At 42.6% G+C, this 57,671-nt stretch carries 47 protein-coding genes and 2 pseudogenes; 23 read left to right on the top strand and 26 right to left on the bottom strand.

What is annotated here, in order from left to right; genetic code table 11:
• Positions 1-610: 610 nt before the first annotated feature.
• The 9 genes from NBH07_RS05185 (at position 611) to NBH07_RS05145 (ending at position 9,384) form a co-directional block, all read left to right on the top strand.
• Positions 611-2,446 carry a DUF3945 domain-containing protein gene (locus tag NBH07_RS05185; protein ID WP_122141071.1) on the top strand — a complete coding sequence of 612 codons (1,836 nt, stop codon included), beginning with the start codon at positions 611-613 and terminating at the stop codon, positions 2,444-2,446.
• A 54-nt stretch (positions 2,447-2,500) separates the two neighbouring features.
• Positions 2,501-2,776, top strand: coding sequence for a DUF4099 domain-containing protein (locus NBH07_RS05180; protein WP_008778582.1), 276 nt, complete (start codon positions 2,501-2,503; stop codon positions 2,774-2,776).
• 71 nt (positions 2,777-2,847) lie between these two features.
• Positions 2,848-4,608: a DNA topoisomerase gene (locus NBH07_RS05175; RefSeq protein ID WP_250833479.1), complete on the top strand. Its 1,761-nt coding sequence runs from the start codon at positions 2,848-2,850 to the stop codon at positions 4,606-4,608.
• Positions 4,609-4,919: 311 nt separating this feature from the next.
• Positions 4,920-5,132: a hypothetical protein gene (locus NBH07_RS05170; RefSeq protein ID WP_177796420.1), complete on the top strand. Its 213-nt coding sequence runs from the start codon at positions 4,920-4,922 to the stop codon at positions 5,130-5,132.
• Between the two features lie 249 nt (positions 5,133-5,381).
• Entirely contained in the window at positions 5,382-6,452 is a 1,071-nt protein-coding gene (locus NBH07_RS05165) for a PRTRC system protein E (RefSeq protein ID WP_216945495.1), read from the top strand.
• A gap of 19 nt (positions 6,453-6,471) precedes the next feature.
• The gene (locus NBH07_RS05160; RefSeq protein ID WP_005828787.1) at positions 6,472-6,693 is read left to right on the top strand and encodes a PRTRC system protein C; all 222 of its coding nucleotides are present in this window, start codon (positions 6,472-6,474) and stop codon (positions 6,691-6,693) included.
• 42 nt (positions 6,694-6,735) lie between these two features.
• Positions 6,736-7,863 carry a hypothetical protein gene (locus NBH07_RS05155; RefSeq protein ID WP_216945496.1) on the top strand — a complete coding sequence of 376 codons (1,128 nt, stop codon included), beginning with the start codon at positions 6,736-6,738 and terminating at the stop codon, positions 7,861-7,863.
• Between the two features lie 31 nt (positions 7,864-7,894).
• On the top strand, positions 7,895-8,596 hold the full coding sequence (locus NBH07_RS05150; RefSeq protein ID WP_216945497.1) for a prokaryotic E2 ligase family D protein: 702 nt from the start codon (positions 7,895-7,897) through the stop codon (positions 8,594-8,596).
• Positions 8,593-9,384 (top strand): PRTRC system ThiF family protein, encoded by a 792-nt coding sequence (locus NBH07_RS05145; RefSeq protein WP_216945498.1) that lies wholly within the window; start codon positions 8,593-8,595, stop codon positions 9,382-9,384. The genes NBH07_RS05150 and NBH07_RS05145 overlap by 4 nt, the downstream gene beginning before the upstream one ends.
• A 22-nt stretch (positions 9,385-9,406) precedes the next feature.
• On the opposite strand, the gene NBH07_RS05140 is transcribed toward NBH07_RS05145, so the two are convergent.
• Together NBH07_RS05140 and NBH07_RS05135 are read right to left on the bottom strand one after the other, a co-directional pair.
• Positions 9,407-10,129 (bottom strand): NYN domain-containing protein, encoded by a 723-nt coding sequence (locus tag NBH07_RS05140; protein ID WP_216945499.1) that lies wholly within the window; start codon positions 10,127-10,129, stop codon positions 9,407-9,409.
• A 56-nt stretch (positions 10,130-10,185) separates the two neighbouring features.
• Entirely contained in the window at positions 10,186-10,479 is a 294-nt protein-coding gene (locus tag NBH07_RS05135) for a helix-turn-helix domain-containing protein (RefSeq protein WP_005864565.1), read from the bottom strand.
• A 408-nt stretch (positions 10,480-10,887) separates the two neighbouring features.
• Here NBH07_RS05135 and NBH07_RS05130 point away from each other — a divergent pair, with 408 nt between their 5' ends.
• Positions 10,888-11,187 carry a helix-turn-helix domain-containing protein gene (locus NBH07_RS05130; protein WP_216945500.1) on the top strand — a complete coding sequence of 100 codons (300 nt, stop codon included), beginning with the start codon at positions 10,888-10,890 and terminating at the stop codon, positions 11,185-11,187.
• Positions 11,184-11,486, top strand: a complete 303-nt coding sequence (locus NBH07_RS05125) for a helix-turn-helix domain-containing protein (protein WP_005828804.1) — start codon at positions 11,184-11,186, stop codon at positions 11,484-11,486. Before NBH07_RS05130 ends, NBH07_RS05125 begins: the two co-directional genes overlap by 4 nt.
• Before the next feature lie 280 nt (positions 11,487-11,766).
• Here the strand turns inward: NBH07_RS05125 and NBH07_RS05120 are convergent, their stop codons facing one another.
• Positions 11,767-13,065 carry an ATP-binding protein gene (locus tag NBH07_RS05120; RefSeq protein ID WP_250833478.1) on the bottom strand — a complete coding sequence of 433 codons (1,299 nt, stop codon included), beginning with the start codon at positions 13,063-13,065 and terminating at the stop codon, positions 11,767-11,769.
• A gap of 416 nt (positions 13,066-13,481) precedes the next feature.
• Between NBH07_RS05120 and NBH07_RS05115 the strand changes: the two genes are divergently transcribed.
• Positions 13,482-14,261 carry a DUF4121 family protein gene (locus NBH07_RS05115; RefSeq protein WP_250833477.1) on the top strand — a complete coding sequence of 260 codons (780 nt, stop codon included), beginning with the start codon at positions 13,482-13,484 and terminating at the stop codon, positions 14,259-14,261.
• Positions 14,262-14,352: 91 nt separating this feature from the next.
• Here the strand turns inward: NBH07_RS05115 and NBH07_RS05110 are convergent, their stop codons facing one another.
• From NBH07_RS05110 to NBH07_RS05100, 3 genes are all read right to left on the bottom strand, one after another.
• Positions 14,353-15,216 (bottom strand): DUF8464 domain-containing protein, encoded by an 864-nt coding sequence (locus NBH07_RS05110; protein ID WP_057088957.1) that lies wholly within the window; start codon positions 15,214-15,216, stop codon positions 14,353-14,355.
• A gap of 136 nt (positions 15,217-15,352) precedes the next feature.
• Positions 15,353-15,643: a tyrosine-type recombinase/integrase gene (locus NBH07_RS05105; protein ID WP_250833476.1), complete on the bottom strand. Its 291-nt coding sequence runs from the start codon at positions 15,641-15,643 to the stop codon at positions 15,353-15,355.
• Positions 15,631-16,311: a tyrosine-type recombinase/integrase gene (locus NBH07_RS05100; protein ID WP_250833475.1), complete on the bottom strand. Its 681-nt coding sequence runs from the start codon at positions 16,309-16,311 to the stop codon at positions 15,631-15,633. Before NBH07_RS05100 ends, NBH07_RS05105 begins: the two co-directional genes overlap by 13 nt.
• A 271-nt stretch (positions 16,312-16,582) precedes the next feature.
• Here NBH07_RS05100 and NBH07_RS05095 point away from each other — a divergent pair, with 271 nt between their 5' ends.
• From NBH07_RS05095 to NBH07_RS22565, 6 genes and pseudogenes are all read left to right on the top strand, one after another.
• Positions 16,583-17,905 carry an AAA family ATPase gene (locus NBH07_RS05095; protein ID WP_216945512.1) on the top strand — a complete coding sequence of 441 codons (1,323 nt, stop codon included), beginning with the start codon at positions 16,583-16,585 and terminating at the stop codon, positions 17,903-17,905.
• Between the two features lie 216 nt (positions 17,906-18,121).
• Positions 18,122-18,799, top strand: a complete 678-nt coding sequence (locus NBH07_RS05090) for a hypothetical protein (RefSeq protein ID WP_230391796.1) — start codon at positions 18,122-18,124, stop codon at positions 18,797-18,799.
• A gap of 84 nt (positions 18,800-18,883) precedes the next feature.
• On the top strand, positions 18,884-19,675 hold the full coding sequence (locus NBH07_RS05085; protein WP_057088906.1) for a hypothetical protein: 792 nt from the start codon (positions 18,884-18,886) through the stop codon (positions 19,673-19,675).
• Between the two features lie 4 nt (positions 19,676-19,679).
• The gene (locus NBH07_RS05080) at positions 19,680-20,120 is read left to right on the top strand and encodes a hypothetical protein (protein WP_250833474.1); all 441 of its coding nucleotides are present in this window, start codon (positions 19,680-19,682) and stop codon (positions 20,118-20,120) included.
• Positions 20,117-22,750 (top strand): DEAD/DEAH box helicase, encoded by a 2,634-nt coding sequence (locus NBH07_RS05075; protein WP_250833473.1) that lies wholly within the window; start codon positions 20,117-20,119, stop codon positions 22,748-22,750. Before NBH07_RS05080 ends, NBH07_RS05075 begins: the two co-directional genes overlap by 4 nt.
• A gap of 519 nt (positions 22,751-23,269) precedes the next feature.
• A pseudogene (locus tag NBH07_RS22565) lies at positions 23,270-23,484 on the top strand (site-specific integrase); the annotation flags it as partial.
• A gap of 153 nt (positions 23,485-23,637) precedes the next feature.
• Here NBH07_RS22565 and NBH07_RS05070 read toward each other — a convergent pair.
• From NBH07_RS05070 to NBH07_RS05025, 11 genes and pseudogenes are all read right to left on the bottom strand, one after another.
• A pseudogene (locus NBH07_RS05070) lies at positions 23,638-24,078 on the bottom strand (ATP-binding protein).
• Between the two features lie 331 nt (positions 24,079-24,409).
• Positions 24,410-25,756 carry an aspartate kinase gene (locus NBH07_RS05065; RefSeq protein WP_005858483.1) on the bottom strand — a complete coding sequence of 449 codons (1,347 nt, stop codon included), beginning with the start codon at positions 25,754-25,756 and terminating at the stop codon, positions 24,410-24,412.
• A gap of 28 nt (positions 25,757-25,784) precedes the next feature.
• Positions 25,785-27,503, bottom strand: coding sequence for a sensor histidine kinase (locus NBH07_RS05060; protein ID WP_250833472.1), 1,719 nt, complete (start codon positions 27,501-27,503; stop codon positions 25,785-25,787).
• A 10-nt stretch (positions 27,504-27,513) separates the two neighbouring features.
• Positions 27,514-28,635 (bottom strand): sensor protein KdpD, encoded by a 1,122-nt coding sequence (locus NBH07_RS05055; RefSeq protein ID WP_005868607.1) that lies wholly within the window; start codon positions 28,633-28,635, stop codon positions 27,514-27,516.
• 13 nt (positions 28,636-28,648) lie between these two features.
• Entirely contained in the window at positions 28,649-29,419 is a 771-nt protein-coding gene (locus NBH07_RS05050) for a hypothetical protein (RefSeq protein WP_005868608.1), read from the bottom strand.
• A gap of 31 nt (positions 29,420-29,450) precedes the next feature.
• Entirely contained in the window at positions 29,451-30,032 is a 582-nt protein-coding gene (locus NBH07_RS05045) for a K(+)-transporting ATPase subunit C (protein ID WP_005868610.1), read from the bottom strand.
• Between the two features lie 80 nt (positions 30,033-30,112).
• Positions 30,113-32,152: a potassium-transporting ATPase subunit KdpB gene (kdpB, locus tag NBH07_RS05040; protein ID WP_005858473.1), complete on the bottom strand. Its 2,040-nt coding sequence runs from the start codon at positions 32,150-32,152 to the stop codon at positions 30,113-30,115.
• A gap of 16 nt (positions 32,153-32,168) precedes the next feature.
• The gene (gene kdpA / locus NBH07_RS05035) at positions 32,169-33,878 is read right to left on the bottom strand and encodes a potassium-transporting ATPase subunit KdpA (RefSeq protein WP_005858471.1); all 1,710 of its coding nucleotides are present in this window, start codon (positions 33,876-33,878) and stop codon (positions 32,169-32,171) included.
• 27 nt (positions 33,879-33,905) lie between these two features.
• Entirely contained in the window at positions 33,906-33,986 is an 81-nt protein-coding gene (locus NBH07_RS22560) for a potassium-transporting ATPase subunit F (protein ID WP_080504992.1), read from the bottom strand.
• Between the two features lie 371 nt (positions 33,987-34,357).
• Positions 34,358-34,543 (bottom strand): helix-turn-helix domain-containing protein, encoded by a 186-nt coding sequence (locus tag NBH07_RS05030; RefSeq protein WP_005858469.1) that lies wholly within the window; start codon positions 34,541-34,543, stop codon positions 34,358-34,360.
• Positions 34,544-34,584: 41 nt separating this feature from the next.
• Complete coding sequence (locus NBH07_RS05025) at positions 34,585-35,058, bottom strand: hypothetical protein (RefSeq protein ID WP_005858467.1); 474 nt, start codon at positions 35,056-35,058, stop codon at positions 34,585-34,587.
• A 701-nt stretch (positions 35,059-35,759) separates the two neighbouring features.
• On the opposite strand from NBH07_RS05025, the gene NBH07_RS05020 reads away from it, so the two are divergent.
• From NBH07_RS05020 to NBH07_RS05010, 3 genes are all read left to right on the top strand, one after another.
• The gene (locus NBH07_RS05020; RefSeq protein WP_009017078.1) at positions 35,760-38,021 is read left to right on the top strand and encodes a bifunctional alpha,alpha-trehalose-phosphate synthase (UDP-forming)/trehalose-phosphatase; all 2,262 of its coding nucleotides are present in this window, start codon (positions 35,760-35,762) and stop codon (positions 38,019-38,021) included.
• 5 nt (positions 38,022-38,026) lie between these two features.
• On the top strand, positions 38,027-39,814 hold the full coding sequence (locus NBH07_RS05015; protein ID WP_005858461.1) for a glycoside hydrolase family 15 protein: 1,788 nt from the start codon (positions 38,027-38,029) through the stop codon (positions 39,812-39,814).
• Positions 39,815-39,982: 168 nt separating this feature from the next.
• Entirely contained in the window at positions 39,983-42,070 is a 2,088-nt protein-coding gene (locus NBH07_RS05010; RefSeq protein WP_039848552.1) for a cation:proton antiporter, read from the top strand.
• Between the two features lie 194 nt (positions 42,071-42,264).
• Here the strand turns inward: NBH07_RS05010 and NBH07_RS05005 are convergent, their stop codons facing one another.
• The 9 genes from NBH07_RS05005 to NBH07_RS04970 all read right to left on the bottom strand — a co-directional run bounded on the left by NBH07_RS05005 (position 42,265) and on the right by NBH07_RS04970 (position 55,301).
• Positions 42,265-43,557, bottom strand: coding sequence for an MATE family efflux transporter (locus NBH07_RS05005; protein WP_009017076.1), 1,293 nt, complete (start codon positions 43,555-43,557; stop codon positions 42,265-42,267).
• 505 nt (positions 43,558-44,062) lie between these two features.
• Entirely contained in the window at positions 44,063-45,565 is a 1,503-nt protein-coding gene (locus NBH07_RS05000) for a glutamine synthetase family protein (protein WP_250833471.1), read from the bottom strand.
• 18 nt (positions 45,566-45,583) lie between these two features.
• Positions 45,584-46,534, bottom strand: coding sequence for a glycerophosphodiester phosphodiesterase family protein (locus NBH07_RS04995; RefSeq protein WP_009017075.1), 951 nt, complete (start codon positions 46,532-46,534; stop codon positions 45,584-45,586).
• An 80-nt stretch (positions 46,535-46,614) separates the two neighbouring features.
• A complete protein-coding gene (locus NBH07_RS04990) occupies positions 46,615-48,210 on the bottom strand; it encodes a sulfatase family protein (protein ID WP_009017074.1) in 1,596 nt (531 codons plus the stop codon).
• A 6-nt stretch (positions 48,211-48,216) separates the two neighbouring features.
• Positions 48,217-48,345 carry a hypothetical protein gene (locus NBH07_RS22445; RefSeq protein WP_012056225.1) on the bottom strand — a complete coding sequence of 43 codons (129 nt, stop codon included), beginning with the start codon at positions 48,343-48,345 and terminating at the stop codon, positions 48,217-48,219.
• 31 nt (positions 48,346-48,376) lie between these two features.
• Entirely contained in the window at positions 48,377-49,399 is a 1,023-nt protein-coding gene (locus NBH07_RS04985; RefSeq protein ID WP_009017073.1) for a sulfatase family protein, read from the bottom strand.
• Entirely contained in the window at positions 49,386-50,873 is a 1,488-nt protein-coding gene (locus tag NBH07_RS04980; protein ID WP_009017072.1) for a RagB/SusD family nutrient uptake outer membrane protein, read from the bottom strand. Before NBH07_RS04980 ends, NBH07_RS04985 begins: the two co-directional genes overlap by 14 nt.
• A gap of 18 nt (positions 50,874-50,891) precedes the next feature.
• On the bottom strand, positions 50,892-54,203 hold the full coding sequence (locus NBH07_RS04975; RefSeq protein ID WP_156682794.1) for a TonB-dependent receptor: 3,312 nt from the start codon (positions 54,201-54,203) through the stop codon (positions 50,892-50,894).
• Positions 54,204-54,452: 249 nt separating this feature from the next.
• Positions 54,453-55,301 carry a FecR family protein gene (locus NBH07_RS04970; protein ID WP_250833470.1) on the bottom strand — a complete coding sequence of 283 codons (849 nt, stop codon included), beginning with the start codon at positions 55,299-55,301 and terminating at the stop codon, positions 54,453-54,455.
• A 150-nt stretch (positions 55,302-55,451) separates the two neighbouring features.
• On the opposite strand from NBH07_RS04970, the gene NBH07_RS04965 reads away from it, so the two are divergent.
• A complete protein-coding gene (locus tag NBH07_RS04965; protein ID WP_156682792.1) occupies positions 55,452-56,711 on the top strand; it encodes a putative DNA modification/repair radical SAM protein in 1,260 nt (419 codons plus the stop codon).
• A 26-nt stretch (positions 56,712-56,737) separates the two neighbouring features.
• Positions 56,738-57,502: a TIGR03915 family putative DNA repair protein gene (locus tag NBH07_RS04960; RefSeq protein WP_156682791.1), complete on the top strand. Its 765-nt coding sequence runs from the start codon at positions 56,738-56,740 to the stop codon at positions 57,500-57,502.
• Positions 57,503-57,671 lie beyond the last annotated feature (169 nt).

Genomic DNA, 57,671 nt, shown 5'->3' with positions numbered 1-57,671 from the left:
CTTTGATTACATAAAATAGGATATTTTCTGGAAATTTCATGGAGAGCAGACGGATACCAGTGAGTTCCCTATAATCAAAGATAAATCAAAACCGTATTGTCACGGGCGTTCCGGCTTCGCTTTCCATGAGTATTTTCCTTGCGACAGGTCGCGGAAAATACACATGGAAACAAACGCCCGGACAAAGGTTTTGATTTCGGGAAGGATTATAGGGACTCACTGCGACCGACGCGACGCATGACCGTGTCATTGATGAAAAAAGGAGGGCCTCCTTTATATCCCTAATAAATCCGGCAGGAAGTACGGGATATATGGGCAGACCTGGCAATGTCTTATGAAAAAACACCGCCCCATGAGAAGACAGGGACTTCAGCTCCCTCTGCTCTGCATAATCCTCCCTTTGCGCCCGTGCCGGCTTTTTCGCCCTTCCCCTCTGCATACCATATCCTTGTTTTCACGGCATGTTTCTCTCACGGAAAACCAGTCTTTCGGACATTTGATGACATCTGATGACACCTGATGACACCTTTTTGAAAATCAGTATTTTATTCGGATTTAGCCCATATTTTTGAAGTGTCAAAGCAATTTATTAACCCCAAAAAGAAAAGGTATGGCACAAGAAAAGAGCCCGAACGAAAAGCCTAGACGGCCCCGGAAACCGAAGGTCATGAACGATGACCCTTTGGTGGAACAGATCACCGAGCTGATGATGATTCATAACAAGAGCGATCCGAAAGCCGGTGTACAAGTGGTCAGCGAGATCGACAAGGACGGGAAGGTCAAGACGGTTCCAGCGGACGAGAAGAATGAAAACTCATTCCTGAAATTCGACAAGAACTCGAGCATACTCGAAAACTTCATCAAGAATTTCTGGAGCCAGTTCAAGGAACCGACCCATTTCCGCCTGCTCCGCATGACCTTCCACGACTACAAGGTGAACAAGCAAGCGATCAAGGACCTGGCGGAAGGGAAAAAGACGGACGTGGTGAAGGAGTTCCTCAAACGCTACGAGATCCGTCCGAGAGAGAACAAAGAGGAACAAAACATGAATAAACAAGAGACAGCCATGGCAAAAAAAGAAACGCAACCGCAGGAACCCCTGCAACAGAGTGAGGTACAACAAGCATCCCAGCAACAACAGCAACCGCAGGTACAGCAGGTGCCACAAGAGCCGCAAGGCCCGCGCTATCGTTACAATGAGAACATGATCGACTGGGAGGGATTGGACAAGATCGGTATCTCAAAGGCGACACTCGAACAGCAAGGACTTCTTGACTCCATGCTGAGAGGTTACAAGACCAACAAGCTGGTGCCGCTGACACTTAACATTCCCGGCGTGCTGACAGCCAAACTGGATGCGAGGCTCTCGCTCATACCGCAAGAGAACGGGCAGGTGGGGCTGGCCGTTCACGGTATACGCAAGGAACCGCAACTGGAACGCCCTTATTTCGGGTTTAACTTTAGCGAGGAAGACAAGAAGAACCTGCGTGAGACCGGCAACATGGGACGTGCGGTGGAACTCAACCTGCGTGGCAGCGAGTACACCCCCTGCCTGATCTCCATCGACAAAAACACCAACGAGCTGGTCGCCGTCCGGCAGGAACATGTCTACATCCCGCAGGAAGTGAGCGGGGTAAGACTTACGGACGAGGAGATCAGACTGCTGAAGGAGGGACAACCCGTCAAGGTGGAGGGGATGATCTCCAAGGCGGGGAAGGAGTTTGACGCCACGCTTCAATACAGTGCCGAGCGCAGGGGGTTGGAGTTCATCTTCCCGAAGAACCAGGTATTCAACGAGAAGTCCATCGGGGGCGTGCCACTCTCGCCCACCCAGATAAAGATGCTCAGCGAGGGACATACCATCCTGGTCGAGGACATGAAGTTCAAGAACAGGGACGGAGCTTTCTCCGCGTTTGTCACGATAGACCAGACGACGGGACGGCCGAATTACACCCGTCATAATCCGGAAACCGGAGAAATCTATATTCCAAAGGAAATTTGCAACGTGCAGCTAACAGCCGAGGACAAGGAGGTCCTGCGCAAGGGGCAGGCCGTCTATCTGGAAAACATGATCAACCGTAAGGGAGAGGAATTCTCCGCATTTGTCAAGCTGGACATGAATACCGGCAGGACGATGTACTCACGCACGCCGGATGGGTTCAACGAGCAGCAGGCACCACGTATCCCGGCGGAGGTTTACGGCCATGTATTCACGGCGCAGGAAAAGGCGAACCTCCAGGACGGGAAGACCCTCCTGGTCGAAGGACTGAAAAACAACGGGCAAACGTTCAGTTCCTACCTGAAAGTGAATCCTTATTCCGGGCAGTTGCAGTATTTCCAGGAGAACCCGGATATCCGCAGGGACACTTCCCGTCAGGCGGCACAGACGGATACCGCCCAAGGCCAGCAGCAGGAACAAAAGAAAGGGGCAAAACAAGCGGTATAACCCCGATCAGAGAGAGACAAAATCAGTTTTACAAACATCAAATCCCCAAACCGTATGAATACGAATCGGAACATCCCTTATAATTATAATGTAAAAGATATTGATTGGCCCGGTCTGAAGGCCGTGGGTATTAGCAAGGAGCAACTGGAAGCGGACGGCAACCTTGACCTGTTGTTGCAAGGCAAGGAATCAGAAATCATCCCGTTGAAACTCTGTACCCCGGTAATCAGCCTGACCATGGACGCCACATTCAAACTGGTACCCGGTGACAACAACAAGCCAATCATGGAAATCAACGGCATCCGTCAGGAGGAATCTCCAAAGAAATAACAAAAAAACAAAATAAGTTCAACCTGTCCCCGTACCGCCCAATCCGGTACGGGGCATCAAAAAAGAAGAATATGATCGCAATAGTGACTGACAGGCCCAACGTGGGCAGAGAGATAGCAAGAGTGTTAGGAGCCGACAGAAAGGAGAACGGCTATATGACCGGGAACGGTTACATGGTGACATGGACATATGGCAACATGCTTTCCCTGGCAATGCCGAAGGATTCAGGGACAGCCCGTGTGGAGTGGAAAGACTTTCCCCTGTTGCCGCCTTCCTTCCTGACAGTAAGGCACGTGAAGACGGATACCGGATGGAATCCCGACATCAACGCACTCCTCCAATTGAAGATAATAGCCAAGGTACTCAACGCGTGTGACACCATCATCGCAGCAACCGACGCTTCCCGGGAAGGAGAGATGCTGTTCCGCCATCTTTACGGTTTTCTGGGATGCAAACAACCCTGCCTCCGCCTCTGGATCTCGTCTCTGACGGACGAGGCCATCACGGAAGGTATGGCGAACCTCCTTCCATGTGACCGGTTCGACAACCTGTTCCTGGCGGCGGACAGCCGTAACCGGGCGGACTGGCTCCTAGGGGTCAATTCAAGCTATGCCATCTGTAAGGCGGTAGGCTTCGGGAACAATTCGCTGGGCAGGGTACAGACACCCGTACTGGCGGAGATATGCAGACGGTACCGGGAGAGGGAGAATTTCCTGCCAGCCGACAGCTGGCCGGTATTCGTCAGCCTCTGCAAGGACCGACAAATCATAAAACTGCGCCACACGGAAGATTTTCAGGAGTACCGGTACGCGTCAGAACTGTACGGTGACTGCAAGGCGGTACGGAACGCACGTATCGCGGCGGTCAGCCGCAAGAGCGAGGACATCCGGGCACCGGCTCCCTACAATCTGACCGAACTTCAGAAGGACGCGAACCGCTACCACAACCTGACAGCCATACAGGTACAGGATATCACCCAAGGCCTGTACGAAAAGAAACTGATCTCCTATCCGCGTACCGCCAGCCGCCTGCTGACAAGGGACGTATATGACACGTTGCCCAATGTTATGGAAAAGATTCTTTCCCGCAAGGAATTCTGCCAATACGCCAAAATGACGGACTTTGCCGCGCCGCCAAGCGACATCAGCGCACAGGAGACAACAGATCACCACGCGATCATTGTCACCGGCATGCCCCCCGGAACATTGAACAAGGAGGAACAACTGGTCTATACGCTCATTCTCGGCAGGACACTCGAAGCCTTCATACCATCCTGCCAGGTGGAATATACGACCATTGACGTAGTATGTGCCGCACGGAAGTTCAGCGTCCAAACGTACCGCGTCCTGAAAAAGGGGTGGCTCAGCATCTTCGGGCGGGAACATCTTATCGCAAGGGGGGGGATGCCCTGTTCCGCACTTCCGGATTTCTCCCCGGGAGAGCTGGTACCGGTAAGCGGATGCAATATCGTCCGCAAGAGAACACTTCCGGTATCCCCCTATACGGATGAGGAGCTAGTCGGCTATATGGACCGGAGCGGATTAGGAACCGTCTCCACGCGTACCAATATCATCCGCACACTGCTGGAGCGTAAATATATCCGCTATTCAGGCAAATATGTCATCCCCACCCCAAAAGGGCTTTTCTTCTATGAAACTGTACGTGGAATGAAAGTGGCCGACACCTCCCTCACTTCCGGATGGGAAGCGGAACTGGCACGGATAGAACAGGGAAAACTCACGCAAGAGGAGTTCCTGGGAGGGGTACTGGAACAGGTGAAGGAGGTGACCGGTGAGATATTCCGGATCTATCAGGCTAAAAACAACCCGTAGGATATTACGCCACCGGCACGGGACGATTCTCAAAAGAGCAGGGAGTACAGGCTTTCAATGCCGTACTCCTTTTTTCATGGGAGATTGGATAGTTTTTCCGCTTTTAACCGGCAAAGGTCTTGGATTGCCTCGTTTTCGCCGCAAGGCGGCCCCCTTTGGGGGCTTGGTTGGTCAAAAGAAAATCATCCTCGCTACGCTGCGGTATTTTCTTTTGCCAAGCCTTGCGCAAAAAGGCAATCCAAGGGCCGGAGGCCTATAAAATCGGGAAAACATATCCCGATGGGATTATTCATTCTTAAAAATTTAAAGATATGAAACTGCAACTCATCGAAAACATCTGCAAGCGAGTGGTCTCACTGGTCCTACTTACGGGAATATGCCTGCTCTACAGCAAGGGAATCATTCCCGTGTACCTGATCGTCCTGTTCCTTTTATCGGGAACAATCATAGGATTCTTCTTCAGGGCATTCCTCCTTGTGATAAAAGTCATCCTTATCCTGTCCGTCATGGGCATGCTTGTATAACTCCTAAAATACAAAAAACATGAGAACCGCGACATCCACCCCCTCAGCCCCGGTCATGCCGGTCGCATAGCCCGTCACAAAGCGCATAAAACCTGTCAAAAAACGGTTCCCCTGCATATTGGACGAACCGAAAACAATAGGCCACTACCTGGAGCCATTAAAGGACATCGCATCCAATCCCGACAGGCAGAGACTACTGAAAGAGTTTTTCCAAGAGACTTATGTATAACTTATTAATATTTTACCATTATGTTTTTTCAAACGATCAACCGAATGATTACGGCAGGCACAGACCTAAGTATCAACATCAGACAAGTGAATGACAAACTGACCGTGGCCGTCATGCCCCGGCGTGCGGGACTGAAAGACGAGGCCGGGGAACAAATCGTCCCGCTGGTATTGAACGGTACCCCGGAAGAGCTGGACATGGAATTCCTGGGAGCGATCACCGCACCCGTACAGAAGGCGCAGGGCATCCTTACCAACCTGGAAACATTCGAGAAACAAGCGGAACAGGCCGTATCACAAAGCAAGGCGGCCAAGTCCGTAGCTGAGAAGGAATCAAAAGAGGTACGCGAGAGACGGGAGAAGATGGAAAAGCTGCTTAAAAAGGCGGAGGACGCCACAGGCGGCAAACGCTATTCCGAGGCGTTGACCTGGCTCAGACAGGCAAAACGGCTGGCCATGCCGGACAAGCAGAAGGAGATTGACGTGAAGATAGCGGAGGTACAGAAAAAAGCGTCCGAGGGCAGTCTCTTCGGAGCGGAACCGGTAATGTCGGAACCACAGCCCGCGCAGGTTATCCAACCGGTGGCGCCGCAATCGGTACCCGGTCATGCCCCCCGATATCAGGGAGGGGAACAGATACGGATGTTCGCACCCGAACAACCGTCCCGCCAATCTCCCCACCAGATTCCGCAGTCGGTACAAGGCACGCGACCACAACAGGTTCCACATGGACAGGCGGCTTCACGACCAGGAGCGGATGGTACACCGGCCGGCTGTCAGCAGCCCGTGAACCGACCGCAGACCATACAATTCCACCAACCGGTACAGATGCCGCAATCACAGGTATACGACGGTCAATGGCTGCAACCCGTCCCTTCGCAACCGCAAACGACTTCCACGCAAACCGTTCCCGATAACAAAGGGGATAGCGAATACGGGGCACGAGCGCAGGACATGGAACAGTACGGCTTCGACAAGGATGACGAGCATGACAGGGAGCTCCTGCGTGAGGACCCTTACGCGGAATATCTCGACTTCCCGGAGGAATACCGCATGAAAGACGAGGCACAAATGGAAATGATATGTTGTTAAACCCTATAAAAGTACAATTATGGCACTAGAAATTAAAGGATTGCAGAGAGTTTTCAAAATCAGGAAAGGCTCGTCGGAAATAGAGCTGGCCGATCCGGACAACAGCCTGTCCCCGAACGAGGTGATGGATTTCTATTCCATGACCTATCCGGAACTGACCACGGCGAGCGTACACGGTCCGGAATGCGAGGATGACAGCGTGGTCTACCGGTTCAAGACGACCATCGGAACAAAAGGGTAGATATATGGCAAAGAGAATTTCCATCAAAAAAAAGGAGGATACATGCAAAACGCTATCAGAATCACAAATGGCGGGACTGGCCGTATTGATCATCAGAGCCGCCGACCTCTCGTACATCGGACGGGGTACGATGGGCCGGGAAAAAAGAAGACTGCCGCCACCGGGGAGCGTAATGCTTTTTTGACAGGCAGATTCCTCCCCATCGCGGCGGACTATCTGGTGGAGGACGAAATGGGAGGGACATGCGTCAACCTGACCACGTCCGAAAACTTTGACTATCTATACCGGTCCGCCCTGCGATATGCAGATCTCATGAATGTCAGGCTTCCTTTCCGCACGAGGAAAGGGAGCGGTCCCCGCATCAACATCACCGTCTTGTACAAGGCCCTGGACGAGACCTTGCCGGAACATGTCAATCTGGAGGAAAGGGCCGGGAGGCTCCATTTCTGCCTGTACAGGTTCCATGACTGGCCGGACCATACCCTGTTCTGGCTACCCGTCGATTTCACGGAGAACCTTCCTGTATCGTTACGGCGTATCGTCCGGGAATTCATACGGCAGTTCGTACGTTACCACGGGTTGAACGCCGTCACGGAAACATGGTATTATGAGCTGGCGGTGGAGGAACTGGATGACTGGAAGAACCGCGATCCCGAGGCTTCCCCTCAGACAATCCGTAAATACAAACGCCTGGCGGAATCCTACCAATCCGGGAAAATCGCAAAAACACTTAAACGAATGGAAGGGAAACCGTTCTGTACCGATCTGGAAGAAAAGGTCCGGAAATACCGGGCGGCAGTGAAGGAGGAACGGAAGCTTTTGGAACTGATACGGGAAGGGATGGGACTGATTACCCCAGGAAATCCGTGCATCATGCAATACGGTTACGACTGGGCGTATGAAAGATCACCGGATTTCCCCCCGATCGACCTGGACTGTCAGATCATGCTGGCATATTCCAACAATGACGCCCTCACGGAGAACATGGAATGCTATTTCAACTCGGACTACCGGGAGACGTATGCCATCACCCCGGTCACAAGCATGTACCTGACACCTGAGACGGACAGACTGTTCCGGATGGACGACTATCCGGAGAGACTGTCCGGATGGATGGAACGGTTCACGCAATGCATAAACAGGCATTTTAAAGTGCCCGTTTCCCTATAAATCAAGAAACGAAAACAAAAAAATACAGGATATGAACGAACTTACCAAGCAACTGCAAGAGATAATGGTGCCCAAAGCGGCGCTGATCGCCTATGAGTACCAGGAAGGTCACTACGCAAGCGGAAGTCACTACCTGGAACTACGCCCTATCAACAAAAAGGGAAGAATGGAAGCCGGCATTCCGGTTACATATGAATTCATGGACTCCCTGGTGGAATCCTATTCGGACGGGAACCGGCGTATCCCGCACGGGTTGCTGCCACCCAACATGCTGTGGTGCGATACCCGCAGGGGGCATGAAAGCTATGTGTGGTATAATCTGCCGGGAAAACGACGGATGTTTTTCAAGAACGACCTGAACATCGGGGATGGAATGTTCCACGTGCCGGGAGTCATTTATATCATTAAAAATGAAAGGATGGACATCTTCGCCTACAAGGGGAAAAAACCGGACGGGAGGACACCGCTCTATCTGGCCCCTTTTTTTAACGTGACCGGTGGAAGCGTATGCCTGGGAAACTCCACACTGGAGAAACCGGAGAGCCTGGATTTTCATACCCTGTTGGAATATTGGGAGAAACGTTTCTGGCTCAGTGAATTTTCCCATCTTGGAGGAGGGAAGAACCCGACAAGAAACAATCTGGTCCTGGTTACTGAGCGGATGCGTGAACAGCCGTTCGACAACGACGAACTCCAACCGATCAACAAACGATTGAAAGACATCCTGCCATGAGAAAGATCCATTTCACAGACAAGAACCTGCTCAGTCCCTATCACCCCGTAACCGTCCTGGTAGCCGGGGCGGGTGGAACCGGATCGCAGGTAATAACCAGCCTGGCACGCATGAGCGTGGCATTACAGGCTCTGGGACATCCGGGGCTACACCTGACGGCTTTCGACCCCGACACTGTCACGGAAGCAAACATCGGTCGCCAGCTGTTCAGCGAGACGGAACTGGGGTTGAACAAGGCGACGGCGCTTGTCACCCGCGTCAACCGTTTTTTCGGTTACACGTGGGAGGCCAGGGAATGCCGCTATCCGATCATAACCAAAGAAGGGGATAAAAACGTCCCGCTGGCGAACATCATCATCACCTGTACGGACAACACCCGTTCCCGGCTCGATCTGTGGCGGTTCCTGAAGAAATACAGGGAATATAAAAATAACGATGAGAAAGCGCCGATATACTGGATGGATTTCGGGAACGCCCAAACCACCGGGCAAGTCCTGGTAGGCAATATCCGGAGCAAAATAAGCCAGCCCGCATCCAGCGAATACCTTCCCATGCCCAGGATGAATGTCATCACCGAGGAGGTCAGCTACTCCACCATCCGTGAGGAGGACTCAGGCCCGAGTTGCTCACTCACGGAGGCGTTACGCAAGCAGGATCTGTTCATCAACTCCATGCTGGCACAAATCGGTTGCGACATCCTCTGGCGCATGTTCAGAGAAGGGAGGACATTCTACCGGGGGGCCTATCTCAACCTTGACACGCTACGGGTAAATCCCATTTCGGTATAAACGGACGTGGATTTATTCCCGGTCATTCCTGCCGTACGGTCCGACCTTTCATCCGTACGGCACTCGCCACTCCCTTTTCCGTCATGACCAGCTCGTACCGTTCCAACCTTTCATAGAGCTTGCCCAATGTCTTGCATCCGTATCTCTTGACCTTGAATTTGGGCATCATTTTCTTCAACGAGCTGCCTATCAGGGAAAGGGAGACCTCCTCCTTGCCGTCAGCCGCCTGCTGGAAAGCCTTGTCAAAAAACTCCATATCCCTTCGGATAAAAAAATCCGGAGTGTTCTCCAAGGTCTTGTTTTCCTTACGGTCGGCATACAGGAATACGGAACAGGAACGTATCAGCGATACGGGAGTCTTGCCCTCCCCATATCCCAGTACCTTCAATCCCGCCTCCCGTATCCGTTGCGCCAACGGGGTGTAGTCACCGTCACTGGCGACCAGACAGAAACAGTCCACCCGGCCATCACGGAGAATGTCCATGGCGTCTATGACCAACGCGATATCCGTAGTGTTCTTTCCTGAAGCATAGGAGGAGGCCTGCACCAACCTGAACCCATATTCCCGGGCGGTCTCCTTCCATCCGGAAAGAGCTTTCCTCGTCCAGTCACCGTATATCCGTCTGATAACGGCATCCCCATAACGGGAAACAAAGCCCATGATATCCTCCATCCTCTCAAAGGACACGTTGTCACCGTCAATCAGAACCGCAATGAGATATTTTGAATTGGTATTTGTCTTCATAACAACCGTTTATAAGACAAAGTTAGCATAACTTCCGCATATCCACATTGCCCCGTTCAGTTTTTCTTTCCCCGTTTCTGCAAAAAATCCTGTATATCCGAACTCCTGTAGAAATTCTTGCCGTTCTCATCCGTCTGGTAATAACGGATCAGTCCTTTTTCCCGGTAACGGGCCACGGTCCGAAGCGACACGTTGAGCAGCCTGGCTATGTCATAGTTGTCCAGAAGCTCGTCACCGTTCAAGAACTCCTTCACACGGCCCATCCTATCCAGTTTCTTCTCTATGCGGTCAAATCCTTCCACTATGGTCATTATCATTTTCTCGAGCACTTCATTATCTATATACATCATGGCATGTATCTCCTGTATTTTTTAAAGGTTACTACTGAAATACCCCCGGTGCGCACTATAAGAGTATATACCATTTTATTATGAAAAATGTATGCCATACCTCCTTTATGTCTTTTAAGCAGCATTATAACATATTGATAATTAGACATAAATTATATTTTTCTTCCTTTTCGAATGTAACAGGTGTAAACAGGTAAAGTGTAAAACTGTAAAATACGGATTGTAAACTTTACATATTACCGGCCATCCGCTACCGCCATGCCTTATCTTTCCGAGGAACAGGCTAAAAATATCATAAACCAATGTATATCTGACATCTGATGACATCTGATGACGTTTGCGGACACCTTTTTGGATATGAGTCTCCCTCTCCATACTTTCGTATCAAATCGAAAAAAGGAAAGACTTATGGAATTTGTGTGTATCGAGGCCAAGACATTCATGGAAATGAACGAGGCCCTGGAAGCCATCGCCAGAAGAGTACATGAGACATGCGGAGGAAGCACGCAGGGCATGGATGAGTGGATCGACAACCAGGAGGCATGTACGCTTATGGATGTCTCGCCAAGAAAAATGTTACAACTCCGGAGAAGCGGGTCCATCCCCTACAGTTACATAGACCGTAAAGTATATTACAAACGGCAGGATATCATCCGCTTTATGGAGGCGGAAATTCATCGGGTGACACCTCTAAATCGAATGATATGATCCAATCCATGCTGACCAAGGAAAGTCCGGAAATCATACGCTTTTTCCGGAATATTGAGAGCCTGTCCGAAATACTGGACACACAGGCGGAAAAGATGCGGCCGGTTCTGAACGGCGAACGTTATATGACCGACAGCGAGCTGGCCGGACACCTGAAACTGACACGGAGGACACTGGCCGAGTACAGGATAACAGGTAAACTGCCTTATTACAAAGTGGGAGGCAAATTATTGTACAAGGAAAAGGATATCCTCGTGCTGTTGGAAAGAAACAGGATGGAGGCTTTTGATTATAGATGATCCTGTCTGTGGCCACTAGTGTCATATTCCTATTTCTTACCCGCAAAGGCCACCTTTTGCCCCGGTTGCGCAAGGCGGTCCTTTGGACCGGTTGCAGAAAAATCATCCTCACTTCGAGAGGGCACTGAAAAATAAGAACTTTTTCAGATCCCTTTCGATTGAGTCCTAAAAAATGAGTTCGCCAAATCCGAGAATAGGGATTTGGCGAGCTTTTTGTTTTTATACACCCATGACTTCCAAAGTTCTTCATATGTGTATCTCATATCCATGAAAGTGCCATTTATCCAAAGAACTTCGTAATGGCAAATAACGGAATATTCTCCATCCATTCCTGATCTTGATACCCCATCATGGAGACGCGCAGTCCTTTCAACTGATAATCGGGATGATTTTTAATATATTCCGACATGGAACGCGCACGTACATTCTCTTCGGCTTTCACTTCCACCGGTATCACGCGATGCTCCGTCTGTACCACAAAGTCAATCTCCGCAGGTGTTTTGTCACTGCTCCAATAATAGGGCGAAAAGCCTTGGGCCACTAATTGCTGCAAGACAAACTGTTCGGTAAAAGCGCCCTTGAACTCCTTGAATACATTATCTCCTACCAGCATCTGGCTGGCGGGCGCCTCGGTCATACAACCTAAAAGACCGCAATCAAGCAGGAATAATTTGAAGGCACCCAGATCTTCGTAAAATTTGACAGGCATCTGCAGTTCTTTTATCCGGCTGACTTTATGTACCAGACCTGCATCCATCAGCCACTGAATGGCGAGTTCATATTCCGTAGCTCTGGCTCCTTTCTTCAACACATTATAGATGAATTTCTTGTTCTCCTTGGCCAACTGCGAAGGCAAGGATTGCAGCACTTGTCCGATACGTATACTTTCAGTAGGTGTCGTATGCTTGGAGATGTCCCGCCGATAAGCATCAAGGATTTCAGTCTGTTTGTCACGTACTTCCTGCAAGTTTTGATGCTGAAAGAAACAATCCACCACTTCAGGCATGCCACCTACATAGTAGTATTGGCGAAGTAAAGCAATATATTTTAAACTGAGAATCTTTAAAATTTCCCAATCGGGCTGATGCAACAAATCGCACAAATCAGTTTCACCGGCAGCCATCAGAAATTCTTCAAAATCCATCGGATATAGACGCATTACATTTACCTTACCCACCGGAAAGGACTGACCTTTCCCCAAAGTAATTCCCAACAAGGAGCCAGCCGCCATCACATGATATTCAGGCGCATTTTCCTGAAAATATTTCAAGCTATGCAATCCCCGTTCCACCTCCTGCAACTCATCGAATACAATCAACGTTTTTCCTGCTTCAATCTTCGTTCCTGTGATAGCCTGAAGTGTCAGCAAAATACGGGGGATGTTATAGTCGGCTGCAAATAACTCCTTGGCCAGTGGCTCGACATCACAGTTGATGTAGGCTACATTCTCAAACTCAGTCAGACCAAAATGTTTCATCACCCAAGTTTTACCAACCTGACGAGCACCCAACAGTATCAAAGGTTTTCTCGCAGGATTATCTTTCCAAAGTTTCAACTGTTGTATAATCTTCCGTTTCATCGATTCCTTTAAAATAAGAATTATTCACTTGTTTCTTGCAAAGATACATTTTTTCGAGGATATAAACCAATATATAACACACTTTTTCGATGATAATCCGAAGGGAATATTACATTTTTCATAGGATAGCAAAGAATTTTTGATCGATATATCAGGTTAGCGGGTTAAAGTTTTTCCACCTTGGAATCAAGCAATGTTCCGCATTTCTATTTCTTACCTGCAAAACTAGCCTTTTGCCCCTGATCGTGCAAGGCGGTCCTTCGGACTGGTTGGCTGAAAAAATCATCCTCGCTTCGCTGCGGTATTTTTTCGCCAAGCCTTGCACAATCAGGGCAAAAGACAAACGGATGCATGTAAGAAAAGAAATACCGGCTTTACCAAAGCCGGGCATGTTTAACCATAAAATAAAAAAGATCATGATTCAAACAAAAAACAAGTATTGCAAGGAAACATTCATCCGTCTGAACTACTGGTATGACCGGATACACGGGCTTGTCCGGGAAGACATAGAGAAAGTGAACACAATGGTGGAACGCATCGAAAAAACACGTTCCAACCGATATCCCCGTACAGGTGACAGCCTGTTCTTTATTTCTGGATACGGTGAACGTTCCCGGCCGTTCTTCGTAGATGCCGTGTATGGAGATAACATTGTGCTCCGGAATTTCTCCCGTGTCCCATTCGTGTCCCGGGATAAGAAGGGCATCAAATGCGATATGCATGGCGGCGAGTGCATGCTGGTAAAAACCGGTGATGTAAGGTTCAAGACTTGGACTACCGGCCGTTTCAAGCACTGGGGACATTACGGGGCATGTGAAAACGGGGAAGTTTACTACGATGCGAAAGTAGCCCTGTGGGAATGTGGCGCACCTGAACAGCCGAAAAGTCAGGAATGGTTCAAAATCCATATCCGCAAAAACACCCGGTCGGGCGGGGATATGTACACCGGAGAAATATCCTGTAAGGATGAGGATGGACTCAAGCAGTTTGTCAATGACCATGAAGGTTTCATATTCGCAGAAGAGGATTCCAAGGAGATGGTCATACTATGTTTCAGGCATTCCGACATGAGGATTTCCCCGGAAGAGTGGGAAAAGATGAACTGTCCGGTATCCGTGCGTGAAATATACGGACAGATGCAGAAAGTAAAGATTGTAAAAGACCATAAAACACATCTGACCACATTCTACTATTAACACAGTATCGCCACATTAAAAATCACCCTGCATCCTGCCACATGCGGCAGGATGGAAATAAGGATATATCATTAAACAGTCTTTTCAATTATTATATATGGAGCTGATTGTTTTTCCCGCGCAGATATTCATTCAGGTCCTTATATCCGGAATATTCATGCGAGAGATCGCATATACGAATTCCGTATTTGTCCTTTAATGCCTGCACCGCATTTTTTCCGGCGGTATCATTGTCCAGACAGCAACAGATGCCGTCATATCGTGAAAGGAAAGAAAAAGCCTTCTGTAAGTTACTGACAGAATTCAACACTATATAATCCCCCTCTTCCAAAGATGGAAAAGCCGGCCTGAAAGACAGAAAATCTATAAACCCCTCAAAAATATAGCAAATCCTGCTCTCCGGCGTGCTAATGATACAGGTGATGTCCTTGGGAGCGATACAAGCCTTGAAATACCTGTTCCGTATCTCGTACCCTCCAGAAATATTAGGGAAAGCGATGGCAAAATAATTCTTCCCGTTCCGTTTAAAATAGGCTTCCCTGCATACTTTTCGGGCAGTTTCCAAATCAATGCACCGTTCCTTCAGATAGGCAAGCAGTATCCGGTTGGCAAGAGGAGTGATTTTCAAGTCCTGAAAGGTGGGATATGCCTTTTCAAATGGACAGGAAAGAATAACCGGTTTCAAAGCCGCTCTTTTATCCTCAATACATCGTAACACATGGCTTATGTCCTGCGTCCGATAAATCTCCTTGGCTAACGTTATAATGTCACCACCCTTTCCCAGTCCGAAGTCATACCACACTTCCTTATGAAGGTCAACCTTAAAGGAAGCCTCCTTTTCCGTCCTGAAGGGCGATTTGTACCATACACTGTTTCCACGCTGTATTACCGGTTCATGTCCGAATCCGGCTAAAAAATCAACAAGCCTGATATTCTTTGCTTCTTGTATGTTCATAACGTCTCATTTATATGGATTTGGGCAAAGAACCGCTTTATATCTGAAACATGAAAAGCAATGGCATCAGATGGCATCAAAAGTCATCAGATGACACCCCGTTTTATTAATCAAGGCATGGACATGGCAATAGATATCACTCCTCCATTTCCATCTTCTTACGTGGATGCTTGGAGGATAAAATTTTCTTTTGTTTATTCATGTTGACATGGGTATATATCTGCGTGGTGGTTATACTGCTATGCCCCAACAAATTCTGGATGTATTTGATATCCACATCCTCTTCCAGCAACAATGTGGCAAAAGTGTGGCGGAAAGTACGCGGAGTGATTTTTTTCCCAATCCCTGTTTCTTCCCGGCATCGCTTGATTAACAGCCTGACGGATTGTGAGGACAGCCTGTTTCCTAACCTATTTATAAAAAACATTCGGAAGGAGCAAACAGATGTTGATATTGCCTGAGTATTTTTAACACCTCCACCGAACAAATCTGTATGATCCGTTCCTTGCTGCCTTTTCCAAAAACTTTAATAGTTGCCTGCTTTAAGTCAACGGCATCACATGACAACTCGCACAATTCGGAAACGCGTATACCGGTGGCAAATAAAAGTTCTACAACCGCAATATCCCTTGTCTGTGCCTTATAGGCATAATCGCCCGTATCAGGATTATCCGCCCTTAATTTGTAAAGATATTTAAGTATCTCTTTCACCTCATTGCACGTCATTATCATCGGAAGAACATAAGGCTCTTTAAAGTGAATACTCAATTTTCTGAAAGGGTTCAGAAAGTCATCGTGCTCAAAATCATAGTAGTTAAACAGAGCCTTCAGGGATGCCAGTTTTCTCTTCACCGTTTTAGGCTTGTAAGTCGATATATGTTGCAGGTACGTTTTCAGCATATCTTTTGACACCTGCTCAAATACAACCGAAGGATACAACTCATGAATATACCTTTTAAACATATACAAGTCAGAACGATAAGCATAAATTGTCTTTTCATTCAAGTTCTTTTCATATTGACAATGGAAAAGAAAATCTGAAATAACCTGGTCTACAGCTGTCTTCCGGCAATAACTCATATCCGATTTCATCATAATTTTATGGATTATAGTTTTTCCTGCGAAGAAACTACATTTCAAATTCAATTACCTATAAATGAATATCAGAAACCAAGTAAACCAACATCAATATTTAGACAATGATACGTAAAGCTATGTTGAAGAAGTGTAATGAAATCTGAAACATAAAGCTCTTAAACTTGATTCTCTGATGGTTATCACCTCACGAAGATTACATTATTGAATCCTTTGTTTTCTAATTTTTTATCTCTATATTTGCAATAGTACTCCAAAAACATGAAATTTTATGTTGTATCAAAAACTCTCTATAGACAATTTCTTGTGTTTCGACCATTTCGATATACAGTTTGCACCTAGTGTGTCCATTATTATCGGACGCAATGGTGCTGGAAAGACCACACTCATTAGAGCTATGGTTTACTCGCTTTATTTTATGTTTACGAATGACCGTTCAATGGGGGATGACTTCTTGTCGGCAGGAAATCCTGATTTAAAAATGAAATCCATCAAATATGATGAATTTCATAGAAGAAAAGATTCAGAGGATGTAACTGCTGATGCCAATTTTCATGGACAAATAACTTTTCAAGGAGAAAATATAGAATGGGATATGTATCGCCGTTCAACTAGTGGATCTTCACTTAATCCATCACGCTATAGGCCTGCTTATCAACATCTGATGCAATTGTATAGGAAATACGATGAATTGCCATTACTCGCATATTTTTCGGATTCTTTTCCGCATACACTCACAAATATATCCTCCTTTGCCAAGCAACAAATGGCTGCAAATGGAAAAACATTACGCAACTTTGGCTATTACCAATGGGATAATGAAACAGCATGTGTGGAAATATGGCAACGACGACTATTAAATTCAATGGCTAAACTAAAACAGCTAGATGATGATACAGACACATTCACACGTAATGAAGTTGCATTTGTTACTAAAAAGTTGACGCAGTTTTCTCTAGTACTTAATCGTGATATATGCGATACTACTTTTGAGATAGATCGCCTTTTCTATTTATTTGATGAAGAACAAAAACCAGAACTGTGGCTTCGTTTAAAATCAGAAAAGGAAATCAAATTTGACAGACTTCCAGCCGGATATAAACGGTTATATTCCATTGTCTTAGATCTGGCATACCGGGCTTATTTGTTAAACAGGCGAGTAGATGTAGAACCTACAGGATTAGTTATGATAGACGAAATTGATTTGCACTTACACCCTTCGTTAGAAACAGAAATTGTAAAACGGTTTACACAGACATTCCCAAAATTACAATTCATAATGACTTCCCACTCTCCATTAATAGTAAGCAACTTGTCAGCGGACGAGAAACAAAATAAAATATTCAGACTTGTAGCTGGAGAGAAGCAACCGCATGAATTGCCAGACCTTTTTGGTATTGATTACGATGATGTATTACTGGATTGGATGGGAGGAGCTCCTAGAAACGAGGAGATGGAATTTCTACAAATGGCAATAAAAAGAGCTATGCAAATGGAAAATACACAACTACTCAACATGAGACGCAAGGAATTAGAAAAAATGTTGGGAGAAAAAAAAGCATTGCAATTAATCAATAAATGGAAGGAAGAATAACCTCGCATCATTAGATATATGTTTTGGATTGATAAGCATAATAAAGGAAGGCGGCGTAAAGGTCATCAAATTGTAAATCGTTTCCTATGTGAATCGTGGAATGAACAAGATGGACAATATGTAAATTGTACTTATGCTTCATTTAAGAGAAATCATAAAATGGAGAAATTGCTTTACAGGGAACAGAATGGATTCTGCTGTTATTGCATGAGGCATATGGAAGTAAATCAACACATTTCCTTAGAACATGTGATGCCTCATAACTCTGTAACCAAACAAAACAAGATAGATTTTAAGAAGATTAATTATTATAAACGGTTTAATAAGAATTTTAAACAAAATGTCGTTTACAAACATCTAAACGGTACAAGGCGAAAATGGCGCAGCGGACCACCATATCCTCATTTTTGCGCTTATGAAAACCTAGTATTGTCATGCGATGGTAGTCTTTTCATTGATGAAGACAAGGAGAAAAAATTATATCCTTCTAAAATGCATTTATGCTGTAATGAGCATAGAGGAAATAAATTGATTGTCCCATTATTTTTCATTCCTAATATAAACGATTTAATTATATACAATAAAAATGGAACTATTGGCATATCGAAAATAGTCAAGTCCTCCCAGCGTCAGATTGAATTATCTAATACTATTGAGGACTTAGCATTGGAGCATGAGCGCTTGAGAATCATTCGGCAAGCTTGGTATCATATAGCTACAAGTCGCATATATAATATAGAAGAAGTAAAGGCTGCTATTAGTGATGAACCTTTACGGCAAAATATTATGATGGATAGTGGCATTCCTCTTGATATCGTAAATCGGATTAAACATCCTATATACTGGTCCTTACTGTGTGAATATTTTTGGTTCTATAAACACTTCACACCATAAATATAAATATGCAATTTCCTCTCAAGATTCCTTTAAGGGGTATAGATGTAATCTTGATGGGTACAAAATCACTAATTCTAAGCTATGATATCAATCAATAATAAACAGTTGGACGGACTCTGTTATGACTTTGAATATCAAGTAACAGACAAGGATGAGTTAGCAAATAAAATTTGCCAACTCATCCTTGGAAATTGTGGTCATGTATCAAAAGTTATTAATGGATTAGCCTCAAATCCAAGAGAGGTGGACAAGAAAGCTGTTGATTTTTTGATTAAAGAGTTAGAAAAGAGAAATGTAACCAAAGAAGATATGTATAAGATTGATGGATGGTTATTTCAAATGATCTCTTGGTTACAATTAGCCAACCAGAATAAAGGTAATATTTTTTTTCAACAATCACCTCATTCACAGCCTTCCATGCACGGATTTGATGGTTTTGCTATAAAACTCACACCTGATAATATGATAGAGCGAATTGTGATAACAGAGGATAAATGTACAAATGATGCTCGCACAACAATTCGAGATAAAGTATGGCCAGAGTTTTCTGAAATGGAGAATGGAGTGAAAAATAATGCAATCTTCCAGCAAACAGAAGCGCTGATTGGGCATAGGTTAGGAGAACAATTTGAACACATTCAAAATGATATTGTAAATGAAAAATATCGTCAGTATCACGTCAGCATAACCCGTCAGAAAATTCACAATTCTGATGAAGGACGGAAAAGACTGTTCAAAGATTATGATACAGTAATTTCAGGAGGCGATGTTCACAGAAGATCGGCAGCAACAATCTGCTTAGATGACAAGGAACGGGAGTGGATGAGCGATTTGCAACAGAGAGTTTTAGCGAAACTGAAATCATACATCTAACACTATGTACAATTTCGTAACTGAAGAATTGATAAAAAAAATTCCTCATGTGGAAGGCTTTACTGAAGAGTTACTACCCGTAACTCTAACAAAGATTTATGCTCAAATAATTAGCCTTAGCGCAAAATATGAGGATGGTGAGCCTTTTGATTTGGAAGTGCTTAAAAGTGATGGGAAAAAACTTAATATACTATCTAACACCCTAGAACTGTATCTTTTTGCAAATTCCCAGACTGATAAACGAAAATCAATGGCTTTTGTTGCAGCAACTGCCCGAAAACTCTTGTTCAAAATAAAAGAAGTACACGAGGATGAGGTATTGGATTTGAATTATATTCCATCCGACCTTTATGCATCTCTCTTATATGTTATAAGTGGTAATTTGCTGATGCACAAGAGGTTGCGGAGGGTTTCTGTGTACGCAGAGAGGCTGACCAATATGTGAAGAAATTATATAACTCTATCAAACTTCTGGTGAGCGGCAATTTACATGAACTACAAAGTTTGACGATCAATGAACCAAAGGAATATAATGATTTACAACAATATACGGAATGGCTACTTTGGAAAGAACTAGTGACGGGAATAAAGCAGTTTTCAATTTCGCTATTGGGTAAAAAAGCGTATACAATCAATTCTTTTTTAAAAGTCAGAGAACTGTCTGTTTATGAGGATAAGCTCATTGCTCTCAGAGACGTATATGTGGCTCCATATATATTGTCAACTCTGTTTATACTATCGTGTGAGGAGATGTGGAGTCATGCTGTGATTAATGTATCTACTCCCATAGGAGTGAAAAAGAAAAGTTGGCAAGAGGCATTAAAAAAGCAAGCGGTAGTAAGACCTTTTTTATGGGAGAACCATTTGGATGCAATCAGTAAGGGGATATTGAATGTTGGTGTGTCGTCAGTGATTACTTACCCTATAGGTGCAGGAAAAACAACTCTTTCTGAATTGAAAATAGCCTCTTGTTTGCTGGCAGATAAGCGGGTTATATATCTTGTTCCTACTCATGCATTAGAAAATCAAGTTAACAACAGTTTGAATAAGTTGACTGAAAGAATGAATATGTCAATTCGGAATAGAGATGCAGAGTTCTCTTGGTTTGAAGAGGAGGAGGAAGATAGTACTATAATGGTGATGACACCTGAGCGTTGTCTTGCGTTATTACGCCTGAACCCAGAAAAATTGAATAATGTGGGATTGGTTGTTTTTGATGAGTTTCATTTGGTTAATGGCAATTTTGATGACAAACGTGCGAATGATGCTATGACGCTTGTTGTGGAACTGCTCGACATTATACCTAAAGCAGATTATTTTTTCGTTTCTGCAATGGTACGGAATGGAGCTGATGTGGCTGGTTGGATTAAGTCGGTGACTGGTCGCGAGTGTGTGTTACTTGACAACCCATGGAAGCCTACTTGTCAGTTGCAGGGATGCTTGGTCTATAATGAGGAAGAAATCAATAGATTAAGGAAAATTATTACTGTATCAAAGAGTAAAAATAAGAGTAAAAATCCGACAGTAGCACTACAAAGAATGCTGAAGGTAAATCCCCACTGCATATTCAGTTTGAAATCAACATGGGATGATGTAAACAAAGCAAATTATTGCTTGGTGGAGTTAACAGGCAGAGATATTCATCTGAAGGCAAATAGTGAGTGGAAACTTTCAGCAAACTACAACTATGTGGCTGCAGAGGTGGCAAGTCGTTATGCAGCTATTCATTACAAGACAATAATCTTTGCGACCAAACCTGTTGATGCCAATTCAATACGTAACCATATAAATGAACTTTTGAAAGGGAAAAATGTTGACTGGATAAAGCGCTACGAAAGTGAAAAGTATAATGCTATAACAATGGAATTAGGCGGTGAAAAGTATTCGTATCTTTTTGAATCAAATTCAGCTACTGTACATCATGGTAATCTGTTGCCAGAAGAGCGTATTATCTCGGAGCATTATTTCAAAAGCAAGGACGGCGTGAATGTGTTGGTGGCTACACCTACCTTGGCTCAAGGTATCAATTTACCAGCTGATATAGTTCTCATTGCTGGCGACAAAAGATTTGATGGAAATAGCATGGAGCAAATCAAGGCTCACGAGATATTGAATGCAGCAGGAAGGGCTGGTCGAGCAGGTTTCCGTTCGCACGGAACGGCTATTCTGATACCATCCATCATTGCGACCTATCTGGATAATGTGGTAAAAGGTAATTGGATGACGGTGCGTGATGAGATTTTTTCTAAAGGCGATCGCTGTCTAGATATAAAGGATCCTCTTGCAGATTACTTTAATGCCGAGATAAATGTGGATAGTGATTTAATATTGAATCATTTTAAGTCAGATGTGGCTGATGTGAAACGTAAGTATGGAAAGACATTCTATGCATATCAAATGAGCGTGAAAGGTAGGGCAACAGAGTTTAATACCCATTTGGATGCTATGGTTGGCAATTGGGTAGAAAATGTAGAGCAGCCCAAGTGGCTGTCTGTGTTGTCTGCAAAGACCAGTGTTGATCAGGATTTGTTAATGGTATTCTATGAATCCATCAACGTGCCCTTCATAGCTAACCTGGACAGTCAAAATGTTCTGTATATACTAGGACATTTGCTGTCTGTGATGAAAGAAAATATGGAATTGATGGATAAATTCTTTTCAAGTTCGATAAATGCTGAAAATGCTAGAAAATTTGTACTCTCTAAAGATATTAACATTTGGACGGAAAGTGGAATCAAAAAGTTCTTTACGCTTGTTGAAATGTACGTAAAAGGTCTGTCTTTATTGGAGATTGAACAGACCATGGAATGCAAACAAGATAAAAAGCTGTTACATGCGAGACAATTTGTACTCAAAATTATTCCAGATGTAAGTTATACTTGCGGTGCTTTTGTTCAGGTGCTTATAGAAAAACTGAATTTACATGAAGAAAACTCCGATTTACCTACTGATATAAAAGTTTTTGCCTCATGTATCAAAGAAGGAGTGTTAACCTATGAAATGCTCAAAGAGAAATATAATAAAAAGTATATGAGAGTAGAATGTCATTATAAATGTCGGAAAACAAAAACATAGAAGTGATTTAGAGCCCGTTTAAATTTTCTTCAATAATAATTTAAACAGGCTCTAAAATGATAAAAAAGCTATTTATATTTGCAGAAATCGAACTTTTTACCTACCTTTGTATCGTCAAAAAGATAATGATTGTCGAATTGATAAAGAAAAGCGATGAATTTAGTGTAAAGCTAATTCGATGGTTTTTATAAGATATAAAGCAAAAAGAGGATGTAAATCAAGGAATTAGAATAAGTCTAATCAAAAGGTTCGATTCCTGGTGGCACCACTTTTAAGAAAAGAAAAACGATGTAAATCCCTGAATTTCAAACAAGTTCAGGGATTTTTCATTTCCAAGAATAGGCAAAATAAGTGGGATTGAAGCAGACGGCACGTCCTTATTCGGGGGACGGTTTTAGAAAGCCTAAAATGTTACACAACACAAGTGCTACTTCGTTTTTTTACAGCACGTTGATCTATTTTACATAACCAGGTTCTCGGTTCGATTTCCTAATTTTGTATCATTAAAAATTGAGCCGTATGGAAAGAGAAATATTCAGCGTGTTGTTCTTCATCAAGCGTAGTAAACCGTTAAAAACGGGAAAGTACCTTTGCGTGTGAAATTCTATCAGATTTACCAAGACTTGGAATTGGAGGAAAAGATTGTCTCCGCACGTGCCATAGTAAACCGCTATCAGGGAAAGGACGAAACTTTCAAAACATTATATAATGTGTTCAAGGAGTATAACGACAACTTGGAAACTCGAATGAAACAGATCCCCAATATCCAACTTAAATTGACCCCCGATTTATTTTTCCTAAAATACAAAAAAAACATCACATAATCAGTTTATTAGTTTTCGATTTGTGCTGGGTTTATAATTTTTATTTACTGCCAATATAGTCATTCATTTCTTCCCGCAAATTTTGCGTATGGACTCTCCGTGCAGCTCAATTCTTACGGCTAGGTGAGTTATTCTGTTCATGACTGCGCCGGCTATTGTCTCCTTGCCGATGACATCATACCTGTCTTTGACCGGCAATTGTGATGTAATCAGTGTTGATTTCTTACCATATTGGTCTTCGATGATGTCCATCAGATGCATTCTGCTTCCGTTGTCCAACGGCTGCAAGCCGAAATCATCCTGTATAAGCATATCTGTCCTTTCTATTTTTTTCTGCTCCTACAGGATGCTACCTTTTACCTTGGTGGCCTTCAACTGCCCTAAAAGTCTGGAAGTATTGGCATACAGTACTTTCAATCCTTTCTGGCAGACTCTGTATCCCAAGGCTGTGGCAATGTAGCTCTTTCCTGTACCGGAGCTTCCCATGACAAACAAGTAGCACACCTCCTTGACAAATCTTGTTCATGCTGATTGATTTATTGGGAATACTATCTGTTTTGTCTATTTAATAGATTAATGTAGAATTATGAACTGATTCTGTAACTCTTTTAATGTTTTTTGGGTGGGGCAATTTAAATTGGATTTTGGGGAACTCTTTAGATAGGACAATGGGGGGACAGTTTATACCAAATTTTCCACCTGTCAATACACAGAAGAATTTTCATTGTTTATTACCGAAAAATAGAAGCAGTCTCTACAAAAAAAGACTGCTTCTGCTTCATTTCTAAAACAAATCAAAAAACAAATATGCTCAACTATTAATCTTAATTTTCTTTTAAGAAACGGATGATAACACAGGTTTGTCTGATACGGAAAACAAGTGTTCACTAAGCGCCTTCAAAGCATGCACTTTATCTTCCGCTTTCATCACCAACGATACATTACTACTACTTCCGCCGTATGAAATCATCCGTACGGGAATATCTTTCAATGCATTGATGATGCGTGCCTCAAAACCGACATTTTGCCATTCTAGGTCACCAACAACACAAACAATCACCATATTCTTTTCGACTGTAATCGTTGCGTATTTCCGTAATACACCCACAATCTCGTCTATATGCTTGTCATCATCAATCGTTACGGAAACCCCGATATCGGAAGTGGTCACCATGTCCACCGGCGTATTGTAATTATAGAACGTATCAAACACGATGCTCAGAAAATGAGGTGTCGGTATCGTATGGAGCGACTTGATCTTGACATACGTGATGTTGTCTTTGGCGGCAACAGCTTTGATCGTACCCTTTTCCACCGTATTCGAGATCAATGTACCCGACGCATTTGGCTGCAATGCGTTCAAGAGGCGTACCGGTATGTTCTTTTCCTTGGCAGGCAGGATGCAAGTCGGATGTAGTATCTTGGCACCGAAATGTGCCAACTTAGCGGCTTCGTCGAAGTTCAACTGCCTAACAGGAGCGGTGTCATTGACAAACCGTGGATCGTTGTTGTGCATCCCGTCAATATCCGTCCATATCTGTATCTCTTCTGCTTGGATAGCCGCTCCAATTAGAGAGGCGGTGTAATCGCTTCCTCCTCTTTCCAAGTTGTCAATGCTGCCGTAAGCATTCCGGCAGATGAAACCTTGCGTAATATATATTTCTGCCTCTTTGTTTTGCTCCAAAAGTGTATTTAGGTGTTTAGCGATATATTCCATGTCCGGTTCATTGTCCATTGTAATTCGCATGAAGTTCAACGCAGGCAATAAAACTACCTTCACTCCTTGTTCTTCCAGATAGCAGGTCATCAGAAAGGTTGATATTAGCTCACCCTGCGCCAAGATTTCCTTTTCATCGAACATGCTGAAAGGCATATTAGAGAAAGACCAGACATGTTGAGACCGTTCAAGCATGTATTGCATGGCCCTTTCTTTGTAGGTATCGCTTTGGTATAATTCTTCTATATGATTGACATAAGCTTGTTCCAAAGCAGAAAGGATCGCATTGGCTTTTCCCGGATCTTTCTTATGGAAACACTCAGATATCTCCACTAAAGAGTTTGTTGTCCCTGCCATGGCAGAGAGTACTACTATTTTCTGTTCCTGATCGCAAATGATTGATGCGACATTCTTGATCCGCTGGGCAGAACCGACTGAAGTACCACCAAATTTTAATACTTTCATTAGACTATCTGATTTTTGATTTTACTTTTTATACATTGAATCTGATCACGAACGTGCTACCTTTACCGACTTCGCTTTCGATACGGATCGTACCACCATGAGCTTCCACAAAGTCCTTGCTGATGGCAAGTCCCAAACCGCTACCTTGTACTTTTGTTCCCGGCACACGGAAATAGTGGTCGAAAATACTTTCGTGGTAACGCGAGTCAATGCCCTTTCCGAAGTCCTTGACATAGATCTCGACGGCTTTGTCGATCTGTCGTGCACCGATGATAATCCGTCCGTTCTCCGACGAATAACGGATGGCGTTCGATAACAGGTTGGTCACAACCCAAGCAATTTTCTCGCTGTCGACAAACAATTTGGTGATCTTTTCAGGATACTCCACTTCGATCTGACAGTTAAAACGCTCGGCCTGTACCCGGTTCGCCTTGATGGCATAGTCGATCAGTTCGATCGGTTTGGTAATCTTCGGATTCAGGTAGAGCTTACCGCTTTCTACCTGTGACATCTTCAACAATTCGCCAGTGATCTCCAACAAACGGTCGCTATTTTCCTTTATGTTCTTGGAAAGGCTCTCCTGTTCTGTATTCAGTTTTCCGATCCGATTGTCTTCCAGCAGTTCCAAGCTCATCATGATAGCCGATATCGGTGTCTTCAGTTCATGAGAGATCGTTGAAATAAAGGTTGTCTTTGCAATATCTTTTTCTTTAAATTCGGTCACGTTCTTCAACAGGATCACATCCCCGACATACTTACCCTCCAGTCCAGTCTGCCTGTTAACGTTGATCGGGATGTATTTTACTTGAAAATAGCTTTCCTTGTTGTCCGCATAGATTTTCAACGGATCCTTATTGTCATCGGGATGTACCAACTGGCGGATCAAACGGCGCAGCAGATCATTTTTTAACGCCACTTCGGGAGCCGGTTTGTCGATAATGTTTTCCCGTGTCAAATTCAAAACAGTCAAAGCCTCGTCATTGACAAACAAAATCTTCCGTTCCTTACTCAAGCCTATGATAGGTTCTGCAATGCTGTTGATAATTGTTTCTATATATTTTTTCCCTTGCAGGATATCTTCCAGCGAACTGTTCCTGTATTCGGCCAAGCGCTCGGCCATCTCGTTGAACAACGTGGCTATTTCCTTAAACTCCGGTTCATTGCCCAAATTAAGCCGTTTGCTGTAATTGGCATTGGTGATTTCCTTGATGCCATCCGTCAATTTCCGGATCTGTACGCTGACCGAGCGTGGCAGGCGAGCCAGAAAGAGGAAGGCGATCACGATACAAGCGATCCCTACCGTCCAGATCCAAAAGAGAGACCTTTCCGCCGTATGGACAGCCACTTCATTCTTTTCATAAATGGCAGACATATTGACTGCCATAATGGTATAAATCGTCTGGCGTATCTGCCGAATCGATTCATCATCCATGTCATCCAACGCCTTTTCACAGTTCGAACTTAATCGGTTAGTCAGTATGTCTTCATCCTTCTCTGTCAGATTTTTTTTCTGAGCTTCCAACCCGGCCTCAAACTCTTTTCGGGCATTCGGATTTTCCCGAATGGCATCCAGTGACTCGAGCATCTGACGGGAATAAAGGAGTGAATTGCAATTATCCGCTAGGATATTCTGCGTGTCATCCGATACATTATGAATGTTTTTTATAGCCAATCCACCTAATAAAGTGATCAGGACAAATAAAAGTCCTATCCCATAAGTCAACTTTGTTTTTATATTCATATTCATGGAAGGATTTTTATGCTAATATTATTAAATCAATGCCTAATTGAGCCAACTCTTCTAACATGTTCCGATAGTGAACCATCGCAAGGATAGCGGAAGGATATTTTAAAGCTGGTCGTCCGATACATAGCGTACTGATTTGCTTTTCTTTACAAACCTGTACGATCGCATCCGTTATATGTGGGGATTGCACTTGAATGATTTCTCCTCCAAGTTCCGTTGCCAACTTGAAATGGTTAAGCAAATGCCTTTGACTTGCCAACGGAATCCTGTCGGAACTTTCTCTTGGGGTTTGTACATACAGTACAAAAAACTTGGAATTATATCGGGTTGCCAACCGTGCGACTTTCCGTATGATCTTACGGGGAGTTTTCTCATTACTGCTGATGCAGGCCATAAACCTTTCGTGGCGTACGCCGAGATTCTCTGGAATGGTATTCTCCACTTTTTTTTCTACCCGCAAAGCTACCTCTTTCAATGCCAACTCCCTAAGCTGAAGAATATGTTCAGCCTTAAAGAAATTATTTAATGCTGTTTGTATCTTATCGGGTTTGTATATTTTTCCGGCTTTTAACCGAGCCAGCAATTCGTCAGCGGTAAGGTCTATGTTGACCACTTCATCAGCCTGCTCCAGTACGATATCAGGAATACGTTCCTTGACCTCAATGCCAACCACGTCCTGCACCATCTCGTTAAGTCCTTCTATATGCTGAATATTGACCGCCGTGATCACACTGATACCGGCATCCAGTATATCCATGACATCCTGCCAACGCTTTTCGTTCTTACTGCCTTCGACATTGGTATGAGCCAATTCGTCAACGATGACAACTTCAGGATGGATACTGAGAATCGACTGCAAGTCCATCTCTTCGATCTCTTTTCCTTTATAAAATATCTTGCGGCGGGGGATGATAGGCAATCCTTCCACCAATGCCTCCGTCTCGACTCTCCCATGTGTTTCTATATAACCGATCTTGACATCGATACCGCTTTCCAGTAATTGGTGGGCATCTGATAGCATCCGATACGATTTACCTACACCGGCAATCATGCCGATGTAGATTTTAAAATTGCCACGACGAGACTTTTTCAACAAATCTAAAAAATGTTGTACACTTTGTTCTCGGTCCATGCGTATTATTATATCAAGGTCTTAAAGAAATTCCCAAGACAAGATGGGCATCCTCCATACGAGGGTTCCAAATTGCCTGTGTAAAAATAGGTAATGAGAAAGAATCCGTGATTTTGATATCTTTCGTTGCTTTCAATGCAACATTCGTTACTGCAAATCCACTATTTACATCACCTCCATACGTAGTTATTCCCGCATCATACGGAAGAACACCACAAGTTGCATTCAGATCGACGCCCTTCACTGTGAATGGAAAATTCAACTCCACATAAGAAGAATAGTTTTGGTTTCCATTTTCATCTTTGTCTTGACCGGCAAACATGAAATTCCAAGTGATAGACAAAGGTAACTTCTCAATAGGTAAAGTGTAAGCCAAACCTGCTTCAAAATGGTGATCTGTTTCATGGCTTTTGAAGTTAAAATAACGGCAAGAGCCTTGCCCTGCCCACCATAAGCTAGCGACAGACAATGTAGGACCAGCTGATCCGAATGTATACGCTGCCGTTAAATCTATCTCTTTAGCCGCAGGCATAGATGTAGAGTTTGCTCCCTGAAAATCGGTAGATCCCCAGGCTGTCAAAGAGAAATTACCTACCCCCAGTGATAGTGTCGGCTGGAAGCTAGCACCAGTCTGGTAGAAACCACGCCAAATATAGGAACTTACCAAATCTCCCTGTACAGAAAAACTTACTTTACCATCCTCTTCCTGTGCATTAGCCAACGTAGAAGATGCCATTGAGAATACAACTGCCAAGGCTGCTACTTTTTTTACGAATGATTTCATAACCTAAATCTAATTGACTTATTAAAATTTGTTATTTGTTATTTGATGCTTGATCAAGCGCAACATTTAATTTCAATACATTTACTTTCTCCGTTCCGAACATACCCAATAACGGTTTCTCAACATGAGAATTGACGATACCCATGACCTTTTCTTCTGACCATCCACGAGCGTCCGCTACACGTTTGGCCTGTGCATAAGCCGCTTTCGGTGAGATATGGGGATCCAAACCGGAACTGCTGGCTGTGATGATTTCAGCCGGAACTTTTTCACGGGTTAGGTAAGGATGATGAACCAAGAATGTATCAATACGTTCTTCCAACAAAGCTAAATGTTCTTCATTGGAAGGTCCCTTGTTACTACCTGCCGAACTAGATGCATCGTAACCGTCACCAGCATGGGAAGGACGTCCCCAGAAATAAATATCTTGCGTGAAATTCTGACCAACGTTGGCGGCCCCCACTACTTTTCCATTCAATGTAACCAGTTCAGCATTACCTTTATTCGGTCCTGCCACTTGGGCAAACAACCACAAAACGAAGATGTAGAAAACACTGAAGAACAAACAAAATGCAATTGTCAGTCTTAATGATTTAAAAAGATTTGATATCATAATGAATTATTGTTTTATTTTCTTAACCTTCCTCCTATCTTCATACAGAGGGAGGAAGGTTTTTAATATTGATTTTACTTTTACATGAATAAACTTACAATCATATCTATCAACTTGATACCAATGAACGGGGCAATTACACCGCCCAAACCGTAGATCAGCAAGTTGCGACGAAGCAATGCGGAAGCACCAATCGGTTTATAAGCCACACCACGTAATGCCAGAGGGATCAGAATCGGGATGATGATCGCATTAAAGATGATCGCACTCAGGATCGCTGATTCCGGACTGTGCAGGTGCATGATGTTCATCGGGGCCAATGCCGGGATCGTAACCATGAACAGAGCTGGTACGATAGCGAAATACTTGGCCACGTCGTTAGCGATACTGAAAGTAGTCAGCGTACCGCGAGTCATCAGCAACTGTTTACCGATTTCGACAATCTCGATCAGTTTCGTTGGGTCGTTGTCCAAATCAACCATATTACCAGCTTCCTTGGCAGCCTGCGTACCACTGTTCATTGCGACACCAACGTTTGCCTGAGCCAAGGCCGGGGCATCGTTCGTACCGTCCCCCATCATGGCGACCAGCTTACCGTTTTCCTGTTCCTTACGGATATAGTTCATCTTGTCTTCCGGTTTGGCTTCGGCGATATAATCGTCTACACCGGCTTTTTCAGCGATATATTTTGCGGTCAACGGGTTATCACCGGTTACCATTACCGTCTTCACACCCATCTTACGCAAACGTTCAAAACGTTCTTGGATCCCCGGTTTGATGATATCCTGTAACTCGATCACACCAATGATGAAATCATCCTGTGAAACAACCAGCGGAGTACCGCCGTTACTCGTGATCTTCTGAACCAAATCGGCCACTTCTTTCGGATATTTGTTGCCGGCAGCCTCACTCATCTTACGAATAGCATCAAAAGCTCCTTTACGGATGCGAGTACCGTTTGCCAAATCCACCCCTGAACATTTAGTTTCTGCCGTAAACTTGATCATCTTTGATCCGGATGTATTCAGATCATGTACACGTACACCTTTTTCACGTCCCAGTTCCACGATTGACTTACCTTCGGGTGTATCGTCAGAAAGAGAGGACAGTAGACAAGCTTGTACAAAAGAGTGTTCGTCAATGCCGGATACCGGATAGAACTGGGTTGCTTTACGGTTACCGATCGTGATCGTACCGGTCTTGTCGAGCAGCAAAGTATCAATGTCACCGGCTGTTTCAACCGCCTTACCGGATTTGGTGATCACATTAGCAGACAACGCACGATCCATACCGGCAATACCGATGGCAGATAACAAACCACCGATCGTAGTAGGGATCAAACAAACGAACAAAGAGATAAAGGCCGCGATCGTAATCGTCGTGTTGGAATAATCAGCAAACGGTTTCAAGGTACCGCAAACAACAACGAATACCAATGTAAAACCTGCCAGCAAGATTGTCAAGGCGATTTCGTTCGGAGTTTTCTGGCGAGAAGCTCCTTCCACCAAGGCGATCATCTTATCCAAGAAACTTTCACCCGGTTCGGTCGTCACTTTCACCTTGATCTGGTCGGACAATACTTTCGTACCGCCTGTTACAGAACTCTTGTCTCCACCCGCTTCACGGATCACCGGAGCAGATTCACCTGTGATGGCGCTTTCATCGATAGAAGCCAGACCTTCGATAATTTCACCATCGGAAGGAATCGTGTCGCCGGCTTCACAAATAAAGATGTCGCCTTTCTTCAACTGAGAAGAACTGACCGTTTCGATCTTGTTACCGACACACAATTTGGCAGGAGTTTCTTCCCGGGTCTTACGCAAACTGTCGGCCTGTGCCTTGCCTCGTGCCTCTGCAATCGCCTCTGCGAAGTTGGCGAAAAGCAACGTGGCGAACAATACAATAAACACTAAGATATTGTAACCGAAAGATCCTTGTGTCGTATCACCGGTGGTAGCCGCCCAAATCGTAACAAACAACATGACGAATGTCACCACCTCCACGATAAACATGATCGGGTTACGGAACATCATCCGCGGATTCAACTTAATGAATGATTGCTTCAAACTTTCTATAACGAGCTTCTTTGGAAATAAAGAAGCAGTTTTGTTATTTCTCATCTTCTTAATCTGTCAATTAGTAAATACTAAAATATTCGGCGATCGGGCCTAATGTTTGTGCCGGGAAGAATGACAAGGCAGCAACGATGACGATTACGAAGAATGTCATCACACCGAATGTAACCGTATCAGTCTTTAATGTACCCGCACTCTCCGGAGTGTACTTCTTGTTTGCCAAAAGACCTGCAATAGCTACCTGTCCGACAATTGGCAAATAACGTGAAATGATCAGTGCCAAACCGCAAGTGTAGTTCCAGAAATAGGTATTGTCGCCTAATCCTTCAAAACCGGAACCGTTGTTAGCAGAAGAAGAAGTATATTCATATAACATTTCACTGAAACCATGGAAACCAGGGTTGTTCAACCAGCCACCCTCGCTCTCTACGAATTCAGGGGCATATACCCATACGTAGGAAGAGATAGCCGTAAAGATCAAAATCACGAATGGGTGAGCCAACGAAACGATCGTTGCAATCTTCATTTCTCGGGCTTCTACCTTTTTACCTAAGAATTCCGGCGTACGTCCGACCATCAAACCGCTGATGAATACGGCTATAATCAAGAATGCATAGTAGTTCATGAAACCTACGCCGACACCACCAAACCATGTATTGATCTGCATGTTCAACATCTCCACCATACCAGAAAGAGGCATTGTACTGTCGTGCATACCGTTAACGGAACCATTAGAGGTGACGGTCGTAGTCACAGACCACAAAGCGGTTGCGCCCGGACCCAGACGGGTTTCCTTACCTTCCATAGCACCGCAAGACTGGTCAATACCCATCTCGTCGATTTTCGGGTTACCTGCCATCTCATAGTGAACGTTACAGAATACCCCCAAAAGATAAGCAAACAGCATCACACCATAGATCACATAACCTAACTTTTTACGTTTCAGATAAAATCCCAAAGCAAATACCAATGCCATCGGAATGATCAGAATAGACCAACATTCTACAATATTGGTCAGGTAAGTCGGGTTTTCCAATGGGTGAGAAGAGTTTACTCCGAAGTAACCACCACCATTCGTACCTAACTGTTTAATCGGAACGATTGCAGCTGTAGGACCTTGTGAAACAGTTTGTTCAGCTCCTTCCAATGTCGGGATTGTCATTTTGGAGTCAAAGCCCATCGGCGTACCTTGTATGATCAGGATGAAACCCACGATCAGAGACATCGGGAAAAGGATACGTGTACAGCTGATCACTAAATAGTGCCAGAAGTTGCCGATTGTTTTAGTTGTTTTGGCGGCCATCGACTTCATAATTCCAGCCATGGCAGCCATACCTGTTGCAGCAGTGATGAACTGGAACAACATGATGACGAACAACTGTGTAAAATAAGTCAAACCGCTTTCTCCGCTATAGTGCTGCAAGTTACAGTTAACCATGAAACTAATACACGTGTTGAACGCCAAATCTGGACTTTGTCCGCTGTTCCCATCAGGATTCAAAGGAAGATATCCTTGCGATACCAACAGGATCATACCCCAGAAGAACCAAAATACGTTTATAATAAGCAGAGATTTCAAGAATGCCTTCCAATCCATCTCTTCATTGGGGTTGATACCCGCCAGCTTGTAAATAAATCTTTCAATTGGAGCCATGAAACGCATGCAGTCGTTTCCCTCCTTATACACCTTGGCGATATGCTTTCCCAGCGGGTAACTGATAACCAGCAGCAGCAATATCTGCAATGCTACACCTAAAATTTCTGTATTCATCTTTTCACTTAAAAAAACTAATTACCATTAAAACTTTTCGGGCTTAATTAGGACATACATCAAATACCCGAAGATCAATAAGCAAAGTATAAACAGTGCTAAAAACATAATTTAATTCTCCTTTCTTACATTAAATTTTCTCAAACCAGTCCACACACTTGAAGAAAAACCAATAGCATGCTACACCGGTAGCACACAAGAACAAAAATGATAACGTATCTTCCATACTTGTCTTTTTTAATTGTTAATACTATTTATTTGTTTTCCACCCTACTATATGCCAAAGCTGTGCCAAAAAATCGAGTTCTTGCACAATGCATTGTTTATCAGTTATATAATCAAAAAATAATATTATTATGTAATATGCTCAATCCTTTTCAAAAGGAAAAAGATATTTTCATTTTGAAAAGGTATATAAAAAAGGCAAGCTGCCTGTTTTAGGTAAACCTACCGGGTATGCAAGAACAAAGTGTTCCACATTATAGTCCATAGGCTTCCATCTTCCTATAAAGTGTGGTTAAGGCTATCCCAAGAGGACGAGCAGCTTCGGGTTTGTATCCGTTAGTATGTTGGAGAACTTTCTGAATGTGGTGCTTTTCAACGCTGACTAGGTCCAATTCAATATTATTCCCCGTATTTTCAGATAATTGACATTTCCTTTCCATGGACATCGTTTTATGGCTGCCATATATTTTTTATGATCACTTTAAATCTCACCAAAATCTTTAGATATCTGCCCTGCACAGGCAGGCTTCCAACAATCGAAATTTCTCTTTTTAGCTAAAATCATGTTATTGATTATAGGCAATTCGCAACTTTCGCTGATATATAAAATAGCATGTCCTTGAGCTGTTGTTTTCAATTGTTTTCTTAATGTGTTCCAAGCTTCTGTATCAGAAATAAAATATTGCGATGCGGTAGACTCCGTTTCATACACCAGTTTGTATTCATTCAGCACCAATTCATTTTCCTGATTTGTCTTCTTTTGAGGATAGCATAAATAGGCAATTCCTGTCAAAAGGATGATTCCTGTAAAAGTATTCAGCAGATATTTAAAATAATAATCATTTTCGAAGACATAGAATTCATTGATGCTACCACATATACATACGCTAGCCACTAACAGTAATATTACCGTTATCCGTTGCTTTAAAAATTTCATCCGCATATTCTTTTCCATTTGTATCCTAATTTTTGAAATCAAATCCTTTAAATAAGCCGTGAATAAATTATATCCACGGCTCAAAAAGAAAAAAACAATTCAAATCTTTACAGAATGAATGGAGAAAAAGATTTTGGTACACATAAAACAACTTTAATTGCAATAATATATAATATGAAACTCATATCCTTCTATGAGCAACCAAGTACTTCTTGCAAGGCCACCATTTTTCAATCCTGTTTTTCAAAATGAAAAAATACCCCAAAACACCAATCCAGCTTGTTACTAGTAACAGAACGATAATCTTGTTTTTGATCCTTTGAGGAACATCTTTTTTTATTAAATTGCTGATTGCCCATACAGAGGCAAGCGAGCCTAACTGATAAATAAAAAATACCATTTTGTTTCTTTGTTGTTCTACATTGTTTCTTATAGCAGACAACCGAAGATGAATATTAATGATACTTTCTTCGGAAATCTAAACTGATAAAGATAATGCCAAAATCAGACCAATTAGAAAACAACAAACATAAATCACTATATATCAATTGATTAAAAATATTAATTCTAAATTGAAAGTAAAAAAAACAACTAAAATGAAAAAGTGTTTTTCATTTTGGTAATATTACTTAGGCTTCCCTATTTGCAAACATCTGTTTATCAATGACAAATACAAATTGGTATGGATTTTGCTTTGTGTTGTATATAATATTTCAAATATGAGATTATTTATCATTTCGAATAGGTTGCCTGTAAAAGTTACACGTTCCTCCGATGGAAAATTTGTTTTTTCACGGAGCGAAGGAGGGCTGGCTACAGGTTTGAAGTCATTGGACGTTGATTGTGAAAAACATTGGATTGGTTGGCCTGGCGTCTGCGTAGAACAAAAGACGGAAAAAGATGACATTTGCAGTCAATTGGAAAAAAATAATTATCATCCGGTATTCTTATCCGACAGGCAGTATGAAAATTACTACGAAGGATATAGCAACAGTACCCTATGGCCCCTCTGTCATTACTTTTTTGCTTATACGTTATATAAAAAGAACTTTTGGGAATCATATAGGGAAGTCAATGCTGTTTTTTGTGAAGAGATATCTCGGATAGTTGAACCTAATGATTGGGTTTGGGTACAGGACTATCAGTTAATGCTGTTGCCGGGCATGCTCCGTGAGAAGTTTCCCAACCTTCATATCGGGTATTTCCACCATATTCCGTTCCCTTCACATGAACTTTTCCGGATTCTGCCCGAAAGGGTCGAGATCCTGAACGGACTTTTGGGAGCCGACTTTGTCGCTTTTCACATTCACGATTATATGCGTCATTTCATCAGTGCGACGGAACGCATCCTTCATAAGAATTTCAATCTGGATGAAGTTCAAATGAATGATCGTGTAACCCGTGTGGATGCATTACCGATGGGGATAAACTATGATCTTTATCACAATGTGATAGCTGATGACAAAGTCCACCACGCAGTAGAGAAAACACAACTTCTATTTGGAGATCATAAGTTAATCATATCGGTAGACCGACTGGATTACAGCAAAGGAATATTGCACCGTCTTTACGGATTCGCCTCTTTTTTGAAAAATCATCCGGAATATCACGGGAAAGTGACATTGGCGATGGTTATCGTCCCCTCTCGCGACCATGTAGGCAGTTATGCCGAATTGAAAACCAAAATAGACGAGGAGATCGGTTCTATCAATGGAACTTACTCTACCATGAATTGGACTCCGGTATGTTATTTTTATCACGGTTTCTCTTTTGAGGAATTGGTAGCGATGTATTATGTTGCCGATATAGCCTTGGTAACCCCTTTGCGCGATGGTATGAATCTTGTGGCAAAAGAGTATGTCGCTACCAAACAAGATAATCCGGGGGTACTCATTTTAAGTGAAATGGCCGGTGCTTCGGTTGAATTGTCTGATGCTTTATTGATTAATCCAAACGACACGGACCAGATCGAACAAGCCATTTGCCGTGCATTGAAAATGCCATTGGAGGAACAAAGAGAAAGGCTTCAGCGAATGCAAGCCATCCTTTCGGTTCAAACCGTAAACAAATGGGCTGCGGATTTCATGAGAGAATGGCGGCAGGCCGCAGAGAAAAACAAACGATTACAAAAGAAAAAGATCTCCGCACAAGACCAGAACGAAATCAAAACATTATATGACCAAGCGAAAAAGCGCTTGATTTTGCTGGATTACGACGGAACATTAACTGCATTCAAAAATCATCCGGAAGATGCAGCTCCAACACCTGCATTACGAGACCTGTTACAGCGTTTTTGTTCCGACTCTCGGAATCATGTAACCATTAATAGCGGGCGGGACCACTATACATTGGAGAAATGGCTGGGAGATCTTCCTCTGTCTTTTGCCGCCGAGCATGGTGCATTTTACAAGGAAAAAGGCGCATGGCATAAAAACATAGGCAATCGAGAGTGGGATTCGGAGCTATTGTTTATTCTAAATTTGTTTGTAAGCAAAACCCCGTACTCTCATCTTGAGACAAAAGAAGCTGCTCTTGCCTGGCATTATAGAGAATCGGACGCCTGGCTGGGAGAGCTGAGAGCGCAACAGCTAACAAAGGCTATAATGCCTGTTTGCCTGAGAAAGGGATTACAAATCATGCAGGGCAACAAAGTCGTGGAAATAAAATCTCCAGAATACACAAAAGGTTCGGAAGTAGATCGCCTATTATTGGCTTCCCGCTATGATTTTATACTAGCAATGGGAGATGACACGACGGATGAGGATATGTTCCGGGCTCTTCCAGTATCCGCCATAACAGTTAAAGTTGGAATTGTATCTGAAAAAGCCAAATACAATCTGTCCTCGCAGGAAGAAGTATTGCCTTTTTTGGAAGAACTGTCGGGTGAAGGTGTTAGTTACGGAACGACTTCCAGAAGCATAAAAGGTCAACTGAAAGCCACCGTTGATTTTTTTAAAGGATTGTGGACAAATAAAAAATAATTTTTATGGACAAGTTAAATTACGGAGTAATAGGAAATTGCTGCACAGCGGCTTTGATTTCGGATAAAGGCAGTATAGATTGGTTATGTTTCCCTAACTTCGACTCACCTTCCATCTTTGCGTCATTGCTCGATCGGGAGAAAGGGGGATATTTCGGCTTCGAGGTTTCTCCGGATTATCAAATATCGCAATCGTATGTTCCTCATACAAATATTCTTTCGACCAACTTCGTATCAGAAGAAAATGAATTTGCCGTTGTAGATTTCATGCCTTGTTACCATCTGAGCGATGCGAGCAATTGTTATCGTCCGGCAGAGATCTACCGATATATCCGCAGAATCAAAGGTACTCCCCGTTTTAAAATCAACTATGAGCCGGCTCCGGACTATGCCCGTGGAAAGACAATTTTCAACACGACCTCGGAATATATAGAGACCTACTCTACTTCTAACAGCAAAGATAGGCAATATCTTTATTCCTCACTACCTTTGCACAAGATCTTGGAACAGAAAGAAATCATACTGGCTAAGGACGAGTTCTTGCTACTTTCATATAACGAGAAAGTAATCCCCGTCAACATTGAGCGTGAGAAACTGGAATACTGCCGGACGCTGGTTTATTGGCTAAATTGGACTGACCGAACCAAGAAGTTTACGGTCTATAACGATGTCATTGAGCGAAGTCTCCTAGTTTTAAAATTGATGTCTTTTTATAATGGAGCCGTATTGGCGGCCATAACAACTAGCCTACCGGAAACGATCGGAGAAGTCCGTAACTGGGATTATCGTTTTTGTTGGCTGCGCGACGCCTCCATGTCCATTGAAACTTTGTTCCAGATAGGCCATGTCGAAGCCGCAAGGCGGTTCATGAGATTTGTCCAGTCTACTTTTGTTTCTCAACACGATACTTACCAGATCATGTACGGTATTCGCGGAGAAAGAAAATTGACGGAAGTTATTCTGGGACATCTTTCCGGTTATAAGAACTCACGACCCGTTCGGATCGGTAATGATGCTTACCACCAGCTTCAAAATGACTCGTTCGGCTATTTAATGGACCTGATCTACCAATACTATCGTTTGATGCCCGGTACATTGGACGAGGTGGAAGATATGTGGGAAATGGTAAAAAGTATCCTGACGAATGTGATGATTGACTGGAAAAAACCAGACAAAGGCATTTGGGAGATTAGAGGAGAAGGACAGCATTTTGTTTCCTCCAAAGTTATGTGCTGGGTCGCATTAGACAGGGGAGCTCGTATTGCAGATTTATTAAACAAACCGACATACCGGAGACGTTGGTCGGAAGAAGCGGCCGTAATCAAAGAAAATGTCATGAAAAACGGTTGGAAAGAAGAGATGCAAAGTTTCTCGCAAGCCTACGGTAATTCCGACCTTGATGCGTCCTTGTTGTTAATGGAACCGTACGGATTTATCGATCCGAGAGACATACGCTACCATAAAACAGTGCAAGCGATAAAGAATGCGTTACTTTACAAAGGGTTGATGTACCGTTATAAATCTCATGATGATTTCGGACTTCCCTCTTCCGCCTTTACTATTTGTACGTTCTGGCTCATTCGTGCTCTTTATGTCATAGGAGAAAAAGAAGAAGCACGTAGTCTGTTTGAGGAAATGCTTCATAATTCAAATCACTTGGGACTTTTCAGTGAAGACATTGATTTTGAAACCAAGGAGCAACTGGGGAATTTTCCTCAAGCATATTCCCATTTGGCACTAGTCAATACCGCTATATTGTTTTCGGAAGAGGACATACGACTGTTTTTTAAATAAACCTTCTGTATCTCTTTCATTTTGGAAATATTTTTTCACTATGAAAGAGATTTTATTCTCTTTTTATAGGACAAAGCTCATAGATATCTCATTATTAAATAATTATATATCTTCGAACGCTATTGGCTCAAAAATTGCCAGCTCCTTGCAGTTAAATAGTGAATCAATATGGAAACGAATAATTTACTGGCCCCATTATTTTTTGTATTGATAAGGTTGATGGGAGGTGCGATTTTAAAATTCGGATTAAAAAAGATGCCTCTTCCTTACACGGTCGGGCTATTTGCCTTTGGATTATTGATCGGTACGTTTGACCGGATAGGCTGGTTGGAAAGCATTCCTATATTAAAATCATCGATCGATTTTGCCGGAAATGCTAATCCCGATATGATACTTTATATTTTTCTTCCGATCTTGATATTCGACGCTGCTTATGAACTGGACGTGCATATCTTTCGAAAAACATTGACAAATGCCACTATATTGTCCGTACCGGGTGTCATTATTGCGATGTTGCTGACGGCTGCCTTGATGATAGGGATCGGAACGTTCGCCCCTTCTTATGAAGGGTGGAACTGGACATTTGCATTGATGTTCGGAGCCTTGATAAGTGCGACAGACCCAGTGGCCATTGTCGCATTGTTGAAAGAGCTAGGCACCAGTAAACGTTTCTCGATGCTAGTGGATGCCGAGTCGATGCTAAACGATGGAACCGGTATTGTCCTTTTCATGCTGTTTTTCGGAGCCTATACCGCTACTGGTGTTTCGGATTCTCCCGTAGCGGACTTTATCATGGTCGTTGCCGGAGGAGCCCTGGTTGGTACGCTTTTGGCTTATTTGTGTATTCAATTTATCACAAATGTAAATGGAGACGAGATGCTTCAAAACAGCGTGATGATTCTTTCCGCTTATATGACTTTTGTCATAGCGCAAAATTATTTGGAAGTATCGGGAGTAATCGCTTTGGTCGGTTTCGGTTTGACAGTCTCTTACATGGGCCGTCTGAGGTTGAAACCGCAGGTCAATAAATTCATGCGTCAATTTTGGGAATTGGCGGCACACATAGCAAATACATTGATATTCATAATTGTAGGTGTCGTAATAGCATTGAAGGTAGACTTCTCATGGATGGATTTATTGATTCTTATCTGTGTATATGCCGGGATAAATATCATTCGTATATTAATAATAACCATATTTTATCCGATCATGAAACGGTCCGGATATGGCTTGTCGGTGCGAGAGTCCACGATCTTGAGTTGGGGAGGATTACGTGGTGCATTGGGACTAACGATGGCACTGATGGTATCGTATACCTTTTCGATACCAGAACCAATACGTCGGCAAGTACTTTTCCTTACGGCTGGGATTGTAACTTTAACATTGACAATAAATGCGACTACAATCGGTTGGCTTCTAAAGAAATTGGGATTGGCAGAGATACCGTCCTCCAAGCTTCTTTTGGATTATAGCGTAAAAAAGCAGTTGTACGAAGGTTCTGAAAAATACCTAAAAGATTTGAAACAGAAGGAAGCGTTGGAAGCAACAGACTGGAGTATTGTCGAACAGTTCCTACCTCAAAAAGAAATATATCCGGAAATGCCTGTCCGTACCAAAGACGTAATGGCAGACATACGTCTACGAATCTTGGATAGAGAGCGCTCGCTCTATTGGAGCCTATACACAAACGGTGTCATTTCATCCGGGACGCAAAGACGTTTAAATGCCGCAATTGATGAACAATACGATCGAGACGGAAAGAAACCTCTATGCGACCGAGGCGATATTTTTGAATTCTGTGAGGAACCTTCATGGATAATCAGTATGAAGTTTTTCTCTCGTTTTTTCCAAAAATGGGCAGATATTTACTATCAAGACAGAATTATTTTAGGGTACGATTTGGCAAGGGGATTGATCATAGCCCAGAAAGAGTCCTTGAAACTGGTTAACGAGTTTGGCTCCTCGGAAACAGTCTCTACCGAATATGAAAGTTGCTTGTCGCTTTTACAAGTCGAGATCCGTAAAAATATAACTAGAGCATCGAATTTTATCACAAAAATATCCATTGATTATCCTAAATCATATAAAGAGGCTGTGACTCGCAAGTCTGTCCGTATGTTATTGAGCAACGAAAAAAAGAGGATAGAACAATTCAAGGAACAGGGTTTGATTTCCCAAGAAGAAGCCGAGCAAATGGTAAATGAGTTGGGAGAACGTCATAATAAGGTTTTTACTTCTTACCAGTTCCTAAAATAGCGACAAGAAAAATATGTCATCCTCAATAGATAATAACTCATCTAAATCACCATTCATAATGTATGGTAAACACTGGCGAATCTTGTCTATAGGCCAATCCCACTATTTGAGGATCTTGTATAATGGTATTTAGATATACGGTTTGTTTATTTCCCGTACGTGGATATATTTTAGTCATCATCTTTCTTCGTTTTTTAGTAATGTTTCTTTTTCAAATAAAAAATAGATTGTGTAGCCAACAGAATTACAAAGACGTATTCCGCTGTTAAATAGATTGCGAGAGGAGCTTGCGTGTAGCGACATAACCAATAAAGATAAACCAAATATATGGCTGTTGTCGTAACTTGAAAAAGGAAAGTCATTTGTGTCTTTCCTGTTCCTCCGACAGCATTCAAATATACATAACCCGGTAAAGCGAAAGTGTAATTCAACAACATTACAACAAAAGGGGCAAAAGCTAATTGTATCAATAGTTCATTACTCGTATAAAAACCAATAATCCATCGATTACACAATAAAGCAATCGCAACCAAGGGAAATCCTATGGTATAACCTAATTTCAGAATTTTACTACAGATTGAAAATAGTGTCTTCCCTTCTCCCGCACCAATCGCATTACTGACTAATGAGCCTGTTGTAAGCGCAAAAGAATTCGCTATCACAAAAAATATAGCCGATACGCTCCGGGTTATATTGGAAATCGCTAACTCTATTTTTCCCAAATGTTCAATTGAAACGAAAAACAAGAACCAAGGGGCTACACTAATAAGCGCATGAAGCATACTCCATGTTGATAACTTCAAGACTTTTATAAGTAAATTACCATTATAGACCGGCCTTAACCCATATTTTTCTTTATCCAATCGTATCCACATATAGAAGGAAAGCATCATAAAGGAGCCCATCTCTGCCAAAGAAGAGGCAATTGCCGCCCCCGAGATTCCTAATTCCCTAGTGAATATCAAATAAAAATTTAAAGGAATATTGATTAATACCGCTATGGCAGCAGCCCAAGATAGAGCTTTTGTATGCGTTATCCCCACTAAAAAAGAACGTATCGCTAAAAATGGGAATGAAAACAACAATCCAAAGCTACGCCAATCCAAGTATAGAATTACCGCTCGATAAATATCCGAGGAAACGATCAGCTTCTTTAGTATAAATGGGGAAACCGTATGAATGAGAAGGTAAAGAAAGATAGCCAATCCCAAAAGGAAAAATAAGCCTTGAAAAAAGGTCTTGCCGGTTTCCTTGTAATCTTGCTCTCCATTCCTTCGAGCTACCATTACTTGCAACCCAATGCTAAATCCAAAACCAAGCATATAAATCGCTAAATAATAAATTCCGGCGATAGCGGACGCTCCTAATTCTATCTCTCCAACGTGGCCTAAGAAAACAGCATCCGTAATATTGATTAATTGTTCCATTAAGATGCTCATCATTACAGGAAAGTTGATGAGCCATATTTGTTTATATGTATAATTCATTGCTCAACTGTATAATAGTGCGATACAACATACCGCTTTTATGCAGTATGTTATTTCGTAATCCATAAAATAAAAGGATATAAAATCTCCGTGACAAATAAAGCTGTATCTGTCAAATAGCTGAATAGCTTTATTGGATAGGGCTAAAAGAAAAAACGGCTAAATAGACGTCTCTATCCAACCGTTCAAAAGATCTTCGCGATAATCTTTTGTGCTCACAGTCAAGGTTAAACTTGAAAAACATATAACTTCAAAATGAATTTATAACATCATTTTGTTTTGATGTTGGCAAAGGTAAGCCTTTATTTGTAAATAACAATTTTTTATCATGTTTTTTTTACTATTATATCTTTTTTTTCTTCTCTAGAATATTTTCGTTTTAATTTATGGCCTCTCTTGTGCTCGGATATTCAAAAAAAACGCAATGGAAAGTTCAAGAAATGAAAGCAGGGCATAAAAAGGGTGTGTCATGACACACCCTCTTGTGAAACCATAAAAAAGATTTTCAGCCACAATGGAAATAAGTATTGACCAGCTTCAACATCTCTTCCGGATTATTCTCTAGGTCCTTGCGTAAAGAAGCGTCATCATAAGATTCCAGTTTATGGATGATGCCGTCTATCATACTCGGACTAAACACATTATATTTTTCAAAAACAGCACGCTGTTGTCTTAAACGGGCAGCTGAGGCTGCGCAACTGTCTGGGAGTTGATCCAATGTCTTTAGGCGATCTTGATTCTCTTCCTTATGAATATTCACGTTTACATAAGTCTTCTCAGCGATCTCCAAAGCATCGTCGATCTCAAAACCATGGCGGCACGCAACTGCCAATCCTGCCAATAATTGGTATAAATCAGCGGAGCCATCCGGTGAGCGCATCTCGACCGTTTGCTTTTGGCTCGTATCATAATGGCTGGCAGGTTCCAATGGGTTCGCCAAAGCACACATGTCCGTTTTTGCGGCCCAACCTAGCGGAACACGAACTAAAACTGAACGATTCCGATCTCCCCAACAAATATTCGTAGGTGCTTCTTGGTGTGGAACCAAGCGGAAATATGAGGTTGGGTTCGTATTTCCAAAAGCCGTAATAGAGGAAGCTAAGCACATCATTCCAGCGATAGCCTTACGGGCGGTTTCGGATAAGATACCATTCGCTAACATCTGATTCTTGCCATCTTTCATGATACGCATATGGACATGCAGACCGGAACCTGCTTTTCCCACCGTAATTTTCGGAGCGAAAGTGATGTTATATCCATATTCATGCGCTAGATTGCGGATCGCCCATTTAGCGATCATCAATTGATCCGCTGCATTTTCCGCAGGACATGGTAAGAACTCGATCTCATTTTGCTCATAGATCAAACCATTTAACGTAAAGTTACCAACTTCTGAATGACCATATTTAATTTGTCCCCCGGCTTGCGCTATGCAGTGCATGCACTCCGTCCGGAACTCATTGAACTTAGCGTAAGGAGCGGATTCATGATAACCTTTTTGGTCGGTAGCAGGGAAAACGCCTTCATCCGGTGCGATTACGTAATATTCTAATTCACCCATTGCCTCAAATTCCATTCCCGTCACCTCATGAAAAGCCTTACAAGCTTTATGCAAGGTATATTCCGGGGAACTTTCTAAGGGTTCTCCATCCTTATTGAAGAATGAGCAAAGCATGGTAAGCGTAGGTAATTCCGCAAACGGATCCTCGAAAGCCGTACGGAAACGGGGCACCACATACAGGTCACTACTTCCCGCCTCGATAAACGAGAAAAGACTAGAGCCATCCACACGCTCACCGCAAGTCAAGATCGCATCCAGATAGGCCGCATTGTTGATTACAAAGTTTAGTGTTTTCAAACGTCCGTCGCCTGCAGGATACATAAAATTAACCATCTGGATATCTTTCTCATAGATATAACGGATAATGTCCTCTTTCGTAAACTCGGACGCTGGCTTTTGTAAAAACTCCACTAATACGTAGGGAGTCATTTCTAGTTCTTTGTTCATGTCTTATATTGATTATGTTTATAGTGTAGAGAAAAACTTTCCTTTGGAACTGCTAACCGGAATCAAGCTAGAGATCGCTTCAGCAACCTCTATAGGTCGGTCAGACTCTATGATGTCCACGCCTTGACGGATGATCATACGGTATGCTTCAGCACGACTTTCGGGTGTGGATAGTTTATCGTCGGAGGGAGCGGTAGATATCATGCACATGACACCTCTTTCATGTAACATATCGATCACCTCACGGACTTCGGGGGTAATCTTAGGTCCTACGTAAGCCATGATATGGTTCCAAGGTATACCGTTATCCTCATAGTCTTGAACCGTCTCTTTCGTTTTTACAAAAGCCTCAAACATGAAATTCGGATTTTTCTCGTAAAAGAAACGAGCCGAGGCACCATCATGAACCGTAATCATTACATAAGGTTCCGCTTGCATATCGGTAATCAACTGAGCAGTGCGCTCCATCGGAACATCCTTCTTATCAAGGATTAGGATTGTTTTTCCACGGGCCCAACGAATCGCTTCCTCTAAAGTCGGGATACGATAGTTTGTGATATTTCCTTCGGGATCCTTCAAACGGAAATTTTGCAATTCTTCCCAAGTGTAATCAGAAACTTTCCCGATCCCATTACTGGTACGCTCCAGTGTATCATCGTGGAAAAGGACGATAACACTATCTTTGGTTAACCTCGGATCTATCTCGAACGTGGCAGGAGTATAAGAGAGGGTATTTTCAAAGGTTTCCATACTGTTCTCAGGATAGCCTTTTCCCCGTCCACCTCGGTGTCCGCTAATTAAAGGAATTCGGTCATCGGCATATTGGTAGAAAGATATCAAATCATCTACATTTGATATCTGTAGCGTATTCATTCCGTTGTATTCAAGCTCCTCCTTTGGCGTGTTCAATACGCAAGAACCACAAAGCAGGGCCAGCATTAAAAATCTGGCGGATAAATTGAGTTTCATTTCACGATCGTATTTTAGGTGAATGATTCTTTCTATCCGCCAAACTTACACAAAATAAATGATTTTACAGAGTTAGCACCTTAATATTCGTCAACTTTCTGGTCTACACGGAACTTATCCAAACGTGCTTGCAGGCGAGTTTGGATATCAGCATATTCCGGATTATCGTATAAATTATTCAGCTCATTCGGATCACTTTGCAAATCGTAAAGCTCGTTGCAATTAATTGCGTCATTATGCTCATTCTTCTCTCCATAGAAATGGATCAATTTATAACGACTGTCACGCACGCCATCGTGACGACGTACCATATGGATAGCTGGATAATCATAATAATGATAATACAGATACTCGCGCCAATCTTTTGGTGCCTCGCCTCCAAACAAGGGGACTAAAGAAGTTCCTACCATATAATCAGGTTTCTCGATACCGGCTATATCCAGATAAGTCGGGGCATAGTCAATGTTCTGTACTAAGGCTGTACATTCACTTCTCGCCTTGATTTTAGCAGGATAACGGATAATCAACGGCGTACGGAAAGATTCCTCATACATGAAACGTTTGTCGAACCAGCCATGTTCACCCATGTAAAAACCTTGATCCGAGGTATAAACGATCACGGTATTATCCATAAGCCCTTCTTTTTCCAAATAGGCGATCAAACGCCCCACCTCATCATCAATAGATTTGATGCAACGTACGTAATCCTTGATATAACGTTGATATTTCCATTTAACCAAATCCTCGCCTTTCAGGTTCTCGTTAATGAATTTTTCGTTGCGGGGCTTATAAGAAGCGATCCAAGCCTCCCGTTGTTCCGGGGTCATACGATCCAAAGAGGCCTGCCAACCATCAATATTCCATTCCTTTTTATAAGCCTCCTTATCTTTAAGCTCATCTACCTTCAAATCATAAACCAAAGTCATATTTTTGTCTATACTCATCTCTTGTGTACGTGCGGCATCGCAACGAGTGGCATAATTATCATTGAAAGTATCTGGATATGGGAACTCTACATCCTCATATAAATCCATATATTTCGTATCCGGCATCCAGTTACGATGTGGAGCCTTATGATGAACCAGCAGGCAGAAAGGCTTATCCTTATCCCTCTCTTCCAAAAACTCGATAGCGTGATCGGTCGTAAGGGTCGTCGCATATCCCTCTTCTTTTACATACTTGCCATTCGATTCTTTGCTTTTAAACTCCGGATTATAATAATCTCCCTGATCCCATAACACATGATAATAATCAAAACCTTTCGGCTCACATTGCATATGCCATTTACCGACAACACCTGTCTGATAACCGTGCTGTTGTAAGATTTCAGAGAAGAATACTTTTGTCGTATCAATACCTTTTCCTAACTGTCTTTGTCCGTTTTGGTGACTGTAAAGACCGGTCATCAAACAAGCACGGCTAGGAGTAGACAGAGAATTCTCTACGAAAGCTTGCCGGAACAACATTCCTTCTGCAGCCAAACGATCTAAATTTGGTGTTGGTGCCAATTTACCTAGCGCATGTCCATAAGCGCTAATAGTTTGATACGAATGATCATCCGTCATGATATGAATGATATTGAGCGGCTTCTCTGCCACTTCTTTTTGCCCTGTTCCGCATGCGGAGAACAAAAGGGCAGGGGCTAATATAGCTCCATAATTAATAGTATTTTTCATATATAATTATTTTATGTAACCTACTTCCCGACGATTCAAACCTATTTGTCCCGTGAGATCATCTCCCAGATCCAACCGAGCCTCTTCTGCTATAGATTGTAATAGACGAACCACCTCCGGATATTGATCTTTCACATCATATCTTTCTCCCGGATCTCTACGCAAATCATATAATCGTACTGGCTAATTGATTGCAAACAGTACCTCTAGGAATCACTCCTTTCCAACGCATGATACAAGGAACGCGTTGTCCTCCCTCAAACGTGGTAGCTTTCGCTTCTCTCAAACCTCCAGTACTCCCGGCATGATTACCAAAACTAAACCAAGGCCCATTATCCGACGTAAAGATAATCAAAGTATTTTCATCTAGGTTTAATTCCTCTATTGTTTCTAGAACTTGTTGGACACTCCAATCTACCTCAAGCATGACATCCCCATATAAACCTTGTTTACTCTTTCCTTTAAATTTGTTGGATACAGCAAGCGGAACATGTGGCATCGAGTGAGCAAAGTAAAGAAAAAATGGTTGTTCACGATTCTTTTTGATAAACTGGATCGCCCGTTCCGTATATAATGTAGTAAGCTCGGCTTGATCATCCAATGTCCACAATTCTCTTATTTTTTCATTTCCGTCGATTAATGGTAATGCCGGATGCCGTAATTTGTTTGGTAAATTAGATGCTGGAGTCACTCTATTCCCGTCATAATCTACTGGCCACATATCATTGGAATAAGGCAACCCAAGATACTCATCAAATCCTTGTTGCAAAGGCAAAAATGGATAAAGGTGACCTAAATGCCATTTACCGACCATTCCACAAGAATAACCTCTAGTTTTTAACATTTCCGGAAGAGTTTCCTCATTAGGGGCCACTCCTATACGGCCTTGAGGCATCAATGCCCCCGAAATCCCCACTCGATTTGGATAACACCCTGTAATTAATCCGGCTCTCGATGCGCTACTTATAGGTTGGGCTGCATAAAAGTGGGTAAAAAACATTCCTTCAGAGGCCAGTCGGTCAATAGTTGGCGTGTTATATCCAGAAGCACCGGTGACTGTTAAATCGCCATATCCCATATCATCCATAAAAAAGATCACGATATTAGGAAGTTTGTCCCGGGCTTGTATAATAACCGGGGTAACAGTTGCTACCCCAGTTATAAATAACAATTTTCTAATATCCCGCATTTTGTACTAAATTAGGATTCAAGTCTATCTCGGATTGAGGGATCGGCATAAGGATCATATGCTCCTTGATATTTTGCGCAATCTCAGTTTTATTAGCTTCCGCTACTTTTGCTTCATATGCACTATGCTCTTTCATTCGTTGAATAAATGTACCGGTACGTACTAAATCGAACCAACGATGTCCTTCGTGAGGGAATTCCAGCCGTCGTTCATTTAATATAGCTGTACGAAACTCATCCTTCGACATAGGTTTAAAGTTTCCAGAATCATCACCAAAAGCACGTTCCCGTATCCTGTTTAACATAGCGAGAGCCTTTGTAGATTCGCCCACTTCATTTAATGCCTCTGCATACATTAATATAGCGTCCGCATACCTGATAATGTGCATATTTACATCGCAACGGTCACCCGTTTCAAGCCCTTCAACCCAGAACTTACCGCTAAGAGGTATACTTGATTTCAATATTTCACCGGTTTTAAGATGAGCGAACTCTGTTTTAAAATTAGTCTTTTTTCTCAAATCTCGATTATCAAACTGGTCATACAATTCTTGTGTCGGGATATCAGCCTCATTAAGGGCAGAGATTCCTAAGCTCCCCGGAATGGAATATTTCGGACCAGCAAGCGCCATTTCACCATTATGTTGAAACGGAGGTTCTTTATACTCAATATAAAGTACAGCCTCAATACCAGCCTCTGTATCTCGAAGCCAGTTCGCATGGTAATCTTTGTGTAAACCGAAACCATATTCAGATTCATGCTCGACTACCTCTGCCAATTTATCTTTCGCCTTTTGGAAATCCCCTTTAGTTAAATAGACTTTACCGAATAAAATTTTAGCGGCTCCTTTGTTGATACGGCCCTCATCGGAAGCTGAATATTCAGATCTTAAAGGAAGATGTTCTTCCGCAAATGTAAGATCTTCTATAATCTGATCATAAATCAGTTCTTTAGAATCACGTGGTCCTTTTGAATCTTCTACGGTCTTCAAGTCTAAGATCAAAGGAACATCGCCGAAGAAACGAACGAGGTTGAAATAGTATAGAGCACGAAGTGTACGAGCCTCAGCGATCAATCGGTTCTTTTTACTTTCATTCATTTTGATCTCTGGAATCTTAGCAATCGCCGTATTTGCCCTAGAAATACCGGAATAACAATTTTTCCACATATCTTTTACAAATGTATTCTGAGAGTTAAATCGCAGAAACTCCAAGTCTTGTAAGTTTGCGTTCGGCATACCTAAACCATTTTTCATCATATCGGTAGGTAGCTCTGCCATCATATACATCAAACGGTTATATAAGCTGTTTAATTGCTGATAAGTAGCATCTACCGCTGCCTGTGCGTCTTTCTCGCTTGTATAAAAATTATCCACGACCAAACGGTCCACGGGATTCTCGTCAAGGAAAGAACAACTGTTGATTCCACAAGAGAAACAGAAAGCTGAAAATATATATATGAACGATTTTTTCATTTTGAGTCGATTTAAAAGTTATTTAATGTCCAATTTGATGCCAAACATAAAGGTACGGGCTTGCGGATAACCGCCAAAGTCCTCTCCTGCCTCTAAAGTTGAAGCGCCTCGATAGCTCACTTCCGGATCATAGCCTCTGTATTTAGTCCAAGTCAATAAGTTTTGTCCGGTTACGTACAATCGCAGACCTCCGAGATGTTTCCAATTTAATTTCGGGAAACTATAAGACAATGAGACTGTTTTTAATTTCAAGAAAGAACCGTCTTCAATGAACCGATCACTTACGATATTATTCCGATTCGTTGTCGCTTTTTGGTATTCATTACTTGGATTCGTAGGTGTCCAACGGTTCACGAGATCCTGATATACATTTTGTCCACCAGTCGGCGACTCAAGCTCCATTGCGTTATAATTGAAAATCTTATTCCCATATGAATATTGTAAGAATACGTTTAACTCAAATCCTTTATAAGCAAACGTGTTGGTCATACCTCCAAAGAATTTCGGATTTGCGTCTCCTAATATCTCCCGATCGTTTGTGGCATCAATCTTACCGTCTCCATTCAAGTCCTTATAACGACGGAGTCCGACACCGATAGGCGAGGGTGAAGAAGTTTGTTGAGCACATTCTGCTTCATTTTGGAAAATACCGTCAAAACGATAGCCATAAAATACTCCAATTGGTTGACCAACGATCAAGCGACGGATATCACTCGTCTTTAAATGATCGTCGTATGTACCTACATCTTTATACGTTTCCCCACCCAACTCTAATACTTTATTCCGGTTGAATGAAATATTAAAGGCTGTTGTCCATGAGAATGCCCCGCTTAAGTTGTCACTCTCAATAGAAAGCTCGTAACCTTTATTTTGGACACTACCAATATTTTTCAACATAGAATCATAACCGGAGGCGCTAGGAATCGCTACATTATATAATAAGTCCGTTGTTTTTTTATAATAATAGTCGGCCGTTAAACGTAAGCGATTATTAAATAGCCCAAGATCAAAACCAATATCAAATTGCCCTGTTTTTTCCCATTTCAAGTCAGGATTAGGTATCCTGTTCGGATAAAATCCAGAAACCAATTGATTTCCGATTGTCCAACTATTACTTCCCAATGTAGCCAAGGATTCGTAAACTCCGATTTCTGTATTTCCAGTGAAGCCATAACTGGTACGTAACTTTAAATTACTAATTACAGCTTTAACCGGTTCCATAAAACCTTCCTCAGAGATACGCCATGCCACAGAACCCGAAGGGAAAAATCCATACTTATTGTTGCCACCAAAACGAGAAGAACCATCCACACGTCCGTTAACAGAGAATAAATACCGGTCATATAACGAATAATTAATACGTGCCAAATAAGACATAAGGCTCCATTGAGTAGCAGAAGATTCCGGTTTATCATAAATAGATCCGGCTCCTAGGTTATTATACTTCATGACATCGTTCACGAAATTAGAAGATGCTCCCGTTACGGATTCCACATTATTTCTTTGAATGGTGAAGCCTCCTAAAATATTCAAGGAATGAATATCCTTGAATGTCTTATTCCAAGTAAGTATATTCTCGTTCAGCCAGTTAATAGAACGGTTTACACCGACTTTCGCAGATGCGATACCTAACGATTGATAGATATTTGACGGAGTATATTTATTTTGCTTCAAATACATAATATCCATCCCCAAAGATACTTTAAGCTTTAAGTCTTTTAAGAATTCCCATTCCGCATAAACATCACCTAACACACGTGTAGTCGCATTATTGTATATTTCTTCTTTTGCGGTAGCTACCGGATTCGGGATTAATAACCCGGGGTCGTTAGTTGGCGTATACTCACCCGTCTCTTCATTCGCATAGACAGACTGGATGGGATTCATTTTCAAAGCGCCGTTCACGACTCCGTCACGTCCACCGACATCTGTTGCCGATGTTCTACTGATCGTGTGGGTACCAGACATATGAGTGCCGACTTTCAGTGTATTGAATATTTGTCTATCAAAATTCAATCGTAATGAGTAACGTTTGAAATCCGAGTTAATAATTACACCCTTTTGATCAAAATACCCCCCTGAGATCGCATATGTTGTTTTGTTATCACCTCCGGAAAACGTCAATTGATAACTTTGAATCATGGCTGGACGGAAAATTTCATCTTGCCAATTTGTTCCATTACCCAATTTAGCGATTTCGCCTAATTGTGTAGTGTTATAGGGCGCATCCAATCCATCGTTCGTATAGGCCTCATTAACCAATGCCGCATATTCTTGCGCATTCATGACATCAATAGTCTTCGCTACATTTTGTACACCAAAACTAGATTCAAAAGTTATTATATCACGTCCCTTCTTACCACTCTTCGTCGTAATAAGTACAACACCATTAGCGGCACGTGCTCCATAAATGGCTGTTGCGGAAGCATCTTTTAGAATCTCGATAGATTCAATATCAGAAGGGTTTACGGTAGATAATCCACTGATTTGTGTATTACCACCCGTCGAGCCGAAACCTGTCCCACTATATACGGGAAAACCATCGATTACATAAAGCGGCTCATTTCCTCCTTGTAAAGAGCTACTACCACGTACACGGATAGACGCTACCGCTCCGGGCATACCCGAAGTTTGCGTAACTTGTACACCGGAAGCCCGGCCTACTAATCCTTGGTCGATAGAAGTCATAGGAGTTTGTTGTATCTCTGTTGTTTTTACAGAGGAAACAGCTCCTGTCAGATTACTTTTTTTCACAGAACCGTAGCCGATAACTACAACTTCATCAATTGTCTTCGAGTCTTCTATCATCATGATAGAAAGATTGTTTTGATTTTTAACCGCCACTTCTTTAGGAGTATAGCCGATATAGGATACAAGTAAAGTAGCTTGATCGGGTACCTCTAATGTGAAATTGCCATCCATGTCAGTAATTGTACCAGTTGTAGAGCCTTTTACTACTACGTTCGCTCCAATAATAGGTTCATTCTTCTCATCTGTCACTTTTCCTGTTATTTTTTTATTATCCGTAATCATTGGATGAGAAGCTTTCTCGTTTGTTTTGTAAATAACAATATGCTTTTCGTTAATGGTATAAGCCAGTCCTTGAGTGGCTAGTAGCCTATCTAATACATTTGCGATATTCTGATTATTGATATTTACAGAAACCTTACGGCCTAGATTAATCTCATCGTTTCTATACCAAAACGAATACTCACTCTGTTGCTTGATCGCCTCAAGAGCTTGTTCTAACGTGGCATCTTCCAAATGAAGAGAAATCTCGTTGACCTGCGAATAACTTACGGTAGCCGATGCGCAGAAAATAGTCAACATACATAGTACTAGGGATAATCTCATAATATTAACGATTTTATGGAAGTGAGAAATCGGCGAATAACGCCTAATATTTAATTTAAAATACATATCTTTGTATTGATTTTAGGTTTGTAATTGTGTCGCTATAATTCGAACTAAGATCATTCTCTCGAAACGGAAGATGTTGGTAGCATTTTCCGTTTTTTGTTATTTTCATGTCGTGTCTTTCATACTTGTATCATTTTATAAGATTAATACTCAATTGTTTTATTTCTCATAGATGCATATACTGTCACCTCGCATGGTGTAGTCCGTTCGTTTATCTGCGGTAATAATCCGAAGTATTTGCTCTAAGTTTTCACCCCGCACGAAATCACCTGAAAAAACGGTTCTTTGAAGTTTTGCCGGTTCAACCGATATATGTACATTGAACCGACGTTCTAGTTGCTTGGCTATCTCTAGGAAGGTTACGCTTTTAAAGTAGAACTTACCTTCTTTCCATGATGTATAGTAGTCTAAATTTACTTCATATTTCGAAAAAGATTGTTTCATCTTATTGAAAAGAGCTTGTTGGCCCGGAGAAATGCACATCATGTCGTGATGTCCTCCTAGTCCGACACCTACTTTTCCTTCAGTAAGAGTGACCTCTATATGGTCATCTTCTTTATAGGCTTTCACGTTAAACTTAGTTCCAAGTACCTTCACCTTCACGTTTTCCGCACTTACGATAAATGGGTGGTCCTTATCATGTGATACTTCGAAGAAAGCTTCCCCGTTCACTTTCACTTCTCTTTGGCTTGAGACAAAAGCTGCCGGATAGCTAAGGGTAGTACCTGCGTTCAGAATCACTCGTGTTCCATCCGATAAAACAATCGATGACCTCATGCCCATCGGGTTTGCCATCTCGACCATTTGGCTGTTTTGGTTCTTATAGCCTTCATGATATGAGATATAATTAGAGACTCCCAGTAAAAGAGCAATAGAGGCGGCGATAGCGGATGCTTTCAACCAAAATCTTTTACGTAGATTACGATGGATACGACGGTTCACCTCAAGGAAAATATCCTCTTTCATCTCATCACCCATGTGCTTTATGACCTCTTTTCTTGTTTCCATATTTTGTCTTTCTTATGATGAGGAGTAAGGGTATGCTAAATTCGTTTAAAGGGATTGGCTATTTTTTTCGAAAAAAATAATGAGGAAGTTATAAATGGAGGCTTTTTCCCATGAGATCATTATCTTTGTACGAAACATATCGGTGAAATTATGGACGAGAAAGTGCTCGAGAAATTGAAAATCTTGGCCGAGTCGGCAAAATATGACGTATCCTGCGCTTCCAGCGGAACCTCCCGTTCGCATAAGAGCGGGGCTATAGGAAGTGCCGCGGGATGGGGTATTTGCCATAGTTTCGCTGAGGACGGACGGTGTATCTCGCTTTTAAAGATCATGCTGACGAATTATTGTATGTATGATTGCGCCTACTGCATCAACCGGCGAAGTAATGATTTGCCGAGGGCTACACTCTCCGTTACCGAGTTGGTGAATCTTACGATCGAGTTTTACCGGCGTAATTACATTGAAGGATTGTTTTTAAGCTCCGGCGTGGTCCGAAACCCGGATTACACGATGGAACGGTTGGTGAGAGCCATCAAGGATTTGCGCCTCGTACATCACTTCAATGGATACATACATATGAAGAGTATCCCCGGAGCCAGCCAAGAATTGGTAAATGAGGCTGGGCTTTACGCCGATCGTTTAAGCGTGAATATAGAGATCCCGAATGAGGCGAGCTTGCGGACTCTAGCTCCGGAAAAGGATTTTAAAAGCGTATTTGCCCCTATGCGTTATATCCAACAAGGTGTATTACAAAGCGCCGAGGAACGCAAGCGTTTCCGGTATGCCCCACGATTCGCTCCCGCCGGGCAAAGCACGCAGATGATCGTTGGCGCTACGGCGGATACCGACAAGGATATACTTCGTCTATCATCCGCCTTATATCAGAGACCTACGATGAAGCGTGTTTACTATTCGGGATTCATTCCGGTAAATGCGTATGATAACCGTCTTCCGGCACTTACCACGCCTCCGCTGGTCCGTGAGAATCGTTTATATCAAGCGGATTGGTTATTGCGTTTTTATCAATTCAAGGTAGATGAGATTGTCAATGACGCATATCCGGATCTGGATTTAGACGTGGACCCGAAGTTGGCTTGGGCCCTGCGGCATCCGGAAGTCTTCCCGGTAGATATCAATAAAGCGGATTACGAGATGCTTCTTCGGGTTCCGGGAATTGGCGTGAAATCGGCAAAGATCATAATCGTTTCCCGGCGTTACGCTAATCTCGGTTCAGAGCAGTTGAAGAAAATAGGAGTGGTCATGAAAAAGGCTAGCTATTTTATTACTTGCCGGGAACTCCCGACGCAGACCGTGAATGAGATCAGCCCTGAAACCGTCCGGCAACTATTGACGAGAAAGAGCGGAAAGAAAGTAGACGATCGGCAGCTTATACTGCCTTTTATAGATTAACGCCTGTTTTATAAGAAGGATTGATAATGATTATATTTGTTTACGACAAGACTTTTGAGGGATTGCTTACCGCTGTATTCGATGCCTATTCCCGTCGGACTTTTCCGGATTTGTTAGTAACCGAGGGCGAGCCATTTCCATTGTTCTATGACGAGGCGATCCGGATTTATACGGACGACCGGAAAGCAGAACGGGTATGGAAAGGGCTTGAGAAGAAAATCTCCAAGTCTTCTCTTTCCGGGTTGACGGTAACTTGGTTGTCGGAATTACCGGAAGTAGACCTGTTGTTATTCAGATATATCCGCAAAGCGATCGACGCTCCAGCCACGATTGAGTTCAATCTTGGTGACCCGGCCATATTGGAAACGGCCAAGATCTGGAAGAAAGTAAACAACGAACGCTTGCGAGTGATGCAATTCTTTCGTTTCCAAAAAGCGGCGGATGGAACTTACTTTGCCGCCATCGCACCTATATATAACGTATTACCTTTGGTATTACCTTATGCGCAAGACCGTTTCGCTGATCAGCAATGGCTCATTTACGACTTAAAAAGAGAGTATGGATATTATTATGATCTTAACGATACGATAGAAGTCCGTTTCGAAGAGAAAGATTCACACTTATTGACCGGATTGCTCAGTGAGGATATCATGGATAAGGATGAGAAACTTTTTCAAAGTATGTGGAAAGAGTATTTTAAGTCTATCGCTATCAAGGAGCGTTTAAACCTGCGGCTTCATCGCCAACATATGCCGGCTCGTTTTTGGAAATATATGCCGGAGAAGAGATAATAGTATAATTGCTATTAATCAGCCAATTACAGTTTTTGTTAATTTCTGTCTTATGCTGATATAGGTAGACACATTCAATAACAATAAAATGTGTAATTATTATGCGCAAAAAACATGAGCATTACAGCGAAGAAGAGAAATTGCATCTTCTTCATTCTTATTATCAATC

Source organism: Parabacteroides sp. B2-S-102 (assembly GCF_023656665.1).
GTDB lineage: Bacteria > Bacteroidota > Bacteroidia > Bacteroidales > Tannerellaceae > Parabacteroides > Parabacteroides distasonis.
This window is presented reverse-complemented; position numbering and strand designations above follow the sequence as displayed.

Excerpts from the sequence above, each read along its gene's own strand:
- NBH07_RS04980 (WP_009017072.1), bottom strand. The coding sequence starts at position 50,873 with ATGAAAAAATCGTTCATATATATATTTTCAGCTTTCTGTTTCTCTTGT.
- NBH07_RS04965 (WP_156682792.1), top strand. The coding sequence starts at position 55,452 with ATGGACGAGAAAGTGCTCGAGAAATTGAAAATCTTGGCCGAGTCGGCA.
- NBH07_RS04960 (WP_156682791.1), top strand. The coding sequence starts at position 56,738 with ATGATTATATTTGTTTACGACAAGACTTTTGAGGGATTGCTTACCGCT.
- NBH07_RS05150 (WP_216945497.1), top strand. The coding sequence starts at position 7,895 with ATGAACGAACTTACCAAGCAACTGCAAGAGATAATGGTGCCCAAAGCG.
- NBH07_RS22560 (WP_080504992.1), bottom strand. The coding sequence starts at position 33,986 with ATGTTTTTAGCACTGTTTATACTTTGCTTATTGATCTTCGGGTATTTG.
- NBH07_RS05135 (WP_005864565.1), bottom strand. The coding sequence starts at position 10,479 with ATGATGTATATAGATAATGAAGTGCTCGAGAAAATGATAATGACCATA.
- NBH07_RS05045 (WP_005868610.1), bottom strand. The coding sequence starts at position 30,032 with ATGATATCAAATCTTTTTAAATCATTAAGACTGACAATTGCATTTTGT.
- NBH07_RS05165 (WP_216945495.1), top strand. The coding sequence starts at position 5,382 with ATGTTTTTTCAAACGATCAACCGAATGATTACGGCAGGCACAGACCTA.
- NBH07_RS05170 (WP_177796420.1), top strand. The coding sequence starts at position 4,920 with ATGAAACTGCAACTCATCGAAAACATCTGCAAGCGAGTGGTCTCACTG.
- NBH07_RS05145 (WP_216945498.1), top strand. The coding sequence starts at position 8,593 with ATGAGAAAGATCCATTTCACAGACAAGAACCTGCTCAGTCCCTATCAC.
- NBH07_RS05140 (WP_216945499.1), bottom strand. The coding sequence starts at position 10,129 with ATGAAGACAAATACCAATTCAAAATATCTCATTGCGGTTCTGATTGAC.
- NBH07_RS05180 (WP_008778582.1), top strand. The coding sequence starts at position 2,501 with ATGAATACGAATCGGAACATCCCTTATAATTATAATGTAAAAGATATT.
- NBH07_RS05005 (WP_009017076.1), bottom strand. The coding sequence starts at position 43,557 with ATGAATTATACATATAAACAAATATGGCTCATCAACTTTCCTGTAATG.
- NBH07_RS05120 (WP_250833478.1), bottom strand. The coding sequence starts at position 13,065 with ATGAAACGGAAGATTATACAACAGTTGAAACTTTGGAAAGATAATCCT.
- NBH07_RS05100 (WP_250833475.1), bottom strand. The coding sequence starts at position 16,311 with ATGATGAAATCGGATATGAGTTATTGCCGGAAGACAGCTGTAGACCAG.
- kdpA (WP_005858471.1), bottom strand. The coding sequence starts at position 33,878 with ATGAATACAGAAATTTTAGGTGTAGCATTGCAGATATTGCTGCTGCTG.
- kdpB (WP_005858473.1), bottom strand. The coding sequence starts at position 32,152 with ATGAGAAATAACAAAACTGCTTCTTTATTTCCAAAGAAGCTCGTTATA.
- NBH07_RS05095 (WP_216945512.1), top strand. The coding sequence starts at position 16,583 with ATGTTGTATCAAAAACTCTCTATAGACAATTTCTTGTGTTTCGACCAT.
- NBH07_RS04970 (WP_250833470.1), bottom strand. The coding sequence starts at position 55,301 with ATGGAAACAAGAAAAGAGGTCATAAAGCACATGGGTGATGAGATGAAA.
- NBH07_RS05020 (WP_009017078.1), top strand. The coding sequence starts at position 35,760 with ATGAGATTATTTATCATTTCGAATAGGTTGCCTGTAAAAGTTACACGT.
- NBH07_RS05030 (WP_005858469.1), bottom strand. The coding sequence starts at position 34,543 with ATGGAAAGGAAATGTCAATTATCTGAAAATACGGGGAATAATATTGAA.
- NBH07_RS05160 (WP_005828787.1), top strand. The coding sequence starts at position 6,472 with ATGGCACTAGAAATTAAAGGATTGCAGAGAGTTTTCAAAATCAGGAAA.
- NBH07_RS04975 (WP_156682794.1), bottom strand. The coding sequence starts at position 54,203 with ATGTTGACTATTTTCTGCGCATCGGCTACCGTAAGTTATTCGCAGGTC.
- NBH07_RS05155 (WP_216945496.1), top strand. The coding sequence starts at position 6,736 with ATGCAAAACGCTATCAGAATCACAAATGGCGGGACTGGCCGTATTGAT.
- NBH07_RS05090 (WP_230391796.1), top strand. The coding sequence starts at position 18,122 with ATGGAAGTAAATCAACACATTTCCTTAGAACATGTGATGCCTCATAAC.
- NBH07_RS05080 (WP_250833474.1), top strand. The coding sequence starts at position 19,680 with ATGTACAATTTCGTAACTGAAGAATTGATAAAAAAAATTCCTCATGTG.
- NBH07_RS05175 (WP_250833479.1), top strand. The coding sequence starts at position 2,848 with ATGATCGCAATAGTGACTGACAGGCCCAACGTGGGCAGAGAGATAGCA.
- NBH07_RS05050 (WP_005868608.1), bottom strand. The coding sequence starts at position 29,419 with ATGAAATCATTCGTAAAAAAAGTAGCAGCCTTGGCAGTTGTATTCTCA.
- NBH07_RS05110 (WP_057088957.1), bottom strand. The coding sequence starts at position 15,216 with ATGAACATACAAGAAGCAAAGAATATCAGGCTTGTTGATTTTTTAGCC.
- NBH07_RS05185 (WP_122141071.1), top strand. The coding sequence starts at position 611 with ATGGCACAAGAAAAGAGCCCGAACGAAAAGCCTAGACGGCCCCGGAAA.
- NBH07_RS05105 (WP_250833476.1), bottom strand. The coding sequence starts at position 15,643 with ATGTTTTTTATAAATAGGTTAGGAAACAGGCTGTCCTCACAATCCGTC.
- NBH07_RS04985 (WP_009017073.1), bottom strand. The coding sequence starts at position 49,399 with ATGCGGGATATTAGAAAATTGTTATTTATAACTGGGGTAGCAACTGTT.
- NBH07_RS05060 (WP_250833472.1), bottom strand. The coding sequence starts at position 27,503 with ATGAATATGAATATAAAAACAAAGTTGACTTATGGGATAGGACTTTTA.
- NBH07_RS05010 (WP_039848552.1), top strand. The coding sequence starts at position 39,983 with ATGGAAACGAATAATTTACTGGCCCCATTATTTTTTGTATTGATAAGG.
- NBH07_RS04995 (WP_009017075.1), bottom strand. The coding sequence starts at position 46,534 with ATGAAACTCAATTTATCCGCCAGATTTTTAATGCTGGCCCTGCTTTGT.
- NBH07_RS05015 (WP_005858461.1), top strand. The coding sequence starts at position 38,027 with ATGGACAAGTTAAATTACGGAGTAATAGGAAATTGCTGCACAGCGGCT.
- NBH07_RS05025 (WP_005858467.1), bottom strand. The coding sequence starts at position 35,058 with ATGGAAAAGAATATGCGGATGAAATTTTTAAAGCAACGGATAACGGTA.
- NBH07_RS05000 (WP_250833471.1), bottom strand. The coding sequence starts at position 45,565 with ATGAACAAAGAACTAGAAATGACTCCCTACGTATTAGTGGAGTTTTTA.
- NBH07_RS05115 (WP_250833477.1), top strand. The coding sequence starts at position 13,482 with ATGATTCAAACAAAAAACAAGTATTGCAAGGAAACATTCATCCGTCTG.
- NBH07_RS05055 (WP_005868607.1), bottom strand. The coding sequence starts at position 28,635 with ATGGACCGAGAACAAAGTGTACAACATTTTTTAGATTTGTTGAAAAAG.
- NBH07_RS05130 (WP_216945500.1), top strand. The coding sequence starts at position 10,888 with ATGGAATTTGTGTGTATCGAGGCCAAGACATTCATGGAAATGAACGAG.
- NBH07_RS04990 (WP_009017074.1), bottom strand. The coding sequence starts at position 48,210 with ATGAAAAATACTATTAATTATGGAGCTATATTAGCCCCTGCCCTTTTG.
- NBH07_RS05065 (WP_005858483.1), bottom strand. The coding sequence starts at position 25,756 with ATGAAAGTATTAAAATTTGGTGGTACTTCAGTCGGTTCTGCCCAGCGG.
- NBH07_RS05125 (WP_005828804.1), top strand. The coding sequence starts at position 11,184 with ATGATCCAATCCATGCTGACCAAGGAAAGTCCGGAAATCATACGCTTT.
- NBH07_RS05085 (WP_057088906.1), top strand. The coding sequence starts at position 18,884 with ATGATATCAATCAATAATAAACAGTTGGACGGACTCTGTTATGACTTT.